General features: G+C 63.5%; 50 protein-coding genes (2 of these 50 cut by a window edge). 13 read left to right on the forward strand and 37 right to left on the reverse strand.

The window, feature by feature from the left end; genetic code table 11:
• The 10 genes from trpA to asd form a co-directional block, all read right to left on the reverse strand.
• Positions 1-400: the 5' end (the start) of a tryptophan synthase subunit alpha gene (gene trpA, locus HOP53_RS06185; RefSeq protein ID WP_234269200.1), read on the reverse strand. 416 nt of this gene lie to the left of the window's left edge; the window shows 400 of its 816 coding nt (coding positions 1-400); the start codon lies at positions 398-400; its stop codon lies off the left edge, out of view.
• Positions 401-402: 2 nt separating this feature from the next.
• The gene (trpB, locus tag HOP53_RS06190; RefSeq protein WP_234269201.1) at positions 403-1,617 is read right to left on the reverse strand and encodes a tryptophan synthase subunit beta; all 1,215 of its coding nucleotides are present in this window, start codon (positions 1,615-1,617) and stop codon (positions 403-405) included.
• Between the two features lie 73 nt (positions 1,618-1,690).
• The gene (locus HOP53_RS06195) at positions 1,691-2,344 is read right to left on the reverse strand and encodes a phosphoribosylanthranilate isomerase (protein WP_234269202.1); all 654 of its coding nucleotides are present in this window, start codon (positions 2,342-2,344) and stop codon (positions 1,691-1,693) included.
• 24 nt (positions 2,345-2,368) lie between these two features.
• Positions 2,369-3,394, reverse strand: coding sequence for a hypothetical protein (locus tag HOP53_RS06200; protein ID WP_234269203.1), 1,026 nt, complete (start codon positions 3,392-3,394; stop codon positions 2,369-2,371).
• Between the two features lie 52 nt (positions 3,395-3,446).
• Positions 3,447-4,691 carry a PqqD family protein gene (locus HOP53_RS06205; RefSeq protein ID WP_234269204.1) on the reverse strand — a complete coding sequence of 415 codons (1,245 nt, stop codon included), beginning with the start codon at positions 4,689-4,691 and terminating at the stop codon, positions 3,447-3,449.
• 68 nt (positions 4,692-4,759) lie between these two features.
• Positions 4,760-4,942 carry a lasso RiPP family leader peptide-containing protein gene (locus tag HOP53_RS06210; protein WP_234269205.1) on the reverse strand — a complete coding sequence of 61 codons (183 nt, stop codon included), beginning with the start codon at positions 4,940-4,942 and terminating at the stop codon, positions 4,760-4,762.
• 219 nt (positions 4,943-5,161) lie between these two features.
• A complete protein-coding gene (locus HOP53_RS06215) occupies positions 5,162-7,024 on the reverse strand; it encodes an asparagine synthetase B family protein (RefSeq protein ID WP_234269206.1) in 1,863 nt (620 codons plus the stop codon).
• Between the two features lie 228 nt (positions 7,025-7,252).
• Complete coding sequence (gene truA / locus HOP53_RS06220) at positions 7,253-8,176, reverse strand: tRNA pseudouridine(38-40) synthase TruA (protein ID WP_234269207.1); 924 nt, start codon at positions 8,174-8,176, stop codon at positions 7,253-7,255.
• A gap of 7 nt (positions 8,177-8,183) precedes the next feature.
• Positions 8,184-10,796, reverse strand: a complete 2,613-nt coding sequence (locus tag HOP53_RS06225) for a FimV/HubP family polar landmark protein (RefSeq protein ID WP_234269208.1) — start codon at positions 10,794-10,796, stop codon at positions 8,184-8,186.
• 211 nt (positions 10,797-11,007) lie between these two features.
• A complete protein-coding gene (asd, locus tag HOP53_RS06230) occupies positions 11,008-12,120 on the reverse strand; it encodes an aspartate-semialdehyde dehydrogenase (RefSeq protein ID WP_234269209.1) in 1,113 nt (370 codons plus the stop codon).
• A 377-nt stretch (positions 12,121-12,497) separates the two neighbouring features.
• On the opposite strand from asd, the gene HOP53_RS06235 reads away from it, so the two are divergent.
• Both HOP53_RS06235 and HOP53_RS06240 read left to right on the forward strand, forming a co-directional pair.
• Positions 12,498-13,694: a nucleotidyltransferase domain-containing protein gene (locus HOP53_RS06235; protein ID WP_234269210.1), complete on the forward strand. Its 1,197-nt coding sequence runs from the start codon at positions 12,498-12,500 to the stop codon at positions 13,692-13,694.
• Positions 13,695-13,746: 52 nt separating this feature from the next.
• A complete protein-coding gene (locus HOP53_RS06240) occupies positions 13,747-15,537 on the forward strand; it encodes an ABC transporter ATP-binding protein (RefSeq protein ID WP_234269211.1) in 1,791 nt (596 codons plus the stop codon).
• A gap of 18 nt (positions 15,538-15,555) precedes the next feature.
• On the opposite strand, the gene HOP53_RS06245 is transcribed toward HOP53_RS06240, so the two are convergent.
• The 5 genes from HOP53_RS06245 to leuC form a co-directional block, all read right to left on the reverse strand.
• On the reverse strand, positions 15,556-15,828 hold the full coding sequence (locus tag HOP53_RS06245; RefSeq protein WP_234269212.1) for a lasso peptide biosynthesis PqqD family chaperone: 273 nt from the start codon (positions 15,826-15,828) through the stop codon (positions 15,556-15,558).
• Between the two features lie 193 nt (positions 15,829-16,021).
• The gene (locus tag HOP53_RS06250) at positions 16,022-16,501 is read right to left on the reverse strand and encodes a lasso peptide biosynthesis B2 protein (RefSeq protein WP_234269213.1); all 480 of its coding nucleotides are present in this window, start codon (positions 16,499-16,501) and stop codon (positions 16,022-16,024) included.
• A gap of 102 nt (positions 16,502-16,603) precedes the next feature.
• Entirely contained in the window at positions 16,604-17,683 is a 1,080-nt protein-coding gene (leuB, locus tag HOP53_RS06255) for a 3-isopropylmalate dehydrogenase (protein ID WP_234269214.1), read from the reverse strand.
• A 14-nt stretch (positions 17,684-17,697) separates the two neighbouring features.
• Positions 17,698-18,345, reverse strand: coding sequence for a 3-isopropylmalate dehydratase small subunit (gene leuD / locus HOP53_RS06260; RefSeq protein WP_234269215.1), 648 nt, complete (start codon positions 18,343-18,345; stop codon positions 17,698-17,700).
• Positions 18,346-18,348: 3 nt separating this feature from the next.
• Positions 18,349-19,794 (reverse strand): 3-isopropylmalate dehydratase large subunit, encoded by a 1,446-nt coding sequence (gene leuC, locus HOP53_RS06265; protein WP_234269216.1) that lies wholly within the window; start codon positions 19,792-19,794, stop codon positions 18,349-18,351.
• Between the two features lie 347 nt (positions 19,795-20,141).
• Between leuC and HOP53_RS06270 the strand changes: the two genes are divergently transcribed.
• Both HOP53_RS06270 and HOP53_RS06275 read left to right on the forward strand, forming a co-directional pair.
• On the forward strand, positions 20,142-21,032 hold the full coding sequence (locus HOP53_RS06270; protein ID WP_234269217.1) for a LysR family transcriptional regulator: 891 nt from the start codon (positions 20,142-20,144) through the stop codon (positions 21,030-21,032).
• 90 nt (positions 21,033-21,122) lie between these two features.
• A complete protein-coding gene (locus tag HOP53_RS06275; protein WP_234269700.1) occupies positions 21,123-22,427 on the forward strand; it encodes a hypothetical protein in 1,305 nt (434 codons plus the stop codon).
• 109 nt (positions 22,428-22,536) lie between these two features.
• On the opposite strand, the gene HOP53_RS06280 is transcribed toward HOP53_RS06275, so the two are convergent.
• Entirely contained in the window at positions 22,537-23,052 is a 516-nt protein-coding gene (locus tag HOP53_RS06280; RefSeq protein ID WP_086508751.1) for a zinc ribbon-containing protein, read from the reverse strand.
• Positions 23,053-23,258: 206 nt separating this feature from the next.
• Between HOP53_RS06280 and leuS the strand changes: the two genes are divergently transcribed.
• From leuS to HOP53_RS06310, 6 genes are all read left to right on the forward strand, one after another.
• Positions 23,259-25,856 (forward strand): leucine--tRNA ligase, encoded by a 2,598-nt coding sequence (gene leuS, locus HOP53_RS06285; RefSeq protein WP_234269218.1) that lies wholly within the window; start codon positions 23,259-23,261, stop codon positions 25,854-25,856.
• 22 nt (positions 25,857-25,878) lie between these two features.
• On the forward strand, positions 25,879-26,370 hold the full coding sequence (locus HOP53_RS06290; RefSeq protein WP_234269219.1) for an LPS-assembly lipoprotein LptE: 492 nt from the start codon (positions 25,879-25,881) through the stop codon (positions 26,368-26,370).
• Positions 26,371-26,385: 15 nt separating this feature from the next.
• A complete protein-coding gene (holA, locus tag HOP53_RS06295) occupies positions 26,386-27,444 on the forward strand; it encodes a DNA polymerase III subunit delta (RefSeq protein ID WP_234269220.1) in 1,059 nt (352 codons plus the stop codon).
• A gap of 256 nt (positions 27,445-27,700) precedes the next feature.
• Positions 27,701-28,093 (forward strand): PA2779 family protein, encoded by a 393-nt coding sequence (locus HOP53_RS06300; protein WP_010629045.1) that lies wholly within the window; start codon positions 27,701-27,703, stop codon positions 28,091-28,093.
• Between the two features lie 14 nt (positions 28,094-28,107).
• Positions 28,108-29,064 carry a PA2778 family cysteine peptidase gene (locus HOP53_RS06305; protein ID WP_234269221.1) on the forward strand — a complete coding sequence of 319 codons (957 nt, stop codon included), beginning with the start codon at positions 28,108-28,110 and terminating at the stop codon, positions 29,062-29,064.
• Positions 29,065-29,095: 31 nt separating this feature from the next.
• The gene (locus HOP53_RS06310; RefSeq protein ID WP_234269222.1) at positions 29,096-29,521 is read left to right on the forward strand and encodes a DUF488 domain-containing protein; all 426 of its coding nucleotides are present in this window, start codon (positions 29,096-29,098) and stop codon (positions 29,519-29,521) included.
• Between the two features lie 129 nt (positions 29,522-29,650).
• Here the strand turns inward: HOP53_RS06310 and HOP53_RS06315 are convergent, their stop codons facing one another.
• The 19 genes from HOP53_RS06315 to HOP53_RS06405 all read right to left on the reverse strand — a co-directional run bounded on the left by HOP53_RS06315 (position 29,651) and on the right by HOP53_RS06405 (position 49,036).
• Positions 29,651-30,493, reverse strand: coding sequence for an aldolase/citrate lyase family protein (locus HOP53_RS06315; protein ID WP_234269223.1), 843 nt, complete (start codon positions 30,491-30,493; stop codon positions 29,651-29,653).
• Positions 30,490-31,125: a sugar transferase gene (locus HOP53_RS06320; RefSeq protein ID WP_234269224.1), complete on the reverse strand. Its 636-nt coding sequence runs from the start codon at positions 31,123-31,125 to the stop codon at positions 30,490-30,492. The genes HOP53_RS06315 and HOP53_RS06320 overlap by 4 nt, the downstream gene beginning before the upstream one ends.
• Positions 31,126-31,227: 102 nt before the next feature.
• Positions 31,228-32,346, reverse strand: a complete 1,119-nt coding sequence (locus tag HOP53_RS06325) for a hypothetical protein (protein ID WP_234269225.1) — start codon at positions 32,344-32,346, stop codon at positions 31,228-31,230.
• Positions 32,343-33,515: a glycosyltransferase family 4 protein gene (locus tag HOP53_RS06330; RefSeq protein ID WP_234269226.1), complete on the reverse strand. Its 1,173-nt coding sequence runs from the start codon at positions 33,513-33,515 to the stop codon at positions 32,343-32,345. Before HOP53_RS06330 ends, HOP53_RS06325 begins: the two co-directional genes overlap by 4 nt.
• Positions 33,516-33,518: 3 nt before the next feature.
• Positions 33,519-34,481: a D-2-hydroxyacid dehydrogenase gene (locus tag HOP53_RS06335; RefSeq protein WP_234269227.1), complete on the reverse strand. Its 963-nt coding sequence runs from the start codon at positions 34,479-34,481 to the stop codon at positions 33,519-33,521.
• Between the two features lie 105 nt (positions 34,482-34,586).
• Positions 34,587-35,351 (reverse strand): hypothetical protein, encoded by a 765-nt coding sequence (locus HOP53_RS06340; RefSeq protein ID WP_234269228.1) that lies wholly within the window; start codon positions 35,349-35,351, stop codon positions 34,587-34,589.
• Positions 35,348-36,052 (reverse strand): nucleoside/nucleotide kinase family protein, encoded by a 705-nt coding sequence (locus tag HOP53_RS06345; protein WP_234269229.1) that lies wholly within the window; start codon positions 36,050-36,052, stop codon positions 35,348-35,350. The genes HOP53_RS06340 and HOP53_RS06345 overlap by 4 nt, the downstream gene beginning before the upstream one ends.
• 15 nt (positions 36,053-36,067) lie before the next feature.
• On the reverse strand, positions 36,068-37,276 hold the full coding sequence (locus tag HOP53_RS06350; protein ID WP_234269230.1) for a CDP-glycerol glycerophosphotransferase family protein: 1,209 nt from the start codon (positions 37,274-37,276) through the stop codon (positions 36,068-36,070).
• A gap of 12 nt (positions 37,277-37,288) precedes the next feature.
• Positions 37,289-38,239 (reverse strand): glycosyltransferase family A protein, encoded by a 951-nt coding sequence (locus HOP53_RS06355; RefSeq protein ID WP_234269231.1) that lies wholly within the window; start codon positions 38,237-38,239, stop codon positions 37,289-37,291.
• Between the two features lie 426 nt (positions 38,240-38,665).
• A complete protein-coding gene (gene sthA / locus HOP53_RS06360; RefSeq protein ID WP_086508722.1) occupies positions 38,666-40,057 on the reverse strand; it encodes a Si-specific NAD(P)(+) transhydrogenase in 1,392 nt (463 codons plus the stop codon).
• Positions 40,058-40,152: 95 nt separating this feature from the next.
• Positions 40,153-40,416, reverse strand: a complete 264-nt coding sequence (gene nqrM, locus HOP53_RS06365) for a (Na+)-NQR maturation NqrM (protein WP_234269232.1) — start codon at positions 40,414-40,416, stop codon at positions 40,153-40,155.
• A gap of 18 nt (positions 40,417-40,434) precedes the next feature.
• Positions 40,435-41,214: a hypothetical protein gene (locus tag HOP53_RS06370; RefSeq protein ID WP_234269233.1), complete on the reverse strand. Its 780-nt coding sequence runs from the start codon at positions 41,212-41,214 to the stop codon at positions 40,435-40,437.
• On the reverse strand, positions 41,211-42,443 hold the full coding sequence (gene nqrF / locus HOP53_RS06375; RefSeq protein WP_234269234.1) for an NADH:ubiquinone reductase (Na(+)-transporting) subunit F: 1,233 nt from the start codon (positions 42,441-42,443) through the stop codon (positions 41,211-41,213). The genes HOP53_RS06370 and nqrF overlap by 4 nt, the downstream gene beginning before the upstream one ends.
• A gap of 71 nt (positions 42,444-42,514) precedes the next feature.
• Positions 42,515-43,132, reverse strand: coding sequence for an NADH:ubiquinone reductase (Na(+)-transporting) subunit E (gene nqrE, locus HOP53_RS06380; protein ID WP_010629072.1), 618 nt, complete (start codon positions 43,130-43,132; stop codon positions 42,515-42,517).
• Between the two features lies 1 nt (position 43,133).
• Positions 43,134-43,802 carry an NADH:ubiquinone reductase (Na(+)-transporting) subunit D gene (locus HOP53_RS06385; protein ID WP_234269235.1) on the reverse strand — a complete coding sequence of 223 codons (669 nt, stop codon included), beginning with the start codon at positions 43,800-43,802 and terminating at the stop codon, positions 43,134-43,136.
• A gap of 11 nt (positions 43,803-43,813) precedes the next feature.
• The gene (locus HOP53_RS06390) at positions 43,814-44,626 is read right to left on the reverse strand and encodes a Na(+)-translocating NADH-quinone reductase subunit C (RefSeq protein ID WP_234269236.1); all 813 of its coding nucleotides are present in this window, start codon (positions 44,624-44,626) and stop codon (positions 43,814-43,816) included.
• Positions 44,626-45,852, reverse strand: coding sequence for an NADH:ubiquinone reductase (Na(+)-transporting) subunit B (locus tag HOP53_RS06395; RefSeq protein ID WP_086508717.1), 1,227 nt, complete (start codon positions 45,850-45,852; stop codon positions 44,626-44,628). The genes HOP53_RS06390 and HOP53_RS06395 overlap by 1 nt, the downstream gene beginning before the upstream one ends.
• Positions 45,852-47,201 carry a Na(+)-translocating NADH-quinone reductase subunit A gene (locus HOP53_RS06400; RefSeq protein WP_234269237.1) on the reverse strand — a complete coding sequence of 450 codons (1,350 nt, stop codon included), beginning with the start codon at positions 47,199-47,201 and terminating at the stop codon, positions 45,852-45,854. Before HOP53_RS06400 ends, HOP53_RS06395 begins: the two co-directional genes overlap by 1 nt.
• 371 nt (positions 47,202-47,572) lie before the next feature.
• Entirely contained in the window at positions 47,573-49,036 is a 1,464-nt protein-coding gene (locus HOP53_RS06405; RefSeq protein WP_234269238.1) for a glyceraldehyde-3-phosphate dehydrogenase, read from the reverse strand.
• Between the two features lie 232 nt (positions 49,037-49,268).
• Between HOP53_RS06405 and mfd the strand changes: the two genes are divergently transcribed.
• Positions 49,269-52,718, forward strand: coding sequence for a transcription-repair coupling factor (gene mfd, locus HOP53_RS06410; protein ID WP_234269239.1), 3,450 nt, complete (start codon positions 49,269-49,271; stop codon positions 52,716-52,718).
• Between the two features lie 202 nt (positions 52,719-52,920).
• Positions 52,921-54,006, forward strand: coding sequence for a L,D-transpeptidase family protein (locus HOP53_RS06415; RefSeq protein ID WP_234269240.1), 1,086 nt, complete (start codon positions 52,921-52,923; stop codon positions 54,004-54,006).
• Between the two features lie 183 nt (positions 54,007-54,189).
• Here HOP53_RS06415 and HOP53_RS06420 read toward each other — a convergent pair whose 3' ends face one another.
• Positions 54,190-54,453 carry an Lpp/OprI family alanine-zipper lipoprotein gene (locus tag HOP53_RS06420; protein WP_010629080.1) on the reverse strand — a complete coding sequence of 88 codons (264 nt, stop codon included), beginning with the start codon at positions 54,451-54,453 and terminating at the stop codon, positions 54,190-54,192.
• Positions 54,454-54,645: 192 nt separating this feature from the next.
• Positions 54,646-55,260, reverse strand: coding sequence for a L,D-transpeptidase family protein (locus tag HOP53_RS06425; protein WP_234269241.1), 615 nt, complete (start codon positions 55,258-55,260; stop codon positions 54,646-54,648).
• Between the two features lie 166 nt (positions 55,261-55,426).
• On the opposite strand from HOP53_RS06425, the gene HOP53_RS06430 reads away from it, so the two are divergent.
• Positions 55,427-57,671, forward strand: the 5' portion of a protein-coding gene (locus HOP53_RS06430; RefSeq protein WP_234269242.1) for a phosphoketolase family protein. The gene runs 170 nt beyond the window's last position; the window shows 2,245 of its 2,415 coding nt (coding positions 1-2,245); its start codon is at positions 55,427-55,429; the stop codon falls past the right edge of the window.

Genomic DNA, 57,671 nt, shown 5'->3' on the forward strand with positions numbered 1-57,671 from the left:
CAGGGGGCATGTCCACGGTCAGCACGCCGTCGATGCCGGCCGCCTCCGCCTGGTCGGCGAATACCTCGAAACCGATGCGTTCGACCGGGTTGAGATAGCCCATCAACACCACGGGCGTATCACCGTCGGACTGACGGAACTCGCGCACCATCTCGAACAGGTGGGTCAGGCGCACCTTGTGCTGGAGCGCCCGCTCGCAGGCCTTCTGGATCACCGGGCCGTCGGCCATGGGATCGGAAAACGGCACGCCCAGCTCGATCACGTCGGCGCCCGCCTCCACCAGCGCGTGCATGAAGCCGACCGTGTACTGAGGAGCCGGGTCACCGGCGGTGATGAAGGGAATCAGCGCACGGCGGCCCTGGGCCTTGAGTTCGGCGAAACGTTTGTCGATTCGATTCATCGTCAGAACTCCAGGCCGTCGATCTTGGCGACCGTCATGATGTCCTTGTCGCCGCGGCCGGAGAGGTTGACCACGATGTTCTGGTCGGGCCGCATGGTCGGCGCCAACACCTTGGCGTGGGCCAGCGCATGGGCCGACTCCAGTGCCGGCATGATGCCCTCGACACGAGTCAGCTCACGGAACGCCTCGAGCACGGCAGCGTCGTTGGCGGCCACGTACTGCACCCGCCCCACGTCCTTCCACAGGGCGTGCTCGGGACCGACCCCCGGATAGTCCAGACCGGCCGAAATCGAGTGGGTGTCGGACACCTGACCGCCCTCATCGGACATCAGGTAGGTGCGGTTGCCGTGCAGCACGCCGCGCGGCGCGTTGGAGGCCAGCGGTGCCGCGTGGCGTCCGGTTTCGACGCCGTCGCCACCGGCTTCGACACCGTACATGGCGACCTCGTCGTCCTCGACGAAGGGATAGAACAGCCCCATGGCATTGGAGCCACCGCCGACGCAGGCGATCAGCGCATCGGGCAGCTTGCCGAACTCCTCCAGCGACTGGCGGCGCGCCTCGCGGCCGACCACGGCGTTGAAGTCACGTACCAGCATGGGATACGGGTGCGGGCCGGCCACGGTACCGATGATGTAGAAGGTGTCGTCGACGTTGGTCACCCAGTCGCGCAGCGCTTCGTTCATGGCGTCCTTGAGCGTGCGAGTGCCCGACTCCACCGGAATCACGTTGGCCCCCAGCAGGCGCATGCGGTAGACGTTGAGCTTCTGGCGCTGTACGTCCTCGGCGCCCATGTAGACTTCACACTTGAGACCCAGGCGAGCCGCCACGGTGGCCGTGGCCACGCCATGCTGGCCGGCACCGGTCTCCGCGATGACCCGCGGCTTGCCGCTCATCTTGGCCAGCAGTGCCTGACCGATGGTGTTGTTCACCTTGTGCGCGCCGGTGTGGTTGAGGTCTTCGCGCTTGAGCCAGATCCGTGCACCACCCAGCTTCTTCGACCATCGCTCCGCATGATAGAGCGGCGAGGGACGGCCCACGTAATGGGCCAGGTCATAGTCGAATTCGGCCTGGAAATCCGGGTCGTCGCGAAGACGCATGTAGGTCTTCTCCAGATCGTCCAGGGCGAAGCTCAGGGTCTCCGAAACGAACCGGCCGCCGTAGGGGCCAAAGTGGCCGCGGGCGTCCGGCAGTCGGGTCAGGTCACTGAACTTGCTCACTAAAGACACCTCATAGGGTCGCCATAAGGGAATGGGAGTGGTGTTGGGCCAGGCCCGGGAATACGGATACAGGTCACGCCCGGTGCGAGCGGTCGGCCTGGGCCACTGCCGCGGCAAAGGCCGCCAGCAAACCGCAGTCCTTGCGCCCAGGCGCGGTTTCCACGCCACCGGAGACGTCTACCGCAAAAGGGCGGACACGCTCGATGGCTTGCGCCACGTTGTCCGGACCGAGCCCCCCCGCGAGAATAACAGGTTTTGCCAGGTTTGCGGGGATTCGCGACCAGTCGAACGTCTCGCCGGTGCCGCCCGGCACGCCGGGACGATAGGCATCCAGCAGCAAGGCCTGGGCGCCTGCGTAGGCCTCTGCGGCAGCGTGCAGATCGAGATCGTCGCGCATGCGCAGCGCCTTGATCCAGGGCCGGCCGAAGCCGGCGCAGAACGCCGGGGTCTCGTCGCCGTGGAACTGCAGCAGGTCGAGATGCTCGGCGCAGCGCGCAATCAGCTCGGGCTGCTGATCGACGAACAGCCCCACTCGGGTGACGAAGGCCGGCACCCGTGCTGCCAGTGCGGCAAGGCGCGCCTCATCCACGCAGCGCTTGCTGCCAGGCCAAAGCACGAAGCCCAGCGCATCGGCGCCGGCGGCCACGGCATCAGCCACGTCCTGCTCACGGGTCAGGCCGCAGAACTTGATACGGGTGCGGAATCCCACGGTTTTTACGTCAATCATGCCCATCCTGGCAGCCTGTCGGATTTAACTTGCCTGCTGTCGTTCAACGCCCTGCGCCTCACCGAGATCGGCGAGCACCGCACGGTGGACCGCGGGAAGATAGTGGTAGCCGCTAGGATAACACAGCCGCTTGACCACCACGCTGCGAGCGATGGCCGCGAGACGATGGAAGCGTGTTCGTGCGATGTCCGCTTGGGCGGTGCCGTCCTGTCCAGTTGCATAGCCACATCCCTCCAGCACCTCGGCCAGGAAAGAGTGCCGTACGAGCTGGATCAGCGCTTCGCCCGGGCCGAGCGGCTCCAGGCGTATCGCCGTGTCGCCTCCGGTCACGACACGGCGCTCCAGCAAGTAGATCCTCGCCACGGGCAGTGACTCTCTGGAGACATGCCCCACTCTCTCGGCCGGAACACTGAGCTTGGGAAACGACGGATGGACCGGCTCGAAACCCTCGGAGGTGCCGACGAAGCGCCGTGCCTGCTCCGGGGTCAACTTCAGTTGCGGAAAGGCATGCCGACAGGTTACCCATGCATCATCCGGCTCCAGCGCCGCAATATCGTCGGCGAGGAGGTGAAACCCAGCCGCGACCAGGTAGGTGACCAGGGTGCTCTTGCCACCGGTGCGATCCGCCGCAAACAGCATCGCCCGACCCTTATGGGCCACCGCCCCGGCATGCAGAGCGCTGATACCGGTCATCTCGAGGTAATAGGAGAGGACGTCCCCGAGCAGATAGAGATCGACCATGAAGCCGGCTTCACCGTCCTGCAGCCGGCAGTCGATCCGCCCGGGAGCGACCAGGAATTCCGCCACCCGGGGGAAGCGCATCAGGTTTCCGCCGGCCACGGCATAGATCTCCAGATCAGGCTCTTCGAAGCGGTTCCTGGACGGGCTCAGATAGAGGGCATTTTGACGCGAGGGTGTGGGCCACGCTCTCTTCAGCTCGCAATGAAAGGTCAGGTCGCACTCCGCCGTGGCGGGTGCGGCACTCAGGGGGAAGCGGAAACGATGCGTCGTCTCCATGCAGAGCCCAAAGACCCGGTATCGGTATGTCACGCTTCCTGCCCTCCGTCGCCGACTCGGCGCCGAACGATTCATGCCGAACGATTCAGCGCCGAACCAGGACGCCAATGTCCTCGAGCTCCGCCACCAGTGCGGCCAGGTCTCGTCGCAGCGCCTCCGGCGCTACGGCATAGTCCTCCAGCAGCAACGCGATAGCTCCCTCCAGACTGCCGCTATTCAGCAACGCTCGCCACATGTCAGCCGCCGTCGGATCGAGCTGGAAACAGGGCGCGGACCCTGCGGACGCCCGGGGGAAGTGCGCCACCGCGATCGATTCACCGATCGGCACCCCCAGCACGCGAGCGGCAGACTTGAGCGGGCCAGGCTCCGTCGACTGCAGCGCGATTCCCGCCTGTGCCAGCCCCTCCTCCGCCGTGCCAGCCGCCTCCGCCCGCAGCCGTGCGGCCTGAACACGACGCTTGAGGCATAGCGACGGCGGCCAGGCGTTCCAGCCAGCTTGAAAGCGCCCTGCTTCTGCATCCCAGTACTTGGCCTCGGGCTCGCACCAGGCGAAAGCCACGTACTCGGCAATCCCGCACCAGTAGGCTTCCTCGCCGATCTGCTCCCGACGCTCCGAGAGCCAACGGGGATAGGTCGCGCCGAACCAGTCTGGCGCGACATCCCTGAGGTCTTCGGCGTTGAGGCAGGCCAGCACTCTGGGCTCGACCCGCTCGATGGCGCGGCACAATTCCCCGGGAGCAAACAGCGGACAGAAGATGACCGTCGGAGTGTCACACCGCTGCAGGAACTGCTGGAAGCGCACTCCAGACAGGGCACAGTCGTCCACCACTACCCAAGGCTGGGACTCCCCACTCTCGGCCACCCCGGGCTCAGGCACGCCGATCTGATCGGGGCGCAGATCGAGCAGGTAGGAGAGCATGCCTAGAACGATCCAGCCCCCGCGGGGGATGGCGGTATAACGAAAGCGCGTCAGAGCCTCCTCACCGAAGCGCGCCCGGAGGGCCGTGGCAAGACGCTCTACCGCCAGCTCAGCGGCGGGGTAATCGATATAGCGATGATGCTCGAGCACCTCACGGAGTTGAGCAGCCAGGTCCGCCAGCAGGGACTTCTGCTCCCCCGTGAAATGCCCGAAAGCCGCCACCATGGGCTCGGGCCAGGCTCGCGCCGCGAGCCTGGCCCCCTTCATTCTTATCCACAGTGGATTGGCTTGGATTCCTTCGCCCAGCGCCCGCAAGGCCGACTCTCGATCGAGCTGCCGGGTAAAGGCAAGAAGCTGCTCGACGGACTCTCGGCCATCGAGCAGCAGAACGGCATCGATGCCCCTGTTCACGACAAGGTTGTCCCTGTTCACGGGGCGAGGCTATGCAGAGGTAGCCTGGGCCAGTTCCTTGCCAAGGCCTACCTGCCATGCCCGGGCGGGTTGCGGCTGCCGTACGAATGCGGTGCATTGCCCGGAAATACATCCGATCCCGGCTTGGTCAGCCCTACCAGGGTGAGATCGGCAACGGTTCCCCATCTTGTCAGCCGGGGGCTGCTGTATTCACGGCGGACTTTGCCGTGCATTTCCTGTTTCTTGTTCATTAACTGATCCTCCAACCCGTATCCTCGTCGATAGGGAACTCCCTATAGCCCGTCAGCCCTCAATCGAGCGCTAACACTTCCTTACACAAAAAGATTAGGCCGACCCTGGGCGGCCATCCATGCCAAAAAAAAATGATTTACAAAGGATTACAGGATGATTTTCATCACTCGCGGGGTAGCGCTAGTGCCATTCGCTGCTGCCCTGCCGGGTTGATTCGACTACCAGAATCGCCTTAGCCAGATTTCCAGCGACAGGGTCGGCCAGAGGTCGAAACTGGGCGCATTGCCACGCACGAAACATTCGAATCGCTCGCGTAACATTGCTTCATCGACGAAACCCAGCTCGGCACAGCGGCTATGAGTCATCAAGCCGAGGATGTTTTCGTAGGCCTTGTCACGCAGCGCAGCGAAGTAGATAGGTTCGGGCGACACCTTGCCGATCGAGCCGACAGCCTCGACCGGCATGATGCCCGACATGGCCCGTCGCGCCAGCCGTTTTACCTCGATGACACTGTCGACATGGTACTGGGGGCAGGCAAGAATGAACTCGGCTATCCGCCTGTCGCTCCAGGGGTCGGCATTGCCCACGCCATGCAAGGCGGTGATGCGCTCGGCGTACCTCATCCCCTGCTGGACCAGCGGCGAGAAGACATGGATGTAACGCTCCCGTGGGGCGCGGCGTGACCAATTCGCCGCCTCGGCTCTTACCGGTTCGACCTCTGGCAATCCCGCTCGCTGAAGGAAGCCCGGGGAGACATAGGACTCCGCGCGTCGTATCGGCCCCCGCTGCCGGGGCTTGCGCGATGTACCGATGCGGTGAGCGGCTTGCCAGTCACGGGTGAGACGACTCCCCGACAGTAGATCCGACAGCATGGGCCGCACCAGGTAGCGAGACAGGGCAGCAGCACGCGACAGCGAGGTTAACCTCGACAGGGCCTCAAGCTCACGCCATGCCCCGTGAAAATGGCCAGCCAGCAACATACCAGGCACGTCGGTCACGGCTCCGCCACAGATGACGTCACCGCGTGAGCCATAGAACATCACGCTAACGCGATCAGCCGCCGCTGCCGCCAGAGAGCGGACCAGGAAGGGCTGAAACATCGAGAAGAAAGGATCATCCTCGTGGGGCTGGTTGAGAGCATCCTCGACCAGGGGATAGGTCTCCTCCGCCGGCACCTCATGCACCGGCATGGCGAAATGATCCGCGATTCGGTAGATGTTCTCGCGTTCGTCGCACTCGGGCAGCTCGGAAAACACCCAGCTGTAGGCGCGCATCGGCGGCACGCCCTCCCCTTGCCGGCGGAGCCAGCCAGCCACCGAGGCGACACAGGTGGAGTCGACCCCGCCGCTCAGACTCACGCCAACCGGGTCGCGGGCACGCATGCGACAGCGCACCGCCTCAGTCAACAGCTCGCACAGCCGATCGGCATAGGCCCTCTCGTCGCGGTAGCGAAGGCGTCGCTCCGGATCGGGCGCCCAGAAGCAGCGACTGCGCTTTCGCCCTGCCCGATCGATCGTCACTTCCTCGGCGGGCTTGAGCTCCTCGATCCCCTCATAGAAGACCTGTCCGGGCGGCGTCTGCATGCCACACAGGTGCCAGCCGACGGCCTGCTCGTTCAAGCGCCGCGGCACACCATTCACCGCCAGGATCTGCCGCACTTCGGTAGCGAACAGCACCCGCCCAGGTTCAATCCGATAGTAAAGGGAGCGCATGCCCAGGGGATCTCGAGCCAGGTGCAGCTCACGCTGACCGGCATCCCAGAGCACATAGGCAAAGTCACCGAGCAGCCGTGCGGGCCCCTGCTCACCGGCATGCAGCAGCATCCAGAGCATGAGCTCGGCATCCGTTGCTACCTCTCTCTCCACCCCAGCATGCGGGGTGGGGCTCATGCCGACACAGTCTTCGCGGTTATCGAGGCGTGCATCGGCCGCGAACACGAGGCCACGCTCCGGCACGACCACCGGACGACACGCCCCGGTACCGTCGGGCGTCGTATCCAGCGACAGGCAGGCGATTCCCACTGGCCCCTCGCAGTAATACTCGACACCGTCTGGACCGCGGTAGAGGACCCGTGACGCCATCAGTTCCAGCTCGGCACGACTGACAGAGACGCCATCAAGACGAATGATTCCGCAAATGCCGCTCACTGGGGAAGGACCTCCCGCAAGCCGTCAGGCAACCCTCCAGGCCACTGGGCGCAGCCCGGAGACACAACTGATCACCATTCATTTACAGAATGTAGCAAATAAGATTGCCATGCCAAGTCGAGTTCGTCTTGCCCAAACGTGGGGTCCAGGCGCCGTCTCGGTTTACTCGGCTACGGACGTTCCCTTTGCCCGGGGTTCACCGCGGCGAAATTCGACCATGGGACAGTCCGGCAGTTCGCGCTCACCGGTCCACTCGCCGAGAAACGCCAATAGATTGGGCCCCAGCGGCTCTCGCGGCAGCCCCCAGGCGTCGTCGTAGAGTGAGTCGACGAAGTGCAGACCGCAGGCAGGTGCCGTCACGTCGGAAAGCGTACGATCCTTCAGCGCCAGCAGTTCAGCTATATAGCCATCACCCTGCTCGCCGCGTCCCACGCTGACCAGCGCGCCGACGATGTTGCGCACCATATGGTGCAGAAAGGCGTTGCCCTGCACGTCGATGACGACCAGCGGGCCGTGGCGGCGAACCTCGATGAAATGCAGATGCCGCCATGGTGTCTTCGACTGGCATCCCGCGGCGCGGAAACTGGAGAAGTCGTGCTCGCCTACCAGTGCCTGGGCGGCACGATGCATGGCATCGGCATCGAGTGGGTCGCGACACCAGGTGACGTTGGCGCGCTCCAACACCGGTCGGCTCATCTGGTTGAGAATGAGATAGCGATAGCGGCGTGCCAGCGCCTTGAAGCGGGCGTGGAAATCATCGGGCACCTCTCTCACCCAGCGCACCGCGACATCCCGCGCCAGATTGGCATTGACACCGAACACCCAGGCCTTCTGCGAACGCGGCACCGGAGTATCGAAGTGCACGACCTGGCGAGTGGCATGCACCCCGGAATCGGTACGCCCACTGGCATGTACCGTAATCGGCTGGCTCGCCACCTTGGCCAGCGCTCGCTCCAGCTCGCCCTGGACCGAAGGTGCATGCTTGAGCCGCTGCCAGCCGCAGTAGGCGCTGCCGTCGTACTCAACTCCCAAGGCCAGTCGGCCACGTAGAGATTGGCTATCGTCGAGAGATCGGAAAAGGGTCATGCCACCGTCAGAGTCGATAATGAGTGATCAGCGCCTCGACCTCTTCACGCAGGCGAGGCGACTCGGCCCCTTGGGACAGCCTCTGCAGCAACGGTCGGGCACGTTCGAGCTCACCGTGTTCCAGCATACGGCGAGCTTCGCTCAGCTCCTTCCACTGGGTGGAGTCGTCCGGGGTTGCGCCATTATCCCGGTCCAGCGGCGGGAAGGCCACCTCCTCCACCTCCCACTGCTCCCCCACGTCGAGCGAAGGCTTCTCACCGGGTGAGAGCTCGCTTCGAGAGCTTGACGGCAAGTCGCCGATCGCATCCACCCGAGGAAACTCGATGCTCGGCTGCATCGGTGTCTCTTGCCTGGGAGTCGGTTCCGGATCGAGGCGTGGGGGCCGATAGTCGATGACATCCCATTCGATGGGCGCCGACTGCTGCGATGAGCTCACCGGTGGCACCTCTTCCTCAGACACCTCTTGCTCAGCCACCTCTTCCTCGGGCATCGTTACCGGTGGCTCCTCGGCCGGGCTATCGTCGCTCGCCGTACCCGTCGCGGCAGCTCCCTCGGCGGTTGCCCGGTCCTCGGCGAAAGGCGAGCACAGGCCCTCGACGGCCATTTCGTCACTATCAGCCGGAGCATCATCGCCGTCTCCAGAGGGCTGGAGGTTGGGCCCTTCTTCAGCGAAAGTATCCGCGTGACGGTGCTCGTGCGGCTCTGCCACCGTCGGCCCATCGGTCTCTCCAACGTCAGCAGTGCGGTCGTTCTCGGCATGGCGTCTGGCCATCAATCTGGCCGCTTCGGCGAGCAGAGCGGAGTCGCCGGTTTCGGCCAGAACCTGCATCTCCTCTTCGGCAGCCTGCCAGTCCCCCTGCTCCACATGGACGTTGATCAGCTTGAGACGCTGGTCGTGGCGCTCGGGATCACGGGCAAGACTGGCCTCGAGCAGCTCCCGAGCCTGATCATAGCGGCCATATGCCATGAAGATGTCGGCTTCGCTGATGGCCTCAGCCTGCGGCATTGCCGGGCGTTGCGTCTCCTGTTCCTGGGGCTCGGCATCGCCGACGCTCATGCCCGCCGCCAGAGGCGGCATCATGGTGGCAGCCGGACTCGGCGGTGACGCCACATCGTAAGGCGGCATGCCATGCACCATGCTGGGCATGGAGACACTTGCCGTACCCGCCGCAGTGTGACGTTGACGCCGGCGCACCCAGAGCCACAGGCCCAGCAGCGCGGCAAGACCGGCTCCACCCAGCAGCAGATTCCGGTCGATGGCAGCGGGATGAACGGCTCCCCACCATGGCGTGTCTGCGGCTTGACCCTCTGGCTGCACGACCACGCTGCCGATCCCCGTGCCCGTGTCTGCCCGACCATCGGCGAGCAGGGCCGCCAGCTGTTCGCGCATCGTCTCGACTTCATCACGCAGCTCACCGAGCTCCTGCTGCAAAGCGTCGCGCTCGGCCTGCACCTCTTCCAGCGCGGCATGGCTCTCCTGCCAGCGCTGCTCGAGCAGCGCAAGGCGTGGCTCGCCCTGCTCCAGCGCCAGCTCCCCGCCGCCCAGTGCCGACAGCACGTCGCCATCCAGGGTTTGGCCGGACGCATCCGGCCCCTGCCGTGTAGCCTCGGCCGCTAGCTCCTCGTCGCTGAGCAGCGTGAGTCGCGGAGAAGCGTCCGCAGTATCGCCAGTTTCCGCAGCAGGCTTGGCAGTATCGGCCAAAGCAGGTGGTGCCGGCACGGGTTCGGCCGTCGCGACCCGCTCTGCCGCCTCGGTCGCAGCGATGGCCACCTGCACGCTTTCAGCGGCAGGAGCCGACGGCCCCAGGGGGACACGCGCGGGAGCGCCGCTGCCGCGACTGGCCCATGCCTGGTTCATCGCCTGAACGATGTGATCGGCCTGGGCACCGGTGCGAGCAGCGATGGCTTCACGTGACGGCACGACGAGGCTATGGCCGGCGCGCATGGCATTGATATTGCCCGAGGGGAAGACATCCGGATTGGCCTCGACCAGCGCCACCATCATCTGGTTCATGCTGATCCCGCTGTCGGGCCGCAGGCGCCCGGCCACCGACCACAGCGTATCGCCGCTGCCCACCCAGGCGGTGCCTGCCGTCATGGGTTGGCCTGCAAGCGAGGCAGAAGGCCGGAAAGCAGGCTCGGCAGCCGGCTGCTCAACTCGCTCCGCGACCTGAGCGACAGACTGGGAGCGACGGCTCGAACCGCTGACCAGCACCGGCATGCTGTCGTAGTCCGGCGGATCCAGCAGCAGGGTGACCTCACGCAGCTGTGTCCCGCTGGGCCAGTCGAAACGCAGCAGCAGATCCATCCAGGGTTCGCGTACCGCCCGCTCACTGGCGAGCGTCACTACCCAGTGGCCCTGACGCACCTCCACATCGGCTCTCACGCTGGCGGCCAGCGGTGTCCGCGACAGGCCTGCGGATTCGAATTCACGCGGACCTGCCACGCTGACCCGCAGCCGTTCGGGGTCGAGCCCTGCCGTATCGGTGAGCGGAATCACAGCGCGCAGCGGTGCGTTCAAGGTGGAACGAACATCGACTTCACCGACACCCAGTGCCAGCGCCGGTGGGCTGACGGCCGAAAGCGACAGCAGCACGGCCAGTGACAACTTACGTCTCATCGAATTCCCTTGCGTTACCCGCTTGCTTATGAAACGCCCGGTTCTTGTAATGTCAACATTTAGAACATGACGAAATATGTACCATATTTGCGCACGGCTTGCGCCACCCCGGCGGATACGCAACAGGCCCAATGCCACACCACAGCTGCTCCCGCATACGCAAACGGGGCACCTCCCCAGGAGATGCCCCGTCCTTGGCCCTGCGGATGGATCACTGCTCGCGCAGGATCTTCAGCATCCGCTTGAGCGGCTCGGCCGCGCCCCATAGCAACTGATCACCGGCAGTGAAGGCCGTGAGATACTCGCCGCCCATATTCAGCTTGCGCAGACGGCCCACCGGAACACTCAAGGTACCGGTAACGACCGAGGGCGTGAGCCCGGCGATGGTGGCTTCCTTGTCATTGGGGATCACCTTGACCCACTCGTTGTGCTTGGCGATGCGCTCCTCGATTTCATCTATCGGCACATCTTTCTTCAACTTGATGGTAAATGCCTGGCTGTGAGAGCGCATGGCACCGATGCGCACACAAAGACCGTCGATGGGTACCGGATTGTCCTGGATTCCCAGGATCTTGTTGGTCTCGACGCTGCCTTTCCACTCTTCGCGGCTCTGGCCATTGTCGAGCTTGGTGTCGATCCAGGGCAGCAGGCTGCCGGCCAGCGGCGCAGTGAAATTGTCGATCGGGAAGTCGCCGCCACGCATGGCCTGGGTGACCTTGCGATCGATCTCGAGAATAGCACTGGCGGGGTCGTTCAGCTCATCGGCGACGCAATCGCGCAGCGCACCCATCTGCAGAAGCAGCTCGCGCATGTGCTTGGCGCCGGAACCGGAAGCGGCCTGATAGGTCATGGAGGTCATCCACTCGATCAGGTCGGCCTCGAACAGGCCACCCAGCCCCATCAGCATCAGGCTGACGGTACAGTTGCCGCCAACGAAGGTCTTGGCGCCACGGGCCAACTGAGCGTCGATCACCTTGCGGTTGACCGGGTCGAGCACGATGGTCGCCTCGTCCTCCATACGCAGGGTGCTGGCCGCATCGATCCAGTAGCCCTTCCAGCCACTGCCGCGCAGGTCACCATAGACCTGCTTGGTGTAGTCGCCACCCTGGCAGGTAATCACGACATCCAGCGCCTTGAGCTCGTCGATGTCGGTGGCATCCTTGAGCGGAGGAACGTCGACGCCGATATCCGGGCCGGGCTTGCCGACCTGAGAGGTGGTGAAGAAGATCGGCTCGATGCCGTCGAAATCACCATCCTCCTGCATACGCTGCATGAGCACGGAGCCCACCATGCCGCGCCAACCGACGAAACCGACTTTCAACATGTGAAGTCCTCCTGAAAAGAATGAGGCCAATAGTATACATGACACGGGCCCACCTCGCAGGCGGGCCCGGGCGCCAGAGTCACGACAATGCCAGAATCACGACAATGCCAGAGTCACAGAGATGGAAGTGTCAGTGCCGAATCGCTCATGCCACAGGCGAAAGCGATATGCGTCTCTTCGCAGGAAATATTCCGCGGTCCTGGCCCCGGCGTCCAGCATTTTGAGACCCATCGAGCATAGCCGACATGCCCCCCGGCACATCCGCCTGGCGAAGCTCTCGAAAATGTAATATTAAGTAACAGGAGCAAAGGACTACCCTCTGGAGGATCGCAACGATGCTTCAAGACAGTGTCCGCCCCAGCATAGCAAGGCATGCCATGGCGGCGAGCACCGGCTCTCCGTCGCCGATGCTGCGCTTGCTGTTTCTCCTTGCCAGGCTAGAGCTTTCGCAAGAGCAGGAGCGACAGGCAGTCGCTCTCTGTTCCGCCATCGACGACTGGGCCGAGTTGATTCGCCTTGCCCAGGATACCTACCTGTTGCCTGTCGCCTATCGTCATCTGGACCGGCTCGCCCCATCCGCATTGCCCCCACATGTCATGGCTCGGCTGCGTGGCGAGAGCCTGTTGCTGATAGCAGACAATCTTCGAGTGGCTGCCGAGCAGAAACGGCTGGTTCACGATCTTCTCGAGCCGTTGCAAGTCCCTTACCTCTTCTTCAAGGGGCCGGCGCTCGCCGCGCGCTACTATGACGCCCCCGGTTTACGCTGCTGCGGCGATATCGACTTGCTGATTCCCCGCAACCGGCTAGTCGACCTGCTGGCCAGAGCGCTCCAGAGCGGCTTTCAGCCCAGCAAGCCACCTAGGCTGACCGCGGACAGGACAGCCCTGGAGTTTGCCATCGACAGGCAACCCATCATCAACATCGTCACGCCAGGTGATATCGAAGTCGAAGTGCATTGCCAGCTCGACAAAAAGGCCGCGCTCTATGACACGGACGCACTCCTTGCGGCTCGTGAGCCTCTGCAAGTGGGCGATACCATCCTTCATGTCATGCCGACCCACGAGTTGTTCGTCTACCTCTGTTTGCACAACACACGCCATTACTGGTCGCACCTGCACTGGCTGGTCGATCTGGACGCATTGCAACGCCACCCCGATTTCGATCTGGCCGCCGCGCATGCTTGCGCCAGGCAACGAGGCCTGACCACCACCGTCGACGCGAGCCTGGAGCTGAGCGCACTGCTCGCCAATCCCGACCTCGACGCGGCGACCAAGCAGCTCAGCAAGCGCGGTCGCGCTCTGTATCATGCCTGCCTGACCACCCTCCAAGGTGGACTCGAAGCCGAACTGGCGCTGCGCCGCAAGCGGCCCGCACCCGAGTTTGCCTTCCATTGGCAAACCACCATGCGCTACAGGATCGCGAGCCGCCTGAGACGATGGGTGCAGCCCTTTCGGCCCAGTTATTTCGACTATGCCAGCCGCCCTCTCCCACCGAGCTGGCAATGGCTTTACTACGTCACGCATCCATGCCGCATGCTGCGAAACCTGATCCTGTCGAAGAGGTCACGCCCATGACTCACGCTCTGGCCAACCCCGCATGGTGAGCCTGCGGAAGCTACTGGCTCCCGTGGACACTCTGAGAGCCATCCTGCCCCTACTGTGGGTAAGTAGCCGGAAGTGGACGCTGCTGGCCACGTTGTTCATGGTGATGGAAGCTTGCCTGGGTCTTGCCGTCCTCTATCTGCTCAAGCAACTGGTGGATGTGGTCACCCAGCTTCTCGGCGACGCTACCTCGCCGGACAGCTTCACCCCCGTACTGTGGTATGTCGCCCTGACCGGCGTCACGACGCTCGCCTTCATCGTGATACGCGCCCTGTCGAACCTGGCCAAGGAGATACAATCGCTGCTGGTGGCCGACCATATCGACCAGGAGATCCATGCCCGAGCGGTGGTGGCAGATCTCGCTTTCTATGAAAGCCCACGCTATTTCGACACCCTCGAGCGCGCACGAGAAGCGGGCAACCATCGGCCGGTTCAGGTGGTGAGCAATCTGATGATGCTGGCCCGTAACGGCATCATGCTGACGGCCATAGCGGCGTTGATTCTATCGCTCAATTGGCTGCTGGTGCCGGTCCTGGCGATCGCCATCGTCCCGGCACTGCTGGTGAGGCTGCATTTCACCCGGCATCTGTATGACTGGCAGCATCGTCGAACGCAAATGGAGCGTCGTGCCGGTTATCTCGACTGGCTGATGACCTCCAACTACCACGCCAAGGAACTGCGCCTCTACCAGTTGGGTGAGCATCTGAGAGGCTGCTATGGCAGGCTGCGCAGCCAGATCAGACATGAGCGCCTGCAAATCACTCAACGACGCACGCGAATCGAAGTGATCGTGGGCGGCATTGCCACTACCGCCTTCTTCTCAGCCCTGGCCTACCTTGCCTGGCAAACCGCACAGGGTCGCAACAGCGTCGGCGACCTGGTGCTGTTTCTGCTGATCTTTCAGCGTGCTCAGTCCATGGGGCAGGATCTGGTTCATCAACTGTCCAATCTCTATGAAGATCATCTCTACATGGGGCTGCTACTGAAGTTCCTGGCCATTCGCCCGGTCATCGCCGATCCCGCTGAGCCGGCTCCGATACCCGACCCAATCCGCGAGGGGATCCGCTTTCACGACGTTGGCTTTCACTACCCTGGATGCACGACGCCCGCGTTACGTCATATCGACCTGAGCATTGCCCCTGGGCAGATCGTGGCACTGGTAGGCACCAACGGCTCCGGCAAGACGTCACTGATCAAGCTGCTTTGTCGACTCTACGACCCGACGACAGGCAAGATCACGCTGGACGGCGTGGACATACGCGATTACGGACTGGAAGATTACCGCCGCTTGTTCAGCGTGATCTTTCAGGATTACTCCCACTATGCCGAGTCGGCAGGAGAAAACATTCGCTTTGGCGATATTGAGTCGCCTCGCGACACCCCGGCTGTTAAATCGGCAGCGATCAAGGCCGACGCCGATAGTTTCATACAGGGGCTGAGCGCCGGCTATGATACCCCCTTGACCCGTATGTTCGACGACGGTCAGGAGATCAGCATCGGCCAGTGGCAGAAGATCGCTCTAGCACGAGCTTTCATGCAGCAATCACGGGTCATCATCCTCGACGAGCCTACCAGCGCACTGGATCCGGGCGCCGAGTTCCAGCTGTTCGAGAATTTTCGCGAGCGCATCGATCACCGGGCCGCTCTGATCATCAGTCACCGGCTTTCGACCGTGAGAATGGCCGATCATATCTACGTGATGGAACAAGGCGTGATATGCGAAAGCGGAACCCATGACGAGCTGATCGAGCGAGGCGGCATCTACTGTCGCCTGTTCAACCAGCAGGCGCACCACTATCGCGAAGTGGACGCCTGACCGCCTTTCTTTCCCCTGTCAGCTGGTCTTCACCAGGCCTTCGGTCTCGAGCTGCTCCAGAAACTGCAAAACGTCACGCTCACAGTTTTCCCTTTCCACCGAAAACTCGGCCAGAAGCTGGTCGCAGATATCCGAGACGCTCATCTCGTCCTGAATCAGACTCCAGATACGCCCGCCTACTGCCTGGGTGCCGTAGTACATGCCCCGCTCGGCACTGAACAGCACCACATCGTCATTGACCTGTGATGCAAGCAGCGACGGATGTCGCTTCACTACCGTATTCATCTGCATGTTGGGTGACTCCTTAGATGCGCCGAACGTCATGTGAAGAATTGTATCTTCACGCCTGAGCATCAAGTCAGGAGATACCGCCTTTTGGCACTAGGCGAAAGAGAGGAGAGTTCTCATGCCGACAGGCTGAAACCTGGCCTTCCAAGGAGTACGAGGCGTGCAGGCTACGAGCGTAGGGCTCTCGTGCAGGCCCTCAGCAGGCCTCGCCCTCCCGCGCGGGATAGCAGCGCACGAAGCTGGAGAGCGCCACATAGGGCTCGTCCTGTTGGCCCAGAACGACACCGCTGACGTCCCTTACCCAGGCATGTGCCTTGAAGGTTGGGCAGTGCTCCGCATCCTGTTGGGTCAGGGTGCCGAGTACCAGGCAGGAAGATATCCGCCGTCGATGCAGCATCCACTGCGCCGCCATGGCCAGCATGAGGCAGGTCAACCTGCCGCCCAGCCGTGCATTGATGGCCCTGACCGACCAGCAGATCTCCAGCGCTCGTGGATCGCGATCGGCAGCCTTCAGTTCGACTTCACCCGCCGCCTGATGGCCGAGCCAGCGCGACCAGAAGCGAAACGGCAGACCGCGCACCAGCAGCCACGCCAGGGTCAGCCACAGCAAACTCTCCAGCAGCAGGGCCTTGCGTTGCCAGGGCAAGCGAGCATAACGGCGGAGAGTCTTCACCATGGTGGGTTCCTGCACGGCGACGTACCTTGCCAAAAGCGTAGTCGAGAAACCCAACCCGGCGAAGCCCCACCGCCGCGTATCAGCGCCGACTGGCGTCGTTCGTCACGCCGCCTCGAAAGCCGCCAGCACCGCATCGCCCATTTCGCGGGTGGAGACGGTGCGGGTGCCTTCCGAAGCGATATCCGCAGTGCGCAGGCCGTCATCCAGCACCTTGCCCACGGCAGCCTCGATGCGGCTGGCGAACTCGGGCTCGGCGAGCGAGTAGCGCAGCATCATCGCCACCGAAAGGATGGTCGCCAGCGGGTTTGCGATGCCTTTACCGGCGATGTCCGGCGCGCTGCCGTGGCACGGCTCGTACATGCCCTGCCCACTCTCGTTGAGCGAGGCCGAGGGCAGCATGCCGATGGAGCCGGTGAGCATAGCGGCGGCGTCGGAAAGGATATCGCCGAACATGTTGCCGGTGACCATTACGTCGAACTGCTTGGGTGCGCGCACCAGCTGCATGGCAGCGTTGTCGACGTACATGTGCGAGAGCTCGACGTCGGGATATTCCGGCGCCAGCCGTTCCATCACTTCACGCCACAGGATGGTGACCTCGAGCACGTTGGCCTTGTCGACGCTGCACAGGCGCTTGCCGCGCTTCTGCGCCAGCTCGAAAGCGACCCGACCGATACGCTCGATCTCGCTCTCGGAGTAGACGTAGGTGTTGAAGCCGACGCGCTGGCCGTCGCGCACCTCGATGCCGCGAGGCTGGCCGAAGTAGATGCCGCCGGTGAGCTCTCGCACGATCATGATGTCGAGGCCGGCAACCAGCTCGGGCTTGAGACTGGAGGCGCTGGCCAGCTGCGGATAGGTGATGGCCGGGCGCAGGTTGGCGAACAGGCCGAGGTTCTTGCGCAGGCCAAGCAGGCCCTTCTCCGGGCGCTTGGAGAGGTCCTCGAGCTTGTCCCACTTGGGGCCGCCCACGGCGCCGAGCAGGATGGCATCGGCAGCCTTGGCCTTGTCCAGGGTGACGGCGGGCAGCGGCTCGCCGTGCTCGTCGTATGCGCTACCGCCGACCAGCCCTTCCTCGATCTCGATGTCGAGGCCGCGGGCCTGGCAGGCGGCGAGAATGCGGCTGGCCTCGGCAGTGATCTCGGGGCCGATGCCGTCACCCGGCAGTACCAGAATCTTGCGTGTCATCGTTGCTTCCTTGTTCAAGCGGTATCGCGGAACAGCCACGGCCGGGCCTGGCGATGCTTCACCTCGAAGGCGCGAATGGCGTCCTCGTCCTGCAGCGTGATGCCGATATCGTCAAGTCCCTCGAGCAGACAGTGCTTGCGGAAGGCGTCGACCTCGAACTCGAGGATCTCCCCCGAGGGAGTGATCACCCGCTGATTCTCCAGATCCACGTCGAGGCGGTAGCCTTCGCTGGCCTCCACCTCCCGGAACAGCCGGTCGACGACGTCCTCCGGCAAGGTGATCAGCAGCAGGCCGTTCTTGAAGGCGTTGTTGTAGAAGATGTCGGCAAAGCTCGGCGCGATCACCACGCGGAAGCCGAAGTCCTCAAGCGCCCAGGGGGCGTGCTCGCGGGAGCTGCCGCAGCCGAAGTTGCGCCGTGCCAGCAGCACGCTGGCGCCTTGATAGCGCGACTGGTTGAGCACGAAATCCGGGTTGAGCGGACGCTGAGAACAATCCTGCCCGGGCTGCCCCTCGTCGAGGTAGCGCAGCTCGTCGAACAGGTTGACGCCGAAGCCGGTGCGCTTGATCGACTTCAGGAACTGCTTGGGAATGATCAGGTCGGTGTCGACGTTGGCCCGGTCGAGCGGTGCGACGAGCCCTTCGGTGCGTTCGAACTTTCTCATGGCTCAAGCCTCCTCTGCGACAGGCTGTGCGTCGAGGCGACGCACGTCGACGAAATGGCCGGCGATGGCGGCGGCGGCGGCCATGGCCGGGCTGACCAGATGGGTGCGTCCGCCGTAGCCCTGGCGGCCCTCGAAGTTGCGGTTCGAGGTGGAGGCGCAGTGCTCGCCGGCGCCGAGCTTGTCGGCGTTCATCGCCAGGCACATGGAGCAGCCCGGCTCACGCCACTCGAAGCCCGCTTCGATGAAGATCTTGTCGAGCCCCTCGGCCTCGGCCTGGCGTTTCACCAGCCCGGAACCCGGGACCACCATGGCCAGCTTGATGGAGTCGGCCACCTTCTTGCCGCGCGCCACCTTGGCCGCCTCACGCAGGTCCTCGATGCGCGAGTTGGTGCAGGAACCGATGAAGACCTTGTCGAGCTTGATATCGGTGATCTTCTGCTTGGGCGCGAGGCCCATGTACTCCAGCGCACGGGTGTAGCCGCGCTTGACGGTGTCATCGCCCTGCTCGGCCGGGTCGGGCACTTCGCCGGAAATACCGGTGACCATTTCGGGACTGGTGCCCCAGCTCACCTGGGGTTCGATCTCGGCGGCGTCCAGCGTCACCACCTTGTCGAACTCAGCGTCGGAGTCGGAAATCAGGTTGCGCCAGTCGGCCACGGCGGCCTGCCACTGCTCGCCTCGGGGAGCGAAGGGACGTTCGGCGAGATACTCTATGGTGGTGTCGTCCACCGCGATCAGGCCGACCCGGGCGCCGGCCTCGATGGCCATGTTGCATACCGTCATGCGGCCTTCCATGGAAAGGTCGCGGATGGCGCTGCCGGCGAACTCGATGGCGTAGCCGGTACCGCCGGCGGTGCCGATCTTGCCGATGATGGCCAGTACCACGTCCTTGGCGGTGACCCCGGCGCCCAGCTTGCCCTCGACACGCACCTGCATGTTCTTCATCTTCTGCGCCAGCAGGCACTGCGTGGCGAGCACGTGTTCCACCTCGGAGGTGCCGATGCCGTGGGCCAGCGCGGCGAAGGCGCCATGGGTGGCGGTGTGGGAGTCGCCACAGACCACGGTCATGCCCGGCAGGGTGGCGCCCTGCTCCGGCCCCACCACGTGGACGATGCCCTGGCGTGGGTCGTTGATCTTGAACTCTTCGATGCCGAACTCGACGCAGTTGTCGTCCAGCGTCTGCACCTGGATCAGCGACACCGGATCCTTGATGCCGGCGTTACCCTCGGCACGCTCCTTCACTGTGGTCGGCACGTTGTGGTCCGGCGTGGCCAGGTTGGCGTCGAGACGCCACGGCTTGCGCCCGGCCAGACGCAGCCCCTCGAAGGCCTGCGGCGAGGTCACTTCGTGCAGCAACTGGCGGTCGATGTAGATCAGTGCGGTGCCGTCGTCGCGCTCCTTCACCAGGTGCTGCGACCACAGCTTGTCGTAAAGCGTCTGGCCTGCCATATCGTTCTCCCGGGCGCTATGGCCCTTTTGCCTGTCCGGTCTAGGTTATCGCCGTGGCGTATCTTGCTGCCTATCCACGCGGCTCTCCGTCGACAGGTCTCGCGGAGGCGCTGTAAACCCATCCCTGGGCGCTACATTTGCCATCCATGGCAAATGACCTCCGCTATGACCTGTCCCCGGCGCCGCTCACGCTGCAGCAACCGCCAAGCTCTCGGTACTGGTTGTTCTCGCTTGGCTCTCTTTGGTGTCATCAAGTCCTTTGGTGTCATCAAGTCTTGCGCGGCTCGCCCATAAAAGCAATTCATGTTATTTATTCATTGGATTCCATAAAGGAATACAAACGAGAGATGGACACCCAAAGCCTGCAAGCCTTCCTCGCCGTGGCCGACAGCGGCAGCTTCTCTCGCGCCGCGGAGCAGCTGCACCTGACCCAGCCGGCGGTTTCCAAGCGCATCGCCACCCTGGAAGACCAGATCGGCGCGCGGTTGTTCGACCGCATCGGCCGCCGCGTCACCCTTACCGAAGCCGGTCGGGTGCTGCTGCCCCGCGCCCGGCAAATCCTCGTCATGGTGGACGACAGCCGGCGTGCGCTGACCAATCTCGAAGGCCAGGTGGCCGGCAGCCTGACGCTTGCCACCAGTCACCATATCGGCCTGCATCGCCTGCCGCCGCTGCTCAAGGCCTACACCCAGGCCCACCCCGAGGTACGCATGGACCTGCGCTTCCTCGACTCGGAGCTGGCCTATCAAGGGGTGCTGGATGGTGAGCTGGAGCTGGCCGTGGTGACCCTGGCGCCACATCCCGACCCGCAGCTCGACGTGGTGCCGGTGTGGCAAGATCGCATGTGTTTTGTCTGCGCCCACGACCATCCGCTAGCCGGGCATGGGCGGCTTACGCTGCATGAGCTGTGCACCTTCGATGCCGTGCTCCCCGGTCCGCTGACCTTCACCCGTACGCTGATCGAGTCGCGTTTCGCCGCTGCCGGTCTCACCCTGCCCGTGGCGCTGGCCACCAACTATCTCGAAACGCTCAAGATGATGGCCGCCATCGGCCTGGGCTGGAGCCTGCTGCCGGAGCGAATGGTGGCGGGAGAGCTGCACGAGCTGGACGTGGAGCATCCACCCATCCATCGCTCGCTGGGCTACCTGGTGCACCGCAGCCGCACGCTCTCCAACGCCGCACGAGCGATGCTCTCCCTACTGGAGGAGGCGCGTGACGCGGCGAGTCGCGGGGGATAGGAAGATATTGTTAGACTGCTCACAAATAAAACACACCGTCCCGACTCGCCGGAGCCCTGAGCCATCGTGTCCCCACCCGACTCGTCACCGATGCCCTTGCGCCATGCCCTGGCAGGCGTGCTGATCCTGCTCGGGCTGGTGCAGCAGATACTTGCCTTCAGCGGAATCGTGCTGCTGCCGCATGGGGTCGGCTATGCCCTGTGGCTGGCCACGCTGCTGCTGTGGCGCGACATTCCACGACGTACCCGCTGGCAGGCCGGGGCGCTGGCCGTCATCGGGCTGGGTTTGCTGATCGTCTCACGCTGGCACTACGGCGCGCCGGTCGCCTGGCCGACGGTCACCAGCGGCAATACCTATGTGGTGGCAATGTTGGTCGGCGTCAGCTTCATCGGCCTGATCGGCAACCTCAGCGGCTCGTCGCGCCCCCTGGGCCGGCCGGTCACCGGCCGCCGAGGCACTGCCGGCACCTGGCTCGGCGTGCACCTGCTCGGCACCATCCTCAATCTGTCGACGGTGTTCATGATCGGCGACCGCCTGGCCCGCCGCGCTCCGCTGACCACGCCCCAACTGCTGGCACTCAATCGCGGCCTCTCCAGTGCCGCGCTGTGGTCGCCCTTCTTCGCCTCCATGGGCGTTGTGATGACGCTGGCACCGAGCATGGAGTATTCGCGCGTCCTGGCCATCGGGCTGCCCCTGGCGCTTGCCAGCGGGGCGCTGACCACATTCGAGCTGTCGCGCCGCTTCGACCTGACCGAGGTGGCGGGCTTCTCGCTCTCACCGCGTAGCCTGCTGATGCCGGTGGCCATGGCCGCCCTGGTGATGCTGTTCCATTTCCAGCTGACACCTGAGCTTGGCATCGTCAGCATCATCACCTTCCTGCTGCCGGCGGTGGCGCTGGCCAGCAACCTGCCCGCCGGGCCGCGCTGGACCTGGCACCGGGTGCGCCAGCACACCCTCACACGGCTCCCGGCGATGCGCGGCGAGATCGCCCTGTTTCTCTCGGCGGGTTTGCTGACGCTGGGTCTCTCCACCCTGGTGGCCGCCGCTACCGGCAGCGAGTGGCGGCTGTTCGCCCATTTTGGCGCGCTCCAGGCCGTGATCAGCTTTCTGGCCATCGTCCTCAGCGCCGTGGCCGGCCTGCACCCGATCATCGGCGTCTCGGTGCTGGCCTCGATGCTGGATCTGCGCGGCAGCGAACCTACCCTGTTCGCCTTCACGGCGCTAGCCTCCTGGGCCGTGGGCACTTCGGTGGGGCCGCTGTCGGGCATCAACCTGTCGCTGCAGGGGCGCTACGGCATCAGCGGCTATCGCATGATGCGCCTCAACCTGGGCTATGCCCTGGTGCTCAGCGCGCTGGTGGTGGGGGCCATCATGCTGCTCGACGCCTGGCTGTGACAGGCCTGGCCGAACGGCAGCGAGTACGCGCGGGCCGGCAGCTGCCGGCCCGCAGCGTCGGACGGGCTATGTCGGACGGACTATGTCGGACAAGACATGTCAGACGGGGCTATTGCGACACGCGGTAGAAGTAGCGATGGCCGCACTGGTGGCAAGGCTCGATACGGGTCACGCCTTCAAGATCGACCACCGCGTCGCAGTGCACGCAGGCCATGCGCCCGGGGGCTGCCACCTCGCCCTCGCAGTAGTCGGCCCGGGCGGCCTCCAGGTCTTCCTTGAGCCGTTCGTTGTCGACGATGCTGCGGTCGGCAATGGAGAACAGCGAGTCCACCACCTTGCGCGAGAGCTGGTCGAGATCGATACCCAGCCAGGCGGCTACGCCACGCCCGCCAGCCCGCAGGTAGCGGCGCATGTCGATCAGGTCGCGCTCGACCCAGGCGCGCAGCAGGGCCAGCTCGTCCTTGGTGAACTCCTCGAGTTCGGCCTCGAACTCCACGGCCTCGTCCAGCTCTTGCTGCAGGTTCTCCCAGGTCAGGTCGTCGGCGCCCTCACGCAGCCGTGCCAGCATACGCTCGTAGCCTTCGCGCAGCCGATGTTCGCGATGGGAGTCGGGACGTTCGCTCATGGTCATCTCCTCGAACCGGTTTCGGCATGGGCCGGGCATGGCCGGGCATGCCCTACTGGGGTATCCTTGGTTACCATTTAGACGCCATCCCGCCGTCAGTTCAACGTTTTATCGTACGGCTGCCGACCGGGAATGACACTGGACAATTTCTGCGCACCCGCACGGAGCGGCCGTGCCCGTACACTCTAAGGTCATTGCGAAAGCCGATGGACGCACAGTACAAGCCCTTTGAAATCGAACGCGACGCCCAGCAGTTCTGGGACCGGAACCAGTGCTTCAAGGCGGTGGAAGACGCCAACCGCGAGAAGTTCTACTGCCTGTCGATGTTCCCCTACCCCAGCGGCAAGCTGCACATGGGGCACGTGCGCAACTACACCATCGGCGACGTGGTCTCGCGCTTCCAGCGCATGCAGGGCAAGAACGTGATGCAGCCCATGGGCTGGGACGCCTTCGGCATGCCGGCCGAGAACGCCGCCATCCAGAACCGGGTGCCGCCGGCCAAGTGGACCTACGACAACATCGATTACATGCGCAACCAGCTCAAGGCGCTGGGTTTCGCCTACGACTGGAGCCGCGAATTCGCCACCTGCGACACCAGCTACTACCGCTGGGAGCAGTGGTTCTTCGCCAAGCTGGTGGAGAAGGGGCTGGTCTACAAGAAGATGTCCACCGTCAACTGGGATCCGGTGGACCAGACCGTGCTGGCCAACGAGCAGGTCATCGAGGGGCGCGGCTGGCGCTCGGGTGCGCTGGTGGAGCGCAAGGAGATCCCGCTGTGGTTCCTGCGCATCACCGACTACGCCGACGAACTGCTCGCCGATCTCGACAAGATCGAGTGGCCGGAGCAGGTCAAGACCATGCAGCGCAACTGGATCGGCAAGTCGCGCGGGGTGGAGCTCACGTTCGACATCAAGACGGTGGACGGTGGCGCGGCCGAGCCGCTGTCGGTCTACACCACTCGTCCCGATACGCTGCTGGGGGTGACCTACGTGGCGGTGGCGGCCGGCCACCCGCTGGCCAGGGCCGCGGCACAGGGTAACGCCGAGCTGGCCGCCTTCTGCGAGGAGTGCACCCAGGGCGGCACCTCCGAGGCGGAGCTGGCCACCAAGGAGAAGCGCGGCATGGCCACCGGCCATGTGGCCGTGCACCCCCTCACCGGCCGCGAGGTACCCGTCTATGTGGCCAACTTCGTGCTGATGGAGTTCGGCACCGGGGCGGTGATGGCCGTCCCCGGCCACGACCAGCGCGACTGGGAGTTCGCCACCAAGTACGGCCTGCCCATCGAGGCAGTCATTGCCGACGAGAGCGGCCAGGCGCCGGATCTCTCGCAAGGCGCCTACGTGGAGTATGGCCGGCTGATCAACTCCGGCGAGTTCGACGGCCTCGACTTCGACGCCGCCTTCGAGACCATCGCCGGCAGGCTCGCCGAACTGGGTCGCGGCGAGGTGAAGACCAACTACCGCCTGCGCGACTGGGGCGTGGCCCGTCAGCGCTACTGGGGCGCACCGATTCCGGTCAAGTACGGCCCCGAAGGCCAGACCGTGCCGCTCTCCGACGAGGAGCTGCCGGTGGCGCTGCCCATGGAGGTCACCGTCGACGCTTCCGGCTCACCGCTCAAGCGCATGCCCGAGTTCTATGAGCTGGGCGACGGCTGGGTGCGCGAGACCGATACCTTCGACACCTTCATGGAGTCGTCCTGGTACTTCGCCCGCTTCTGCTGTGCCGACAACCAGGAGGCGATGCTCGACGAGCGTGCCGACTACTGGCTGCCGGTGGATCTCTATATCGGCGGTATCGAGCACGCCATTCTGCACCTGCTCTACGCGCGCTTCTTCACCAAGCTGATGCGCGACCTGGGCCTGGTCAAGGTCGACGAGCCGTTCCAGCGTCTGCTCACCCAGGGCATGGTGATCGCCGAGACCTTCTACCGCACGACGCCGAACGGCGGCAAGGAGTGGTTCAACCCCGCCGACGTGGAGGTCAAGCGCGACGACAAGGGTCGTCCGGTCAGCGCGGTGCTGATCAAGGACGGTGAGCCAGTGGAGATGGGCGGCATCGAGAAGATGTCCAAGTCGAAGAACAACGGCGTCGATCCACAGTCGATGATCGACCGCTTCGGCGCCGACACCGTGCGCCTGTTCATGATGTTCGCCGCCCCGCCCGAGCAGTCGCTGGAGTGGTCCGATTCCGGCGTCGAGGGCGCCAGCCGCTTCCTCAAACGCTTGTGGCGCATTGTTTTTGACCACATTGAGGCCGAGCACCTCGGAGCGGGCGAGCCAGGCAAACTGGATACCCAGGCCCTCAACGACACTCAGCGTGAACTGCGGCGCAAGACTCACGAGACGATCAAGAAAGCCAGCGACGACATCGGCCGACGCACCACCTTCAATACCGCCATCGCGGCGGTGATGGAACTGACCAACGCGCTATCGAAGCTCGAGGACACCTCACCGCTGGGTCTGGCCGTGGCTCGCGAAGCCGTGGAGGCATGCGTACTGCTGCTCGCGCCGATCACGCCCCACGCCTGCCATGCGCTGTGGCGCGAGCTGGGCCACACGGAACCCGCCATCGACGCTACCTGGCCGCAGTGGGATGAGTCGGCCCTCGAGCGCGACACCATCGAGCTAGTGGTACAGGTTAACGGCAAGCTGCGCGCCCGTATCGAAGTGGCCGCCGACGCGCCCAAGGATGCCATCGAGACCGAAGCCTTCGCCGCCGAGAACGTCCAGCGCCATACCGAGGGCAAGACGGTGCGCAAGGTGATCGTGGTACCGGGCAAGCTGGTCAACATCGTGGTGAGCTGACACGGATCGAATGGGAGCGCTCATGCAGCGACGCAGATTTCTCAACCTGGCCATGACCGCCGGTGCCGGCCTGGCCCTGGCGGGCTGCGGCTTTCGCCTGCGCGGTTTCGATTCGCCGGAGCTGACCGTCGACGAGCTTGCCATCGCGGGCAGCGACAGTGTACTGGCCCAGCTCACGGCAGAACGCCTCTCCTCGCTCGGCACTCGGGTGCACGCCAATGCCCCCCTGGTGCTCAATCTGGGTCCCGAGAACTTTGGCGAGCACCAGCTGAGCGTGCTGGACAGTGGCCCCCAGGAGCGGGAAATGACACTGGCAGTGCCTTTTTCCGTTCAGCGACGCAGTGACGGTGCCTATCGCCTTCCCCAGCAGCGCCTGGAGGTATCGACCCGTTTCACCGTCAGTGACGACAACCTGCTTGCGCAGGACGATATACGCGAGGAGGCACGTCAGGAGCTGCGCCAGGAGGCCCTGCGCCGCCTGTTCGATCGCTTGCGCGCGCTGGAAACCCGCTGACATGGCATCACGCACATGAAGGTCTTTGCCGACAAGCTGCCGGAGGCACTGGACAAGAAGCTGCCCCCGGTGGTGATCGTTGCCGGGGAGGAGCCGCTGCAGCACATGGAAGCCTGCGACGCTGTACGCAGCGCGGCGCGCGCACGCGGCATCGAGGAGCGAGAAGTGCTGCACGTGGAGGGCAACTTCGCCTGGGGCCGGCTGCACGAAGCCGCCGCCAGCCTGTCGCTGTTCGCCTCGAGCAAGCTGATCGAGCTGCGCCTGGGCAGCCAAAGTCTCGGCCAGGAAGGCAGCAAGGCACTGAAGGTGTACGCCGAGGCGCCGGGCACCCGCGACAACGTATTGCTCGTGAGCATGGGCAAGCTCGACTTCCGTCAGCAGAAGAGCGCCTGGTTTCAGGCGCTCGACAAGTTGGGGCTGTTCGTGCCGGTGTGGCCGGTCGACGTCTCCCGCCTTGGCTTCTGGCTGCGCGAGCGCGCCGAGCGTCACGGTCTCTCCCTCGACCTGGATGCCGCACGCCTGCTCGGCGAGCGCACCGAAGGCAACCTGCTCGCGGCGGATCAGGAACTGCAGAAGCTCGCTCTGCTGCTGCCACCAGGCACCCGTGTCGGGCCAGCCCAGATTGCCGGCGGCGTGGAGGACAGCGCCCGCTACGATGTCTTCACCTTGGCTGATGCCTGCCTCAAGGGCGAACGCGAGCGTGCCTCGCGCATCGTTCGCGGCCTGCGCGGCGAGGGGGTCGAGGCGCCCATCGTGCTGTGGGCCCTGACCCGCGAGCTGCGGACTCTGCTCTCGCTGCACCAGCACCTCGATCAGGGCCAGAGCTTCGAACATGCCTGCAAGGCGCAGAAACCGGCCATCTTCGACAAACGCCGCCCCGCCTATCAGCAGGCCATTGCGCGCCTGCCCAGAAAGCGCCTGCACAAGCTGCTGCTCTTCGCCCAGCGCCTCGACCTCTCGATCAAGGGAGCTGCCCAGTTGCCGCTGTGGGAAAGCCTCCACGACCTAGCCCTGACTCTGGCCGGCGGCCGCGGCCTGCTGGCCGAAATGCCCTCATCCTATCGGGTGGGTTAACGGCAAGCGTTGGCAGCATCATGGCAAAGCCGGAGATGCCCCTTTTCCCTGGGCGACCGGGCGTTCTGGCAGGCTGAATTCGGCACTCGCGGCCGCCTTTGTGTCAGCCAACCGTCAAGGTTGATGCAAGGGCATGAAATTCCATGCGCTTTTTGCTTATACTTATTAAGCATCGCTGGAGCACTCCAAAACGACTGCGCCCCGTTGAGCGTGGATCATTCAAGAGCCGGAAGCCCAAGAAGAAGGAACACTTAACATGAAAACACTCCGCCGCTTTCTCAGCCCGCTGTTGATCCTGGCCCTGGTGCTTGGCAGCGTCTCCGTCTCGGCCGCCCCGCTGCCCACCAGCGAACTGATCTCGACTCAGGCTGCGCTCTCGGCCGAACGCGCCGATGCCGACCGTGAGCGCATCAATGAGATCCTGTCCCGTGCCGAGGTACAGGAGCAGCTCATCGCCCAGGGCGTGGACCTGGCTGAAGTCGATGCCCGCGTGGCCGCGCTCTCCGACGAAGAAGCGCATCAAATGGCCGAACAGCTCGAGCAGCTGCCGGCAGGCGCAGGTGTCGTGGGTGCCCTGCTGGTCGTCTTCATCGTGCTGCTGGTCACCGATATCCTGGGCCTGACCAACGTCTTCCCCTTCACCCGCTGAGGACGAACGTCATCATGCAAGGCCGTATCGTTCGGCCCCACCAGAACGCCCGCCTTGCGGGCGTTCTGCTGTTGGGGCTCCTGCTGTTGACCGGCTGTGCCACCACGCCGCGCCTGGCCGAGAGCACTGCCCAGACCCTGCCTCGCCAGGCCTGGGTCGAAGACGTGCCCTTCCACGCCCAGCGCGAGTACCAGTGCGGCCCCGCCGCGCTGGCCATGGTGCTCAATCACGATGGTGTGGACGTGCCCATGGAGACGCTCATTCCGCAGGTGTTCATCCCCGGCCGTGAAGGCAGCGTGCAGCCCGAGATGCTGGCCACGGTCAGACGCCATGGACGCATTCCCTTCGTGCTCAACGACTCGTTCGACGCCCTGCTGACCGAGATCGACGCCGGTCATCCCGTGGTCGTGCTGCAGAACCTCTCACTTCCTGCCTGGCCGATGTGGCATTACGCCGTGGCCATCGGCTACGATCTGGATGCCGGGGAGCTGATGCTGCACAGTGGCGAAGAGGCAGAGCGTATCGAGTCGTTTCGCCGCTTCGATGCCACCTGGGCCCGTAGTGAACGCTGGGCGTTCGTGGCCCTGAAGCCCGGCGAACTGCCGAGCGGTATTGGCGAACAGCGTGCCCTGCAGGCCATCGCGGCGTTCGAGCAGGTTCAGGATGCCGAAGTCGCGCTGCCTGCCTGGGTGGCCTTCGTCGAGCGCTTCCCTCACTCCGGCATGGGCTACTTCGCTCTGGGCAATGCCCGGCATGCCACAGGGGATCTCGACGGGGCCATCGAAGCCTTTCGATCCGCGGTGGCGCAGCGGGACGACCTGGGTGTGGCATGGCTCAACCTGGGCCTGACACTAAAGGCCCAGGGCGACACCGACGGGGCTCGCCAGGCGCTGGAGCGCGCCGTCGCTCTGCCTGGTCATTGGCAGGCCCACGCCACGGCGGCTCTGGATCGGTTGGAACCGGGTGATTAGGTGAGAAACCAACAGCACAAAGGGAGACGGTGTGAGCTACGAGATCGTACTCAAGCGGATCTACAGTCCGAGCGAACCCACCGACGGTGCGCGAGTTCTGGTCGACCGGCTCTGGCCTCGCGGCAAACGCCGCGAGAGCCTCAACCTGACGGACTGGTATCGCGACGCCTCGCCGTCGACGCTGCTGCGGCGCCAGCTGCATGAGGGCGAGATCACCCCAGCCGTCTTCACGGTGCGCTATCGCGGCGAGCTGCGGGACCATCCCGAGTGCCTCGTCCCGCTCATGCGCTATGCACGCCAGGGGAAATTGACGCTGCTTTCCGCGGCGCGCAACCTGGAGGACTCATACCTTCCCCTCTTGCAGCAGGCCGTGCTGGAAGCGCTTCAGCACGAGGACATCGAGGATCTCGAGCTCACCTCACCGCCCTGCTACCGACCCCAGCTCGGCGAAGAGTGAAAGCCTCACCATCACCGCAAAACAACAGCGCCTGACAGCAAAAAGCCGTCAGGCGCTGTTGAACGAAACTCTCGAGTCTGCCTTACCGATTACGCAAGGATTCATGCCCTGGGGCTAACGGCCTTGACCTCAGGCCACCCTGGGCTGCTGGTATTGACCATGGACCGCTGCCGCGCGTAGCGCAAGGCTTGCCTGATTGGCGGACAGCACGTCAGGTGCGGTCATGGCTAGCTGCTGATAGCAGCGCTGCATGACGTTGAGTTCGTTCGCCAGATCCAGGCGCGCAAGCAAAGCAGGCAACGTTTCCGCTCCACCGTGGAAGGCTCGGGACAGGATGACCCACTCCGAGCCGAGACGAACGTGCTCACTGAGGATCCACTCGGCGGGAACGAGCCCCTGACCGATGCAGCCGACCCCACCGATGCCGAACGGAACGCCTGCTTCACGACAGAAAGAGGCGGGGCCATCCAGCAGACGACCGCCCAACACCTCGAAGAGAAAATCGAGCTTCATATCGAGACACAGATCGTTGAGTCCGAAGTGCACACGGTCCTCTGGCTCAAGCAGGGGCAGGATCAATGGCAGGCGGGCCAGGCTTGCCGCCGTTTCCACCAGCAGGGTGACCGGCACACGCCCCGCCACGGCCCGCTTGAAGTTGTCCACCTCGGCGATATGACGAAACATGGGCAGCATCAGCCGCTGGGCCCCTGCATCGATGGCGGCATCGACCTCGGCCGATGTGCCTTCCCAGGGGGGATTGATTCTTACCAGCAGCTCGGCCTTGGTGAGTACTGCCGCAATGCGGGCAACGTCGGCGTAGGTATGCGCGCTCTTGTGCGTGTCCAGGTGTCCCTGTCGCTCCGCCTTGCCGCGCGTTTCCATGTCGATGAACAGCGTATCGACGCCGCTCTCCTGCGCATAGCGGGCGATATCCGGCACTACGGTGATAAGCATGGTGTGCAAGCGTTTCACTTCGATTCCCCCACGTCGTGCCGGCACCTCCCGTTGCGATATTGGCGCCAGTTCTGGTCGGTACTGCCGTAGATGTCCTTGAGAGTCAGCACGACATAGACCGTGGCCAGCATGAGGCGAAGGTCCAGGCCGATGCTGGCACGCTCGGCATATTGAGAGTCGAGTTCCAGTTGCTGGAGCCAGCCGAGACTGCGCCGCCCACGCACCTGCGCCAGCCCCGTCAATCCGGGCCGCACCGAGAAGCGGTTCAGGTATTGCACTGGCACGGCCTCGACCTGCTCGATCAATACGGGGCGGGGGCCCACCAGGCTCATGTCCCCCTTGAGCACGTTCAGCAGCTGAGGCAGCTCATCGAGGCTGGTAGCTCTCAGTACGCGGCCGATACGCGTGATGCGCGCGTGCCCAGAGTCGATGACTCCCTCGATCAGCGGATCGATCTCGTTGGCGGGTCGATCGCGCATGGTACGGAACTTGTAGATGTCGAACGGCACCAGATGGCGGCCCACTCGGCGCTGCACGAAGAGCGCTCCTCCGGGAGAGTCGTATCGGATCAGCAAGGCGATCAGCAACAGCAGCGGTGATAGCAACAACAGCGCCAGCACGGAGAGGACGACATCGAGAATGCGTTTCATGGTAGCCACGGCCTCGTATCTGGGAAGTCGGCCAGCCGCAGGGGCTTGCAGCAGCGCGCATAGCGCAGGCCGCAGATCGGCAAACAGGGTTTGGGTGATGCCTCAGGGAAGCGTCGAAGCCGCCCCCAGCGAGAGCTGCATGCCGGCCCCTTCACCGGTTGCCATACGCCCGGCGAGGGCAAGGTCATCGATGTACCAGCGGTGAGCGGCCAGGTAGTAGCACTTGAGGATCTCTTCCCGGTCGGCGCTCGGCGCTATCGTGACGGGTGCCCCGAACAGGAAGGACGTCAGGCGGGGGAGCCGACGATTGCCTGACACGATGGCGGCCTGACCAAAGCCCCCTGCCATGGCGAGTCGCCCCAGCCGCTTCCAGACTGCGGAACCCGCTTCAATCCGTTGTGTCCGCACGCCAATAGCGGACAGCACCTGCTCGATACGGTGCGCCAGCATCGCCACCTCAGGCCCGGCAAGGTGGACCATGACCGGCGCCACTGGCCGCTTGAGCGGTACGCGAGACCGCCGCCCCAGAACCATCCGTCGGCGTCGGCGCAGCGCAAGCGAGATACCGCCCTGAAGGAGTGAGGCTCTAGTTGCCGCCAGTAGAAACGCAGCGCGCTGAAGCCGAGAGATGCGTCGTCCTGAAAGAGTGGCCGGCAAGCTGCCCTTCAGAGCACTGCCAAGACTCTCGCCGACCTGATCCAGCCAAAGGCGACGCTGCTGCTCGGGGGCCTGGTGCCACTGCAGCGAGGCTTCGGCCAGCCTGCTCGACTCCACCCGCTTGCCTCTCAGCAGCTTGCGCAGCAACAGGTCGGAAACTGCCGCCACTCCGGCCAGCATTGGGCCATGGGAACCTGCACGCACGGCGATCAGCTCCTCGCGACAGGTCAGCGCCCCGCCCACCTTGAGATCCCCATAGGTGATATCGATGAGCTGATGATCGAATCGCGCGGGCATGACCAGCACGATATGCCGCAGCCAACGCGGATCGGACTCCAGCGACACCGTACCCGCAGCCAAGGGAGACAGGGCATGTAGAAAGCGCGAGATATCCTCGCTGTGAACCCATAAGTCGAGATCCTTGACCGTATCGCTGGCCAGCCAGGCCGCCAGCCCGGTCTTGCCCCCGCGCAAGGCCCAGCGAACTCCCGTGGGTACGGTGCTCTGCAGATATTCGAGCAGCGCCGGTTTGACCCTTCCAGGCTTATCAGTGAAGTGGTTCATGCCAGATCCCCCAGTGGCTGGCCCAGGTTGGCGATGGGCATCTCGTCGAGCATTTGCCGGTTGACGAAGTCAGTGGTGAATCTCTCGAGCACCAATGCCCTGCCCGCCCGCCCCATCCGCACAATGAGCCCCGGGTCGCTGACGAATGCCTGCATACGCTCTGCCAGTGCAGCCGCATCGCCGGGGGGGATCAGCCAGCCATTGCTCCCATCGTCGACGGTTTCACGACAGCCCGGTGAATCGCAGGTGATCACCGGCCTGCCGGTGCTCATGGCTTCCAGCAGGCTGCGCGGAATGCCCTCCCGATAGTACGAAGGCAAGACCATCACCGATGCCGCCTGTAGATGGCTGCGCACATCACGCACCCGGCCGGGCAGCGTGACGATCCCTTCCTCACGCCATGCCGCCACTTCCTCCGCCCCGATCCCGTTTACCGTGGTCTCGTCGGTATCGCCCAGCGCGACGAATTCCACCCCGCCTTGACGCCTGGCCACTTGCCTTGCCGCGCTGACGAACTCGCGGATACCCTTTTCCTGCAGGAAACGGCCCATGAACAGAAAGCGGACCGGCGCCACGGGCGGCTCGCTGAAGGGGTACTCATCGGGATCGACGCCGGATCCGTTGACCACGACGCTGCGAGTGAAGCGGCGAAAGAGTGAAAGCTGCTGCAGCTCGTCGCGGTCATCGGGGTTCTGGAAGAAGAACGCCCGGCTCAGACCGCCCGACAGGGCGTAGCAGCCGTTGACCAGGCTACGGATCAGGCGGGTACGGCGGTCGTTGCGCCCATAGAGATAGCCAAGCCCGGTCGCCAGGCAGTAGGTTTCCGCAACCCCCGCCAGCCTGGCGGCCGGGATGCCGAGCACGATCGGCTTGACCGAGTAGGCAAAGACAGCGCGGGGCGCGATCTGGCGGATCAGGCGGCGCAGCGCCAGGAACCGGGAGATCTCACCGCCCACTCCCATGCTGTGCCGCTCGAGGGGGTAGTGCCAGGTGGCTACCCCCAGCCCATGGACTTCCGGCAGGAACTCTTCGTCCGGCACCAAGGCACCGACGCTGAGACCACGCTCCTGCATGGCGCGGATGAAAGATCCTCGGTTGACGGCCAGCGAGCGTGTGTTCGCCGCAATGAACAGGACGTCCAGGCCGTTGCAGTCGCTCGCCTTGTCCATATTTCAATACCCCCGCTGCGGGAAGACCTCGGTGCGCAACGGAGCGCCGGCGAGGTAGGCCGCCATGTTGTCTCTGAGCACAGCCAGGCCCAGCTGATGTCCCGCTGCAAAGCGGCCTGCCACATGAGGCGTGATCAACAGATTCGGCGTCGCCCACAGCAGTGAATCGTTCGGCAGAGGCTCTTCGCGGAACGCATCAAGCGCCGCTCCCGCCAGCTTGCCCGCGCACAGCGAGGCACGCAGGGCGTCCTCGTCCACGAGCTCGCCCCTGGCCACGTTGACGAAGATGGCGCCATCTCGCATCGCCCCTATTGCGTCCCGATCGAAGACGCCGCGGGTTTCGTCGGTCAGCGGCAGAGCACACACGACGTAGTCGAACATACCGATCACCTGAGGCAGCGCCGACAATGAATGCACCCTCCGGAAAGGCCCCCGCGGAGACGTGTCCCTGGCAATCGCCTCGACGGTGACGCCAAGACCGGCCAGCGCGGTGCCGACGGGAAGGCCGATGCCACCCGCCCCGCAGACCAGCAGCCGCTTGCCTGCCAACTGGCCGAGCACCGGCCTCTCCCAGCGTCTCTCCTTCTGACTGTCGACCAAGAGCCCCAGGCGCTTCTCGAAATGCAGCAGCACGGCCAGCAGATACTCGACCATGGCCTGGGCGTGAATGCCGCGAACGTTGGTGATACGAAAAGCAACGGGACCGGGTCCGATGGCATCGAGCAGGCGATCCACCCCCGCACTCATGATCTGCACCCAGCGCAGCGATTCGGGCGGCGCTGACAAGCCGGCCATGAGTACCTCATGCTCGTGTCCTACCAGTACCTCGGGCGCCATTTCATCCAGACAGCCCGCGCTGCTGCAATCCAGCAGGGTCAGCCCGGGAAGCAGTTCGGTCAGGGCCGAATGCACCTTGCGCTCCCAGTCGTCATGGCTATGAGAAGGGAAGCAGAGACCCACTCGCATGGCACACCTCGAGTCAGTGGAGAGAACGCAGAACGGGCTCAGCTCGCGTTACGGGGCTCTGCGCGCGTTACGTGGCTCTGCGCGCGTTACGAGACTTGGCTTGCGTTACGGGAGCTGGCTCAAGCCGTGGACAGGTCCTGGCGCCATGGCCATCGAGCCAGCCAACCCCAGGGCATGCGCCAAGGCGCACAACTTCTGGCGACCGGGCTCCCCTTGGGCATTATCGAACGTGACCACCCTCACTCGGCCTGATGACTCCAAGGCGTCGATGACGGCGAGAACTTCCTCGACGACCACGGCCGCGTCGTTGCGTGCGACTCGACTCCTGTCGATCACGCTTTGGCCGCCCCTCCTGTCTCGTTGCCGCGCCTGGATCACCTGCCCCTCGGCGACGACGTGAAGAACGACGATCGGGCGCGGCGGCAGCAAAGCCAGCGTGAGCGAGATCCACTGCTGCATCGGAAAGGGACGGCCGGCTTCTGGCCTGGAGCGAAAACGCAGCGACCAGACCGCCTGAAAGATGCCCTGGCAGAGCACGATGGGCCTCTCCTGTCGGTGCAGGCACTGCACCATGGCAAGCAGCTGAAGCCAGTTCAGCAAGGCACGCCCCGCCGCCGGCGCGCTCGACCATGGCGTGCAACGCACGAGAGCGCAGAAGCGTCCCCAATGCGCTCCCAGCAGCGGCACAGCGCCGGCGACGAGCCGCACCTTCGTTGCCATGCGAGACAGTCGTCGGGCGCGAGATATCGAGAAGAGTTCGCTCTGGACACCGGCATCGCGCAGCTCCGCAAGTTCCAGCAAGCGCTCGGTCACGTAGCTCTTGCCCACGGCGGGGCAGCCAAACGCCTCGACATAGGGCGCCGTGCTCATCGTTCCCGCTCCAGATCGCGCTCGAGCAGCGCAAGGACCTCGGCCAGCGTGCCCGAGTTGTCGATACGCTCGACCCGGTGCGCTATCGGCTGGTAGTCGAGGTTCTCCCGGTATCGCCGCCTGATGTCCTCGGTGCTCTCCTTGCCAGCCTTCACCCGCTCGGCGTTGCGACGGATAGCCGTCGATTCATCGACGACGAGAAAGAAGGCGACATCAGCCGGTTCGACGCGCCGATAGATGGCGCTTTCCCAACCGGCCAACAGGCGCAAGATGGCGCCGTTCAGACCCGGCTGGTCCCGGGCGATCTTCGGTCCATCCATCATGCCGTACTCCAGCGTCGGCCAGCGGTCCGCCACGACCGTGACGCCGGCGAGCGCAAGCCGACGGGCACGACGCGACAGACGCCAGCGCAGCAGCGCAAGCACGATCCCGGGGAACGCATCACAAAAGATGCGGGTCTTGTGTCTCGCTTGGCTTCGGCCCGTCCCCCCATCTGTCGATGACTTGCGCAACCCGAGGCGCAGGCTTTCCAACCAGGCGGCTTGAGGCTTGCCACCTCTGACCAGCGTCACCCGCTGCGTCGTCGCCAGCCGAGCCGCCAGGCTTTCCACTACCGTCGACTTGCCGGCACCATCGATACCGGAAATCACGACAATGCGCCCCGTCTGGGGCATGCTGCCATGGAGCACACCGATGCTCATGCGACCTCCTCGAGGTCAATCCGTCGGGCTTTTCTGCCTTATCGTCTCGATGATGGCGGCACACGCCGCCATCGCATCCCTGCCGCAATGCTCTTGCTTGAACTCCTGAACCCGGCCCAGGGCCTGCTGCTGCGAGGCTGGATCGAGTACCTCATGGAGGTCATCGACCTTCAAGGCAGGCTCCGACTCGCCATAGGCCTCATACAGTCCCGTATCGCTGGTGATGTAGTCGTCGAGATCCGGTGCATAGAGAAAGGCAGGGCGAGCCAGAATGCAGAAGTCGTAAATCACGCTGGAGTAGTCCGTCACGAGAACGTCGACATCCTGCAGAGCAGAATTGATGTCGTTGAGCCGCTGGCATCCAAGCTCCACGAAGCCTAGCGTCGACAGCCTGCGGCGGACGTCCTCATCCATTTCCAATAACAAGGAGGGGTGAGGTCTGAGCACGACAACGTAGCTCTCTGCATTGGCATGATTGACAAAAGCGACGAAACTCGCGTCGATCTTCAGTCGGAAAGCGCTATCGGCACGACGCGTGGGAGCATACAGAATGACTTTTTCGAAAGCGCCGGCAAGATCGCCCTTCAGCTCTTCCTCGATGATTCTCCGTAATACGCCACGATTGTCCGTTATGCCTTTCCAGCGCGGATAACCCGAATTGACGACCGCGATCGCGCTGCCTCGATAAGCACTCTCGAAACGGACCTTCGAGACCTCGGAGGAGACGAACGCGGCAACCGGTGTCTTTCTTTGCGGCGTGTAGGCTCGGACCTTTTCGTACAGCCTCCTCGAGCGCCGATCCGGATGAACCGAAAGATTATCCCGGCCCATGCGCTTCATCGGCGTGCCATGGGTGATCTTGAACAACTTGCTACGGTAAGAAGCAAAGGGATTGACATCGTCCGCCGAGTGGCTGACCACGGCAACGCCGGCACGCAGCGAATAATAGATCCCCATCGGAGATAGCCAATAGTAGGCCTGATAACCTTTCGCCTTGAGCTCTTCGACTATCTCGGGAGACTTCGATATCCAGATCGGCACAATCGAGCTATCGGTAGCGCCGAGCACCTCATACAAATAACGCGGATTGTCCGAATACTGCTTACCATTCCAGGCACCGAATACCCATATCGAGCCATTTTTTTTGACGAGAAAGGAGAGAACGACCAGCGGAAGACATACCGCTGCCGCCACAACACGCCTTATCAAAGCAAGCGGCGCCATAGAAACGTGCCCTTACTGGTGCTTGGCTACCAGCGAACGGAAATTTTGAAAGACATGAGTGGGCAACAGCAGCATCATGCAGTGCAGAAGCTGTTTTGCCGAAAGTGCGGTCAGATAAAGGCACCCGATATCCTCCACCACCTTCATGCCATGCGTTCTTTTCTCTACGCTCCAGGAGACCAGCTTCCTGTTGATCGCCTTTCTGGCATAGTACGCCTCTCGCCAGGACAGCTTGCCGGACAGGCTAGACAGGGCATCCCTGGCCGGATGAATATGAGCGAGATTCTTGATGTCATTACTGATACCACAGTGATCTATCTTCCACTGACTGGTAATATTCCGGTTGTAATGCGACCTCTCCAAGGTCGCCAGCATGCGAATCCAGTAATAGACATCGCCTCCCCTTCGGTATATTCCTGCCGGAAAGCCGCCGCTCTCGAGGAATGCCGCTCTGTCGATACAAGCCCCGTTCATATGGATGTAATCCGAGCGCGAGAAAAGCTCGAGTCCTTGTTGCCTGGAAATCTCTCCCTCATGAGGATAAGCCACAGCTGGCTCGGCTCTGTCGCCCCGCAACTTGGCATAGGCATTCACATACAGCTTGATTGCCCTGCCGTGGGTGCGCTGGATGCTCTCGTTGAACTGGGCCAGGTGATCGGGTGAACACCAATCATCGGCATCCTGAAAGAGCAGCCACTGGCCTCTGGCCATTCGCGCACCATGGTTTCTAGCCGCGTAACCACCGGGACCTGGCTGATCACGCTGATACAAACGCAGCTTTCCCAGCGCCTGGTACTGCTCCAACAACTCCAGAGAGCCGTCGGTGGACCCATCGTCCACCGCTACTATCTCGAAATCCGAGAACGTTTGAGCAAACAGGGAACCTAGTGCCTCATCGAGGTATTTCGCTTTATTGTAAACCGGCACGACAACGCTGAAAAAAGGACTACCTGCAGACTCCATGATGCCCTCCAGCGAATACCCTGATATCGATGCATGACCGCCTTGTACCAGCCACTCCTTGGCACGCTACCGCCCTGGAGTCGTCAGGCCCTCTCCCAGCCTTGCACTACTGAATCGCCTTCCGTTCTTTGAACACCGCCAACAAAAACGGTCTTCATTCAGCAACATTTCCTTCAGATACATAAGATCACACAGCTTGAACGCGGCTGCGTATATCATTTTTCTCATGCACCCCCGTCATCTTCCGACTATGCCGATGAGGGATTTTTCAATGAGGATCAGATGGAGAAAATGCCAGAAGAAGTGCCGTCAAAGAGGAAAAATGAAGTACTAGGGTACGACACACGGACACAAAGAAAAGCGCCGGGTTATTCAGCCGGCGCGGAAGGGGAAATATCGTCCTAAGGTATTAGGTAGAGCTAAGACTCAGAACACCCGATTCAGTCCATTCTGTGCCGCGACCCGGTAGGCTTCCGCCATGGTCGGGTAGTTGAACGTGGTGTTGACGAAGTACTTCAGGGTGTTGGCCTCGCCTTTCTGCTGCATCACGGCCTGACCGATATGCACGATCTCGGAAGCCTGGTCACCAAAGCAGTGGATGCCGTAAATCTCCAGCGTGTCCTGATGGAAGAGGATCTTCAGCATCCCCACCGTGTCGCCGGTGATCTGGGCGCGTGCGGTATCCTTGAAGAAAGCCTGGGCAACCTCATAAGGCACCTTCGCCTCGGTCAACTCACGCTCGGTGCGACCGAAAGAGCTGATCTCAGGAATGGTATAGATGCCGGTCGGCACCTCATTGACGAAGCGGTAGTCCCGTTCGAGCAGCTCGTCGCAGGCGTTGAGCCCCTGATCGTAGGCGGCGCTGGCCAGGCTGGGCCAGCCGATCACGTCACCGGCGGCATAAATATGCGGGATGGCGGTGCGGTAGTGGTCATCGACTTGCAGTTGACCGCGTCCGTTGGCTTCGAGGCCGATGTTCTCGAGGCCCAGCTCGTCGGTGTTGCCGGTACGGCCGTTGGCCCACAGGAAGGCATCGGCGCGCAGCTTCTTGCCCGATTTCAAGTAGACCACGACACCGGACTCGTCCCCTTCGACACGCTCGTACTCCTCGTTATGGCGGATGAGCACGCCATGCTTGCGCAGATGGTAGGAAAGCGCATCGGAGATTTCATCGTCGAGGAAGGAGAGCAACCGGTCGCGGTTGTTGATCAGGTCGACCTTGACGCCGAGCCCCGAAAAGATGGAGGCATACTCGCAGCCGATCACACCGGCACCGAAGATCACCAGCGTACGCGGCGTATGCGAGAGGCTGAGAATGGTGTCGGAATCGTAGATGCGGGGATGGCGGAAATTGATGTCGGCAGGACGATAGGGGCGCGAGCCCGTGGCGATGATGATCTTCTGCGCCACCAGCTCTTCCAGCGCCTCCTGGCGGTCGCGAACGAGCAGGGTGTGCTCGTCCTTGAAGCGAGCCACACCGCTATATAGGTCAATACGGTTGCGAGCATAGAACTTGGTGCGCATCTCGACCTGCTGGTCGATGGTCATACGAGAGCGTTCCATGACCTTGGGAAAGGAAAACCAGCGTGGCTCGCCGATATCGCGGAACATGCGGTTGGTGTTGAACTGCATGATCTGCTTGACCTGATGGCGAAGCGCCTTGGAGGGTATCGTGCCCCAATGGGTGCAGTTGCCTCCGAGTACAGGCTGCTTCTCCACGACCGCAACCCGCTTGCCGTGCTTGGCTGCATTGATGGCAGCACTTTCGCCGGCCGGTCCGGTACCGATCACCACCACGTCGTAGTTATGGACTGCCATGGGCTCTTTCGTCTCCTTTCCCTTGTCGATGTCGGGTGCCGGCTTTCACCTGCCGCCATCACTCAATGGCATGTGGCTCAGCAGCACGTAGCGGCTCAACGGCGAGTGGCATCGTAGCCGAGATCGGCGCCACGACTTTCATCGCTTCTGCGACGGGCGCTCGCCAGCCCCTTGCGCTTGCGATTCTCCTCCTCGCACACTTCATCCTTGCCGCCACAGATATCGCATCCCTCCTTGAGACCGAGCTGGTTGAGACCGCCGCAGGAGCCGGCGATGGGCTTACGCCCCAGGATCACTCCAATCGCCATGGCGGCCATGATCAACAGCATGAAGCCCAGAACGACGAGAAACGTACTCATTGATTAAGCTCCTGGCGGCTAACGAACGAGCCAAGGCCCGAGTGCCGCAGTGTGATGGATTTCAATGCCCTGTGGTCTCTTGACAACAACCTGGGCCGCGCTATCCAGATCATCGGCCAACTGTATGGCCTCTTCGGGCCCAGCGTGGATCAGCAGACTGGCCTCTCGCATGGCCGTGCCGGCATCCGCAGCGATGACGCTCACGGAAAGCGGCGTCGCCGGAGTGACGAGGGGCGCTGCGGCCTCCTGCTGCACGAATCGATGCACCAACGCGGCGTCCAGCAGGCGGACATGGCGAGCACCTTCAGACACTGGCAGGCCAGGCTGTTCGAGTGAAAGACGCCAGGCGCCGGCAGGTGGCGTGCCAACGCTCCGCATTACCCCACCAACCTCGACCAGCACGGCGATGGGGGTAACCGAATGGTGGCCCAGCCACAGCGTCAGATGGTCGACGGCCAACGCATGGAAGCGTCGATCCACCTCATGTTGCAGTGCCGCTGAAGGCGCCGCCCAGAGCGGCGCGAACGCGGCAACACTGGCTCTGAGCAGTAGGTCGCGTTGCGCTTCGAGGTTTGCCAATTCACCTTGTATGCCGGCTTCGATCTCGGCGACTTGCCCCGCACCGAGGTCGGCATAGAGGGTGATATGGTAGCCCGTTCCCAGAGCCGTACCCTGATAGAGTTGCTCATCGACCTGCTGGCGGCAGGCACTGAGCAGAAAGGATGACAGCATGAGAAAGAACAGGGCCGGCCCATAAAGGGCCAGCCCGGAGAGTCGCCCGTGGGCGAGCTGCATCATCCGCCAAAGTCGTCCAGCAGGATGTTTTCGGGTTCCACACCCAGATCGAGCAGCATCTTGATCACCGATGCGTTCATCATGGGCGGTCCACACATGTAGTACTCGCAATCCTCGGGGGCCGGGTGGTCCTTGAGGTAGTTCTCGTACAGCACGTTGTGGATGAACCCGGTGGGACCGGTCCAGTTGTCTTCGGGCAGCGGATCCGACAGCGCCAGATGCCACTCGAAGTTGGGGAACTCCTCGGCCAGCTGGTCGTACTCATCGTTGTAGAAGGTCTCGCGCCAGGAGCGCGCACCGTACCAGAACGAGATCTTGCGCTTGGAGTGCAGGCGCTTGAGCTGGTCGAAGATGTGGCTGCGCATCGGGGCCATGCCCGCGCCGCCACCGACGAACACCATTTCGGCATCGGTGTCCTTGGCGAAGAACTCGCCGAAGGGCCCCATCACGGTGACCTTGTCGCCCGGCTTCAGGTTGAAGACGTAGGTCGACATCAGGCCCGGCGGATGGTTGGTGCCGGGAGGCGGGGTGGCAATACGGATGTTGAACTTGAGGATGCCCTTTTCTTCCGGGTAGTTCGCCATGGAGTAGGCGCGGATGACTTCCTCGCTGTTCTTGTGGGAGATCTTGAACAGATCGAACTTCTCCCAGTCGCCGCGATATTCCTCCTCGATATCGAAGTCGGAGAACTTGATGTCGTAGGGCGGCGCCACCAGCTGAACGTAGCCGCCGGCACGGAAGTCGACGTTCTCGCCCTCGGGCAGCTTGAGGTTGAGCTCCTTGATGAAGGTCGCCACGTTGGGATTGGAGATGACCTCACACTCCCACTTCTTGACGCCGAAGACCTCTTCGGGAACCTCGACCTTCATGTCCTGCTTCACCGGTACCTGACAGGAGAGGCGCCAGCCGTCCTTCTTCTCACGCATGGTGAAGTGGGATTCCTCGGTGGGCAGGATGGCGCCGCCACCCTCTTCCACGCGGCACTTGCACTGGGCACAGGAGCCGCCGCCGCCGCAGGCGGACGACAGGAAGATACCGTTGGCCGCCAGCGTGTTGAGCAGTTTGCCACCGGCCTGGGTAGTGATGGTGTGCTCGGGGTCGCCGTTGACCTCGATGGTCACGTCCCCGGTGCTCACGAGCTTGCTGCGGGCGGCCAGGATCACCAGGACAAGGCCGATGACGACCGCGGTGAACATGAACACACCGAGCAAGATGACAGTTGTTCCAACCATGTCGGTTTCCTATTTGCTGTGAGTAACCTGCACTCCGGCGATGCCTGGCATCGCCGGAGACGCACCCTGGCTCAGAGCTGAATGCCGGAGAAGGACATGAAGCCCAGCGACATCAGACCCACGGTGATGAAGGTGATGCCAAGGCCCTGCAGGCCACCCGGCACATCGCTGTACTTGAGCTTCTCGCGCAGACCTGCCAGGGCGGTGATCGCCAGTGCCCAGCCCACGCCCGAGCCGAGGCCGTAGACCACGGACTCGCCGAAGCCGTAGTTACGCTCGACCATGAACAGCACGCCACCGAGGATGGCGCAGTTCACGGTGATCAGCGGCAGGAACACACCCAGCGCGTTGTAGAGCACCGGTACGTACTTGTCGAGGAACATCTCGAGGATCTGCACCAGTGCGGCGATGACGCCGATGTAGGAAAGCAGACCCAGGAACGACAGGTCGATGTTCTCGGCGCCGGCGATGCCAGTCCAGGTCAATGCGCCTTCTGCCAGCAACGCGTTGTAGATCACGTTGTTGACCGGCACCGAGATGGTCAGTACCACGATGACCGCGATGCCCAGACCGAAGGCCGCCGAGACCTTCTTGGACACGGCCAGGAAGGTACACATGCCGAGGAAGAACGCCAGAGCCAGGTTCTCTACGAAAACCGAGGCAACGAAAAGGCTAATATAGTGCTCCATGTTACACAGCCTCCTTCGGCTCGGTGTTGTGCTTCATCTTGAACTCGTTGGCCTCGATCTGTTCCGGGTTGACCGCACGCAGCACCCAAATGATCAAGCCGATGATGAAGAACGCCGACGGCGGCAGCAGCATCAAGCCGTTGGGCACGTACCAGCCACCGTCTTGCACCGGAGCCAGAACGGTGAAGCCGAACACGCTGCCGGAGCCGAACAGCTCGCGGAAGAAACCCACCACCATCAGAATGAAGCCATAACCCAGGCCGTTACCGATACCGTCGAGGAACGACAGGCCCGGCGGGTTCTGCATGGCGAAGCCTTCGGCGCGACCCATCACGATACAGTTGGTGATGATCAGGCCGACGAAGACCGATAGCTGCTTGGACATTTCGTAGGCGAAGGCCTTGAGCACCTGATCCACCACGATGACCAACGAAGCGATGATGGTCATCTGCACGATGATGCGGATGGACGACGGAATGTGCTGACGAATCAGCGAGACGAACAGGTTGGAGAAAGCCGTCACGAAGATAACGGCCAGGGTCATGACCAGCGACACGCTCATGCTGGTGGTTACCGCCAGCGCCGAGCAAATGCCTAGCACCTGCAGAGCGATGGGGTTGTTATTGAAGATCGGGGTCGTTAGGACGCCCTTGGGAGACACAGAGGACATTGTCAGGCTCCTTAAGCTTCAGCTTCGAGTTCGACGTCGGCTTCCTGAACCTCGTCCGGGTCGACGCCCGCACGGAATCTCGCCAGGTACTCACCGAAGCCCTCCGGGCTCAGCCAGAACTGCAGCATGTTGGTCACACCATTGGAGGTCAGGGTAGCACCTGACAGACCATCTACCTGGTGCTCTCCAGTCCCGGCGCCACGAGCCACGCGAATGGCAGGGGTCACGCTCTCTTCGTCGGCGAAGATCTGCTTGCCCTCCCACTGCGCCTGCCAGCGCGGGTTGTTGACCTCGGCGCCAAGCCCGGGCGTTTCGCTGTGCTCGTAGTAGGTGATACCGACGATGGTGTTACCGTCACCCTCGATGGCCATGTAACCGCGCATCAGCCCCCACAGCCCCTGGCCACGAATCGGCAGGATGATCTGCTCGGGATTTTCGGGGTCACCCACCAAGTAGACGGTAGCGAAGTTCTCGACACGGGTCAGCCCGGCGATGTCGCGATCGCCCGACAGGGTACGACCGGTAGCCGGATCGCGGGCCGCCTGGAAGTGGTCGAAGGTCGCCGCATCGAACTGGTCGGTGTACTCGCCGCTACGCATGTCCACCACCCGCGGCGTGATCTCGGCAAAGGCCGCTTCCACGTCGATGCCCCGCTCGTAGAGGTTGGCTACGCGCAGGATGTTGGTCTTGCGGTCGAGTTCCACGTTGAGCTGCTGCATGGGACGCAGCGCCACCGCGGCGGTGGAGACGATGACGGAACACACGATGCAGAGTGCGAACGCCACCGTCAGAATCTTCTTGATGGAGTTGTTGCTCTGGGCCATCAGGCAGTCTCCTCGGCCGGCACACCGGTGCGCTGCATACGGCGCTTGATGTTGGCCTGAACAAAGAAGTGGTCGATCAGCGGGGCAAACAGGTTGGCGAACAGGATCGCCAGCATGATGCCTTCAGGGAATGCCGGGTTCACCACACGGATGAGCACGGTCATGATGCCGATCAGGACACCGAAGATGAGTCGTCCCTGGTTGGTCATGGAGGCCGATACCGGATCGGTGGCCATGAACACCATGCCGAAGGCGAAGCCGCCGATCACCAGATGCCAGTACCAGGGCATGGCGAACATCGGATTGGTGTCGGAGCCGATCAGGTTGAAGAGCGCACTGGTCGCGACCATGCCGAGGAAGCAACCCAGCATGATTCGCCACGAGGCTATCTTGGTCCATAGCAGCACCGCCGCCCCGATGAATATCGCCAGCGTCGACACCTCACCTACCGAGCCGGGCACGAAGCCGATGAAGGCATCCCACCAGCTGTACTGGCTTGTCAGGTCGGCCATGCTCTCCTGGAAGGCGATGGACAGCGGAGTCGCGCCGGTGAAACCATCGGCGGCCACCCACACGGCATCACCCGAGATCTGCGCCGGATAGGCGAAGTAGAGGAAGGCACGGCCGGTCAGCGCCGGGTTGAGGAAGTTCTTGCCGGTACCGCCGAAGATCTCCTTGCCGATCACCACGCCGAAGGTGATGCCGAGCGCCACCTGCCACAGCGGGATGGTGGCCGGCAGGATCAGGGCATAGAGCACCGAGGTGACGAAGAAGCCTTCGTTGACCTCATGGCCGCGCTTGACGGCGAAGACCACTTCCCAGAACCCGCCGACCGCGAAGGTCACCAGGTAGATGGGCAGGAAGTAGGTCGCACCGAGCACGAAGTTGGCCCACAGGCTGTCCGGATTGTGGCCACCGGCCAGAGTCATGAGAATCGCTTCGCGCCAGCCGCCCATGGAGGCATAGCCATCGGCGATCGCCATGTTGGCCATCCAGCCGGCGTTCCACATGCCGAAGAACATGGCCGGGAAGGTACACAGCCACACGGTGATCATGATGCGCTTCAGGTCGACGCCGTCACGCACGTGAGCCGTGGTCTTGGTCACGCTCGGCGGCGCATAGAAGATGGTGTCGACCGCTTCGTAGAGCGGATACCACTTCTCGTACTTGCCACCTTTGTGGAAATGCGGTTCGAGATTGTCGAGTGTCTGTCGGATACCCATCATCAGGCCTCTTTCTCGATCATGGTGAGGTTGTCACGCAGGATGGGACCGTATTCATACTTGCCCGGGCACACGTAGGTGCACAGCGCCAGGTCCTCTTCGTCCAGCTCCAGGCATCCGAGCTGCATGGCCACCTCGATGTCACCGACGATCAGCGAGCGCAGCAGCTGGGTCGGCAGAATATCCAACGGCATCACCTCCTCGTAGACGCCTACCGGCACCATGGCCCGCTCGGAACCGTTGGTGGAGGTATTGGGCGCGTAGTTGGAGAGCCCCTTGAACTTCGAGAGGTAGATGCCCAGCACGGAGTGGCGATTGACGCCCGGCGAGAGCCAGCCCATGAAGGCGCGCTTGTTGCCCTCTTCGAGCAGGGTCACCTGGTTGTGGAAGCGGCCCAGATAGCGCAATCCGCCTTCCGCTGTGAATCCGGAGAACACCGAACCGGAGATCACCCGCGTATTCTCGGGTTGGAGGATTTCACCGGCCAACAGTTCCTCGGTGCTGGCACCGATTCGAGTACGCAGCAGTCGCGGCTTCTCGGCACGCGGGCCGCCCACTGCCACCACGCGGCTGGTTTCGATCCGACCTTCCACGAACAGCTTGCCGAAGGCGATCACGTCCTGGTAACCGATGTGCCACACCTTCTTGTGCAGCGCGACCGGCGACAGGTAGTGAATGTGGGTCCCGACCAGGCCCGCCGGATGAGGACCGGCGAAGGTCTCGACCTGCACGCCCTTGACGTCGCCACCGGGAATCGGCGCATTGGGCGCGGTGCACAGGTACACCTTGCCCTTGGTCAGCCGCGCCAGCACCTTGAGACCATCCTCGAACGCCTCGGGCTGCTCGTTGATGATGTCGGCGGGATTGGGGCTCAGCGGATGCGTATCGATCGCGGTGACGAAGATGTCGACCGGCACGCCGTCGATGGCCGGTGTACGCGAGAAGGGACGCGTGCGCAGCGCGGTCCACAGCCCCGACTCGACCAGTTGATCGACCACGACCTGGCGATCCAGGCTCTCGAGTGCATTGCGGCCATGAGCCGTGAACTCGACCGCTTCTTCGCTCTCGTCGATCTTGATCACCACCGAGAGCAGCTTGCGCTTCTCGCCGCGATTGATGGCGATGACTTCACCGGCCGCCGGGGCCGTGAAGCGTACGCCTTCGTTCTTCTTGTCGGTGAAGAGGAGTTGGCCCAGTTTCACCTTGTCCCCTTCCCGGACCTCCATGGTCGGCTTCATGCCGACGTAGTCGGTGCCCAGGATAGCCACGTGACGCACGGCTCGCGCATCCTCGATGCGCGGCTCGGGCGTCCCCATGATGGGGAGATCCAGGCCTTTCTTGACTTCGATCATAGTCTCGCCCAGTTGATGGATCGGAAATGCGAAGGAAAGGGGTTCGAATGGATTCGAATTCTTGTTGAGTTCAGCACGTTACCAGTCAGGCCCGAAGGCGCTTCGGACCACCCCGAAAAAATCCCCGGTATTATAAAGAGAAGCGCGACCAAAGGCCACACGGCCTAAGGTCGCAAAAGAGGTAACGAAGCCCCTCGACGCCTGCCTCAAGAAGGGTTCAAAAGGCGTTGAAAGACGCTCGTTTCAGGAGCTTCAAGCAGCATAGAAGGCGCCGGACGGCACCTGGCTGACACCGACCGGCGTGAAATGAAGGTGACTCAGATCAGAAATTCCCGACCCAGCGGGTCGGGAATATGGCAGAGCCGCCCGGCTCAAGCCTGGGCGCGAGGCAGCTTGAGGAAGTTCACGTTGGAGATGTGCTGCAGGATGCGCACCACCTGGCAGCTGTAGCCGAACTCGTTGTCGTACCAGACGTACAGCACCGCCTGCTTGCCGTTGGCAATGGTCGCCTTGGCGTCGACGATACCGGCATGCCGGTTGCCGACGAAATCGGACGACACCACCTCGGGCGAGTCGACGTAGTCGATCTGCTTCTGGTAGGAGGAGTCGATCGACATGCGGCGCAGGTAGTCGTTGAGTGCCTCGGCGTCGGTCTCACGGCCCAGGGTCAGGTTGAGGATAGCCATGGAGACGTTAGGAATCGGCACGCGAATGGCGTTGCCGGTGAGCTTGCCGCCCAGCTCCGGCAAGGCTTTGGCCACCGCCTTCGCCGCGCCGGTCTCGGTCAGCACCATGTTGAGCGGGGCGCTGCGACCGCGGCGATCACCCTTGTGGTAGTTGTCGATCAGGTTCTGGTCGTTGGTGTAGGCGTGCACCGTCTCCACATGGCCACACTCGATGCCGTACTCATCGTTGAGCACCTTGAGCACCGGCACGATGGCATTGGTGGTACAGGAGGCTGCCGACAGGATGGTATCGTCGGCGGCGATGTCGCCGTGGTTGATGCCGAAGACGATATTCTTGATATCGCCCTTGCCCGGAGCGGTGAGCAGCGCCTTGGACACACCCTTGCACTCCAGGTGCTGGCCGAGGCCGGCTTCGTCGCGCCAGATGCCGGTATTGTCCACCACGACGGCATTGTTGATGCCGTAGTCGGTGTAGTCGATGTCGCTGGGCTTGTCGGCGTAGATCACCTGGATGACGTTCCCGTTGGCGGTGATGGTACGCGCCTCGTAGTCGACGCTGATGGTACCGTCGAAGGGACCATGGACGGAGTCGCGGCGCAGCAGGCTGGCGCGCTTCTCGAGGTCCTTGGCAATGTCGCCACGGCCGCGCACGACGATAGCGCGAAGGCGTAGCAGGTTGCCGCCGCCGGCCTTTTCCACCAGCACCCGCGCCAGCAGGCGACCGATGCGGCCGAAGCCGTAGAGCACCACGTCCTTGGACTGGCCATTGTTGCCACTAGGGTCGTGGGCATCGACGATCTCGGCGAGTTCTTCGCGCAGGAAGGCTTTGGCGTCACCGCCGCCACGCTTCTTGAAAGCCACGCCCAGCTTGCCCACGTCGACGTGAGCCGGACCCAGGTTGAGTTCGGTCATGGCCTGGACGAGCGGCAGGGTGTCCTGCACCGAGAGCTCGGTGCCCTCAACCTTCCTGACGAAACGGTGGTCCTTCAGGATCCGGATCACCGAGCGATTGAACAGCGAGCGCCCGTAAAGGGTGGTGACCACGTTGTTGTGACGATACAGACTGCCGATCAGGGGGATCATCTGCTCGGCAAGCGCCTGATTGTCGTGCCATTCCTGGAAGACGGTCTCGAGGGGTTGCTGACTCACGTGAAGCCTCTCTGGTAATCGGGAATTCCTGTTCATTATCCCGTCCGGGCTCGTGGGGGGCAATCGCAGGATGGTCGCAAGCGCTGTAGGGGTATTACAGAAAACGCAGGTTGACTACAAGCGAGGCATGGGGCTGGTATGATCCAACACCGACCATAGGCCGCCGCTCCATTCAGCATGGCAAATGCCTTCAAGGCCGCAAACACGAACGACGATACGTCCCGACGCCATCATGCCCAAATTCTCGCTGCTCGACCCGCCCCGCCCTGCCGGGATCCGCGAAACCCTCTACTGGCAAACGCCGCCCGGCAGCGCGGCGGCGCTGGCGCTGGCTCATCTGGCCGAGGATAAGCCGCTGTTGGTCGTGACCCCGGATACCGCCAGCGCTCAGCGACTCGAAGACGACCTGCGCTTCTACGCCAGCGTACCCGTGCTGCCCTTCCCCGACTGGGAGACGCTGCCCTATGACAGCTTCTCACCGCACCAGGACATCGTCTCTGAGCGCCTGCGCACGCTGCGACGGCTGCAGGACGGCGAACACGGCATCGTGCTGGTGCCGATCAACACGCTCATGCAGCGCCTGCCGCCGGTGGACTACATCGCCGGCCGGGTGCTCACCCTCGAGGTGGGCATGCGGCTCGATCGCGAAGGCTTTCGCGACAGCCTGTCGCGGGCCGGCTACCGGGCCGTGGAGACGGTCTACGAGCCCGGCGAGTACGCCCTGCGCGGCGCCTTGATCGATCTCTACCCCATGGGCAGCGAAAGCCCGCTGCGCATCGACCTGTTCGACGACGAGATCGACACCCTGCGCCGCTTCGACCCCGATACCCAGCGCAGCCAGGACAAGGTCGAGCGAGTCGAGCTGCTGCCCGCTCATGAATACTCCCTGTCGCGAAGCGCCATCGCCTGCTTCCGCGAGGGCTTCGAGACCCTGTTCGACGTCGACCCGCGTCAGTGCCCGCTCTACGTCGACGCCCTGAAGGGCATCCCCTCGCCCGGGCTGGAGCAATACCTGCCGCTGTTTTTCGAAGAGACGGCGACCCTGTTCGAGCATCTGGCCGAGGGCACCCGGGTGGCTCTGCTGCCCGACGTCTTCGGCGCCGCTGAACATCATTGGGCCGCCATCGAGAGCCGCTACGAGAACCTTGGCGTCGACCCGACCCGCCCGCTGCTGCCGCCCCACCGCGCCTTCGTTCCGGTTACCGAGATATTCGCCGCCATCAAGCGCCACCCGCGCATCGAGCTGAGCGACGACCCCGAACAGCGGCATGCGCACCCAGGCGCCGCGCAGGCCCTGCCGCAAGTGGCGGTCAACGCCCGCGCCAAGCAGCCGCTGGCGGCGCTCGAGCGCTTTCTGGCCGAGCATGGCGACACCCGGGTGCTGTTCGTCGCCGAATCGCGCGGCCGTCGCGAGGCTCTGGAAGAGACACTCGCTCCGCTGCAGCTGTCGCTACCCCATGTCACCGACTTCATCGCCTTTAAGGACAGCACGGCACGACTGGCCGTCACCGAAGGAGAGCTCAGCGCCGGGCTGTGGCTGGAGCAGCCCGATCTCGCCGTGATCAGCGAGACGGAACTGTTCGGCGACGTGGTGCGCCAGAGCCGCCGCCGCGAGAAGGCCACCGACATGGGCGAACTGGCCATTCGCCACCTTGCCGAGCTGCGCCCCGGCGCCCCGGTGGTACATCAGACCCACGGCGTGGGCCGCTACCGCGGCCTGGAACTGATCGAGGCTGGCGGTCAGGCGGCAGAGTTCGTGGCGCTCGAGTACGCCGACGGCGCCAAGCTCTACGTGCCGGTAGACAACCTGCATCTGATTTCGCGCTACGCGGGTGCCGACGACGAACTCGCCCCGCTCCACCGGCTGGGCTCCGAACAGTGGGACAAGGCGCGACGCAAGGCCGCGGAGAAGATCCGCGACACCGCCGCCGAGCTGCTCGACGTCTACGCCCGCCGCGAGGCCCGGGAAGGCTTCGCCTGCGCCCTGCCCGATGAGGAGTATGCCCGCTTCTCTGCCACCTTCCCGTTCGAGGAGACCCCCGATCAGCGCGCCGCCATCGCCGCCGTGATCGGCGACATGACCGCTCCTCGGCCGATGGATCGCGTGGTGTGCGGCGACGTCGGCTTCGGCAAGACCGAGGTGGCCATGCGCGCAGCCTTCCTCGCCGTGCATTCGGGGCGCCAGGTGGTGGTGCTGGTGCCCACCACTCTGCTCGCCCGCCAGCACTTCGAGAACTTCCGCGACCGTTTCGCCGATACCGCGGTGCAGATCGAGCTGATCTCACGCTTCACCTCCGGCAAGGGCCAGGCCGAGTCGCTCGCGCGTATCGAGAGCGGCAAGGCCGACATCGTGATCGGCACCCACAAGCTTCTGTCGAAGTCGATGAAGCTGCCCAACATGGGGCTGCTGATCATCGACGAGGAGCACCGCTTCGGCGTCGCGCAGAAGGAGCGACTCAAGGAGCTGCGTGCCGAGGTCGACATCCTCACCCTTACCGCCACGCCGATACCGCGCACGCTCAACATGGCCATGAGCGGCATCCGCGATCTGTCGATCATCGCCACGCCCCCGGCCCGACGCCTGTCGGTGAAGACCTTCGTCCAGCAGCGTGACGAGTCGATCATCAAGGAAGCGATCCTGCGCGAGATCCTGCGCGGCGGTCAGGTCTACTACCTGCACAACGAGGTCAGGACCATCGAGACCGCCGCCGAGACGATCCGCTCGCTGGTTCCCGAGGCCCGCGTGGCGGTAGCCCATGGCCAGCTGCCCGAACGCGCCCTGGAGCGCGTCATGTCGGACTTCTACCACAAGCGCTACAACGTGCTGGTGTGCTCCACCATCATCGAGACCGGCATCGACGTGCCCAGCGCCAACACCATCGTCATCGAGCGTGCCGACAAGTTCGGCCTGGCCCAGCTGCATCAGCTGCGCGGCCGTGTGGGCCGCAGCCATCACCAGGCCTACGCCTACCTGCTCGCCCCACCGCCACGGGCCATGACCAAGGACGCCGTCAAGCGCCTGGAGGCCATCGCTGCCGCCGACGACCTCGGCGCCGGCTTCACCCTGGCCAGCCACGACATGGAGATCCGCGGCGCCGGCGAACTGCTCGGCGAGGAGCAGAGCGGCCAGATGGAGGCCATCGGCTATACCCTCTACATGGAAATGCTCGACCGCGCGGTGGCCGCCATTCGTGCCGGCAAGACACCCAACATCGAAACCCCGCTGAACGAAGGGGTCGAGGTCAGCCTCAACCTGCCGGCGCTGATTCCCGACGACTATCTGCCCGACGTGCAGCAGCGCCTGGTGATGTACAAGCGCATCGCCAGTGCCGCCGACGAAGCCGAGCTCAAGGAGCTGCAGGTGGAGATGATCGACCGCTTCGGCCTGCTGCCGGCGCCGGTCAAGACCTTGATGCGCCAGACCCGCCTGCGTCAACGCGCCGAGCGGCTGGGCATCGTGCGTCTCGAGGCCGGCACCGAGCGCGGACGGGTGATCTTCGGCGGCCAGACCCGGGTCGATCCGCTGGTGCTGGTCAAGCTGATTCAGGCCGAGCCGCAGCGCTATCGGCTCGACGGCGCCGATACCTTGCGCTTCGAGGCGGCGATGGAAAAGGAAGAGGAGCGCTTCCAGGCCGTGGAACAACTGCTCGACGTGCTCAACCGCAAGGCTCAAGCCGCCTGACCAGGGCGGCGTTAGCCACCTCGACAAGCGCACCAGGACTCCCGCATCGCGCGGGAACGCTATACTATGCGTAGGTGTCCAATCGCAGCCTTGACACGAACCCGGCGCCAAGAACCGAAAGGCGCGTGACCGTTGCCGAATGCCGTGGCATGTCTGGAGACATGCCACGCGTTGGCGACTTTATGACGAGAACATGACGTAAATGAAGAACCCGACACTGGCCAGGCGTATCGGCCTTGGCGTTGCCCTGTTCAGTCTTGCCTCCCTGTTGGCAACGGCAACGGTTGCCGACGAGAGTGCGAACGGCACCCGCGAGTTGCCCCGCGGCCATTTTCACCTGCCCGAAGCGGGTAACGTGATCGGCGAAGCCTATACCGTCGTCGTCGAAGAGGGCGAAACCCTGCTCGACATCGGTCGCCGCCACAACGCCGGCTACGAAGAGATGCGCATGGCCAACCCTGACGTAAGCATCTGGGCTCCCCAGGCCGGCACCGAAGTGGTGATCCCGGCCCAGCACATCCTGCCGGATGCCCCGCGTGAAGGTATCGTGGTCAATCTCTCCGAGCTGCGCCTGTACTACTACTCGCGCCCCGGCATCGTCGAAACCTACCCGATCAGCATCGGCCGCGACGGCTTCGCCACCCCGGTGGGCGTGACCCGCACCACCGTCAAGGTCAAGGACCCCCACTGGTCGCCGCCCCGCTCCATGCGCGAGGAAGCCGCGGCACGTGGCGAGCCGCCGCCCGCAGTGGTGCCGCCCGGCCCCGACAATCCCCTGGGCCGCCACGCCATCCTGCTGGGCCTGCCTAGCTACCTGATTCACGGCACCAACATGCCCGACGGCGTTGGCATGCGTGCCAGCCGCGGCTGTATTCGCATGTTCCCGGAGGACATCGAGTCGCTCTACGAGCGCGTGCCCAGCGGCACCCAGGTGAACATCATCGACCAGCCGTTCAAGGTGGCCTGGTCGGCGGATGGCGTACTTTACGCGCAATCCTTCCCCCAACTGGAAGAAAACGTGGGCACCTTCGAGCCGATCATCAATGCCATGGAAGTGCTGGCCAATGCCTTCGGCGAAGAGCGCCCGCCGGTCGACTACGCCCAGCTGCGTCGCGTGGTGGAAAACCCCGATGGACGCCTGGTCTCGCTGCTGCAGGTCGCCGAAGAGACACCGGCCGCACAGGAGCCCTCACAGCCTGAAGCCATTGAGGAGGATGGGCTCTTCTCCGAGATCGAGCTGGGTCAGCTATCCGGCCTGTTCACCGAGCTGGAAGCCTACCGCCGCTAGACCAGCCTCACTACCGGCGGCATGCGCAACCTTGCCGTCGGCAGGCAGCATGCGTACCCTGCAGCCCCCCAACGAAACATCCGCTTCACGAAGCAGAGCGCATGAACGAGAAAACCCCGCCGAGGCGGGGTTTTCTCGTTGCAGAACCGCCATCACCCGAGGGTGATGATGGCTCCAGCAGAATTACTTCTGCATGGAGCGCTGGAACATACGGTTCATTTCTTCGCGGTTCTGCTCGGACATCTGCAGAGCCGCCTGGGCGTCACGCTGCGCCTGGTTGGCGGTGTTCTGCGCCTGAGTAGCGATGCTGCGAGCTTCTGCAGCGTCCGCCTGAGCGGCTTCAGCGGTCTGGCGAACTTCGTCCAGAGCAGCGTTGGTAGCACAACCAGCCAGGATGGCCATAGAAGCGGCAGCGGCGGTCAGCTTCAGGGTGGTCTTCAGAGTCATGATGTTCTCCTTGAGTCTTCCTTGGTACTGCACAGGTTAGTACAGCGGCGTTGATGTTGCCTGTGATCCAGGCTCCCCTGCTCAATGCAGGATTCTTGCAGCGACTGCTGCCAAGCACAGGAGTCAAACGCTGTTTTATAATACCCTACGGCGCTTGTCCATAGCTCAAAACGTCCCTTGCGTATCTTGAGCCTAGCGGATGACGACGCGAGTGCCAATGTCGATCAGTTCGGAGAGCCTCTCGATCTGTGCGTCGGTCACCGCCACACACCCCTGAGTCCAGTGATAACTGGCATGGACCTCCGGGTCTGCCCTACCGAGACCATGGATTCCGATGAAGCCCCCCAGCACGGTCTGCTGGGGCGGATAGCCGTGGCGCCGATAGTAGGCGAAATAATCTGCGTAATCCTGCTCCGTGTAAAGCCCTGTTTCCAACGCAGTACGCGCATGAGACGGCGTAGGATAATCGATGCCGATGAAGATATGCCACTGACTTTCCCAATTGAAGCGATTGACACGGAACTCACCCTTCGGTGTGACGTTGCCACCGTAGGTGCGCATCGTGTTGGCACCGGAGCGCCCCAGCGAGACCGGGGCGAAGCGTTCCACCAATGCATTGCCTCGATAGACGCTCAGCGAGGACTCCCGATCGTCGACGAGCACCCACACCTCGCTGTCATGGCGAGGGGTGGGCGCTCGCGACAGAATGGTCTCGATCAGGCTCGCATGGGCTGCCTGCCCTGACAGCAGAGCGAAGGGGGCCAGCAAGGCCAACTGGCCAAAGCGACGGCGGGAAACAGATTTCATCGACTCCTCACGGCAGGTCGGTTCGTTAGCGTTTTATAACGTATCCTGCTTCGACTGTCAGTCCACTTAGCGTAACCGAACATTGCATGCATGACGCCGGTCAATGGCCTTCGTGCAAACTTGCCTCTAGGCTCACAGACAAGTTAATCGTCCCACGGAGCCCACCATGTCCACCCAGCCCGGCAGCTCTCATCCATCCCGCCACGCCCAGCTCGCGACCGCCGAGCAGGGCCCCGACTTCGCTGCCTGGGCTCAGGGGGCGGGCATGATCTCTCATGGCCCCGCCACTCAGGCGGCCATCGCCAGCCTGCTGGAACGCCATGCCCACACCCCCGAGCTCAGACGCACTTGGCTGACCAAGCTGCGAGCCGCGGATCGGCTGGCCAACATGGGCATGTGGCTGGTCGCTCACATGACCTACACGCAGCGCGTAAGGCTGGATGGCGAGCCGCTCGTCGCTGAGGACTTCAAATCCAGACCCGAGGGGCACACCGGCGGCGCCCTCAACATGGTACCCGCCTATGTCGGTTACCTCACCGCCAACAGCCTGACCCGGATGACCCGCAGCTGGCTGATGGGGCAAGGTCACTGCGTAGCTGCCATCGATGCGCTCAACGTGCTGATGGACAACATGGGAGCCGCTCATGCGGATCGCTATTCGCTCAGTGACGAAGGCCTGACGCGCCTGGTCAACGATTTCTACCACTGCGGGGTCGATGCCGACGGCTACCCCGCCTCCCCTCTCGGCAGCCACGTCAATGCGCATACGGCGGGCGGCCTGAGCGAAGGCGGCTACCTCGGCTTTGCGGGCCTGCAGTATGTGCACATGCCTCTTGCGCACCAGCATCTCGTGGCCTTTCTCAGCGATGGCGCCTTCGAGGAGCAGCGCGGCAGCGACTGGATACCGCGCTGGTGGCGCGCCGAGGACAGCGGCCCGATCGTGCCCGTGATGATCGCCAATGGTCGGCGCATCGACCAGCGTACGACCATGAGCCAGTCGGGAGGTACCCACTGGTTCGAGGAACATCTGATGCTCAATGGTTTTGCACCGCTGACCATCGATGGCCGGGATCCCGCCGCTTTCGCCTGGGCAATCATCTCTGCCGAGACGGAACTGGCCGAACAGGCGGCTGCGCTGAAAGCGGGACACGGTCGCTATCCGCTACGCCTGCCCTATGTCATCGCCGAAACGGTGAAGGGCTACGGCTTTCCAGGCGCCGGCACCAATGCGGCGCACAATCTGCCGCTGCTCGCCAGTCCGGCCGAAGATGCCTCGGCTCGCGATCGTTTCAATGCAGGCGCTGCCGCGCTGCACGTGCCGCTAGCCGAACTGCGCCAGGCGATCGATACACTCAACGACCACACCTCGAGCCAACGCCCCAAGGAGCGCGATCACGAGCTGGCCGTCGCCGTGACACCGCTACCCACCGCCCCAACGCTGCCGACCTTCACGCTTGGCAAACCCGTCTCCCCCATGGCGGCAATCGATGAGACCTTCAAGCGCCTCGTGCTGGCCAACCCCGAGCTGCGGGTGCGGGTGGGAAATCCCGACGAGATGCGCAGCAACCGGCTCGACCAGACCCTGGACCTGCTCAAGCACCGGGTGACCGATCCCGAGCCGGGCGTCGCCGAAGCGCTCGACGGCTCGGTGATCACCGCCCTCAACGAAGAAGCGGTGGTGTGTGCGGCACTGGCCAACAAGCAGGGCCTGAACCTGGTGGCATCCTACGAGGCCTTTGCCGTCAAGATGCTGGGCGCCATGCGCCAGGAGGTCATCTTCGCCCGTCATCAGCGCGAAGCCGGGCGCGAGCCGGGCTGGCTGACGGTGCCGCTGCTGGCCAGCTCTCATACCTGGGAGAACGGCAAGAACGAGCAGTCGCACCAGGACCCGACGCTGTGCGAGGCCTGGCTGGGAGAAATGGACGACGTGGCGCCGACGCTGTTCCCGGTCGACGCACCAAGCGCGGCCTATGCGCTGCGTGAGCTTTATCGCTCACGCGGACGCATCGCCCTGGCGGTGGTAGCGAAGAACCCCGTGCCGGTAGTGCTCGATGAAGAACAGGCTAGGCGCCTCTACGAGGATGGCATACTCTGCCTGCACGATACGGCGGCTCCCCGCGTCCAGCTGTTTGCGATAGGCGCCTACCAGTTGATCGAGATGCAGCGTGCCCTGACAAGACTGACCCGGGCGGGTGTCGACGCCAGCCTGTACGTGATTCAGGAGCCCGGCAAGCTGCGCGAGGCCAGGGACGAACGAGAGGCGACCGCCACCCTCGGTCAGTGCCGGCTCAGCCAGCTGGTGCCGCCTATCCACGCCAGGGTCTTCCTGGCGCATTGCCGCCCCGAGCCGCTGTGCGGAGTACTGCGCCCGCTCGACACCGGCAGCGGTTCGCGCTTTCTTGGCTATCGCA

It is taken from the genome of Billgrantia ethanolica (assembly GCF_021404305.1).
Lineage (GTDB): Bacteria > Pseudomonadota > Gammaproteobacteria > Pseudomonadales > Halomonadaceae > Halomonas > Halomonas ethanolica.

Excerpts from the sequence above, each read along its gene's own strand:
- HOP53_RS06195 (WP_234269202.1), bottom strand. The coding sequence starts at position 2,344 with ATGATTGACGTAAAAACCGTGGGATTCCGCACCCGTATCAAGTTCTGC.
- HOP53_RS06210 (WP_234269205.1), bottom strand. The coding sequence starts at position 4,942 with ATGAACAAGAAACAGGAAATGCACGGCAAAGTCCGCCGTGAATACAGC.
- HOP53_RS06215 (WP_234269206.1), bottom strand. The coding sequence starts at position 7,024 with ATGGCGTCACGGGTCCTCTACCGCGGTCCAGACGGTGTCGAGTATTAC.
- truA (WP_234269207.1), bottom strand. The coding sequence starts at position 8,176 with ATGACCCTTTTCCGATCTCTCGACGATAGCCAATCTCTACGTGGCCGA.
- HOP53_RS06225 (WP_234269208.1), bottom strand. The coding sequence starts at position 10,796 with ATGAGACGTAAGTTGTCACTGGCCGTGCTGCTGTCGCTTTCGGCCGTC.
- asd (WP_234269209.1), bottom strand. The coding sequence starts at position 12,120 with ATGTTGAAAGTCGGTTTCGTCGGTTGGCGCGGCATGGTGGGCTCCGTG.
- HOP53_RS06235 (WP_234269210.1), top strand. The coding sequence starts at position 12,498 with ATGGCGGCGAGCACCGGCTCTCCGTCGCCGATGCTGCGCTTGCTGTTT.
- HOP53_RS06245 (WP_234269212.1), bottom strand. The coding sequence starts at position 15,828 with ATGCAGATGAATACGGTAGTGAAGCGACATCCGTCGCTGCTTGCATCA.
- HOP53_RS06250 (WP_234269213.1), bottom strand. The coding sequence starts at position 16,501 with ATGGTGAAGACTCTCCGCCGTTATGCTCGCTTGCCCTGGCAACGCAAG.
- leuB (WP_234269214.1), bottom strand. The coding sequence starts at position 17,683 with ATGACACGCAAGATTCTGGTACTGCCGGGTGACGGCATCGGCCCCGAG.
- leuD (WP_234269215.1), bottom strand. The coding sequence starts at position 18,345 with ATGAGAAAGTTCGAACGCACCGAAGGGCTCGTCGCACCGCTCGACCGG.
- leuC (WP_234269216.1), bottom strand. The coding sequence starts at position 19,794 with ATGGCAGGCCAGACGCTTTACGACAAGCTGTGGTCGCAGCACCTGGTG.
- HOP53_RS06270 (WP_234269217.1), top strand. The coding sequence starts at position 20,142 with ATGGACACCCAAAGCCTGCAAGCCTTCCTCGCCGTGGCCGACAGCGGC.
- HOP53_RS06275 (WP_234269700.1), top strand. The coding sequence starts at position 21,123 with ATGCCCTTGCGCCATGCCCTGGCAGGCGTGCTGATCCTGCTCGGGCTG.
- HOP53_RS06280 (WP_086508751.1), bottom strand. The coding sequence starts at position 23,052 with ATGAGCGAACGTCCCGACTCCCATCGCGAACATCGGCTGCGCGAAGGC.
- leuS (WP_234269218.1), top strand. The coding sequence starts at position 23,259 with ATGGACGCACAGTACAAGCCCTTTGAAATCGAACGCGACGCCCAGCAG.
- HOP53_RS06290 (WP_234269219.1), top strand. The coding sequence starts at position 25,879 with ATGCAGCGACGCAGATTTCTCAACCTGGCCATGACCGCCGGTGCCGGC.
- holA (WP_234269220.1), top strand. The coding sequence starts at position 26,386 with ATGAAGGTCTTTGCCGACAAGCTGCCGGAGGCACTGGACAAGAAGCTG.
- HOP53_RS06300 (WP_010629045.1), top strand. The coding sequence starts at position 27,701 with ATGAAAACACTCCGCCGCTTTCTCAGCCCGCTGTTGATCCTGGCCCTG.
- HOP53_RS06305 (WP_234269221.1), top strand. The coding sequence starts at position 28,108 with ATGCAAGGCCGTATCGTTCGGCCCCACCAGAACGCCCGCCTTGCGGGC.
- HOP53_RS06320 (WP_234269224.1), bottom strand. The coding sequence starts at position 31,125 with ATGAAACGCATTCTCGATGTCGTCCTCTCCGTGCTGGCGCTGTTGTTG.
- HOP53_RS06325 (WP_234269225.1), bottom strand. The coding sequence starts at position 32,346 with ATGAACCACTTCACTGATAAGCCTGGAAGGGTCAAACCGGCGCTGCTC.
- HOP53_RS06330 (WP_234269226.1), bottom strand. The coding sequence starts at position 33,515 with ATGGACAAGGCGAGCGACTGCAACGGCCTGGACGTCCTGTTCATTGCG.
- HOP53_RS06335 (WP_234269227.1), bottom strand. The coding sequence starts at position 34,481 with ATGCGAGTGGGTCTCTGCTTCCCTTCTCATAGCCATGACGACTGGGAG.
- HOP53_RS06340 (WP_234269228.1), bottom strand. The coding sequence starts at position 35,351 with ATGAGCACGGCGCCCTATGTCGAGGCGTTTGGCTGCCCCGCCGTGGGC.
- HOP53_RS06345 (WP_234269229.1), bottom strand. The coding sequence starts at position 36,052 with ATGAGCATCGGTGTGCTCCATGGCAGCATGCCCCAGACGGGGCGCATT.
- HOP53_RS06350 (WP_234269230.1), bottom strand. The coding sequence starts at position 37,276 with ATGGCGCCGCTTGCTTTGATAAGGCGTGTTGTGGCGGCAGCGGTATGT.
- HOP53_RS06355 (WP_234269231.1), bottom strand. The coding sequence starts at position 38,239 with ATGGAGTCTGCAGGTAGTCCTTTTTTCAGCGTTGTCGTGCCGGTTTAC.
- sthA (WP_086508722.1), bottom strand. The coding sequence starts at position 40,057 with ATGGCAGTCCATAACTACGACGTGGTGGTGATCGGTACCGGACCGGCC.
- nqrM (WP_234269232.1), bottom strand. The coding sequence starts at position 40,416 with ATGAGTACGTTTCTCGTCGTTCTGGGCTTCATGCTGTTGATCATGGCC.
- HOP53_RS06370 (WP_234269233.1), bottom strand. The coding sequence starts at position 41,214 with ATGATGCAGCTCGCCCACGGGCGACTCTCCGGGCTGGCCCTTTATGGG.
- nqrF (WP_234269234.1), bottom strand. The coding sequence starts at position 42,443 with ATGGTTGGAACAACTGTCATCTTGCTCGGTGTGTTCATGTTCACCGCG.
- nqrE (WP_010629072.1), bottom strand. The coding sequence starts at position 43,132 with ATGGAGCACTATATTAGCCTTTTCGTTGCCTCGGTTTTCGTAGAGAAC.
- HOP53_RS06385 (WP_234269235.1), bottom strand. The coding sequence starts at position 43,802 with ATGTCCTCTGTGTCTCCCAAGGGCGTCCTAACGACCCCGATCTTCAAT.
- HOP53_RS06390 (WP_234269236.1), bottom strand. The coding sequence starts at position 44,626 with ATGGCCCAGAGCAACAACTCCATCAAGAAGATTCTGACGGTGGCGTTC.
- HOP53_RS06395 (WP_086508717.1), bottom strand. The coding sequence starts at position 45,852 with ATGATGGGTATCCGACAGACACTCGACAATCTCGAACCGCATTTCCAC.
- HOP53_RS06400 (WP_234269237.1), bottom strand. The coding sequence starts at position 47,201 with ATGATCGAAGTCAAGAAAGGCCTGGATCTCCCCATCATGGGGACGCCC.
- mfd (WP_234269239.1), top strand. The coding sequence starts at position 49,269 with ATGCCCAAATTCTCGCTGCTCGACCCGCCCCGCCCTGCCGGGATCCGC.
- HOP53_RS06415 (WP_234269240.1), top strand. The coding sequence starts at position 52,921 with ATGAAGAACCCGACACTGGCCAGGCGTATCGGCCTTGGCGTTGCCCTG.
- HOP53_RS06420 (WP_010629080.1), bottom strand. The coding sequence starts at position 54,453 with ATGACTCTGAAGACCACCCTGAAGCTGACCGCCGCTGCCGCTTCTATG.
- HOP53_RS06425 (WP_234269241.1), bottom strand. The coding sequence starts at position 55,260 with ATGAAATCTGTTTCCCGCCGTCGCTTTGGCCAGTTGGCCTTGCTGGCC.